The organism is Jiella pacifica (assembly GCF_010500815.1).
In the GTDB taxonomy this organism is placed as follows: domain Bacteria; phylum Pseudomonadota; class Alphaproteobacteria; order Rhizobiales; family Rhizobiaceae; genus Jiella; species Jiella pacifica.
Map to the genome: position 1 here is coordinate 1 of NZ_JAAAMG010000027.1, position 56,659 is coordinate 56,659.

Annotated in this window: 51 protein-coding genes and 5 pseudogenes (1 of these 56 cut by a window edge); 28 read left to right on the forward strand and 28 right to left on the reverse strand. The window is 64.9% G+C overall.

The window, feature by feature from the left end:
* Positions 1-3 precede the first annotated feature (3 nt).
* The gene (locus GTK09_RS23055) at positions 4-315 is read right to left on the reverse strand and encodes a hypothetical protein (RefSeq protein WP_163465763.1); all 312 of its coding nucleotides are present in this window, start codon (positions 313-315) and stop codon (positions 4-6) included.
* A 235-nt stretch (positions 316-550) separates the two neighbouring features.
* Here GTK09_RS23055 and GTK09_RS23060 point away from each other — a divergent pair, with 235 nt between their 5' ends.
* The 4 genes and pseudogenes from GTK09_RS23060 to GTK09_RS23075 all read left to right on the forward strand — a co-directional run bounded on the left by GTK09_RS23060 (position 551) and on the right by GTK09_RS23075 (position 3,653).
* Entirely contained in the window at positions 551-709 is a 159-nt protein-coding gene (locus GTK09_RS23060; protein ID WP_163465764.1) for a hypothetical protein, read from the forward strand.
* Between the two features lie 13 nt (positions 710-722).
* Entirely contained in the window at positions 723-935 is a 213-nt protein-coding gene (locus GTK09_RS23065) for a helix-turn-helix domain-containing protein (protein ID WP_163465765.1), read from the forward strand.
* Positions 936-1,156: 221 nt separating this feature from the next.
* Positions 1,157-1,910 (forward strand): annotated as a pseudogene (locus GTK09_RS23070) (ISL3 family transposase); the annotation flags it as partial.
* Between the two features lie 61 nt (positions 1,911-1,971).
* Positions 1,972-3,653: pseudogene (locus GTK09_RS23075) on the forward strand (DUF3363 domain-containing protein).
* Positions 3,654-4,019: 366 nt separating this feature from the next.
* Here the strand turns inward: GTK09_RS23075 and GTK09_RS23080 are convergent.
* From GTK09_RS23080 to GTK09_RS23115, 8 genes are all read right to left on the reverse strand, one after another.
* Complete coding sequence (locus tag GTK09_RS23080) at positions 4,020-4,766, reverse strand: SDR family NAD(P)-dependent oxidoreductase (protein ID WP_163465766.1); 747 nt, start codon at positions 4,764-4,766, stop codon at positions 4,020-4,022.
* Entirely contained in the window at positions 4,763-5,674 is a 912-nt protein-coding gene (locus tag GTK09_RS23085; RefSeq protein ID WP_163465767.1) for a cupin domain-containing protein, read from the reverse strand. The genes GTK09_RS23080 and GTK09_RS23085 overlap by 4 nt, the downstream gene beginning before the upstream one ends.
* 41 nt (positions 5,675-5,715) lie before the next feature.
* Positions 5,716-6,612 (reverse strand): branched-chain amino acid ABC transporter permease, encoded by an 897-nt coding sequence (locus tag GTK09_RS23090; RefSeq protein WP_163465768.1) that lies wholly within the window; start codon positions 6,610-6,612, stop codon positions 5,716-5,718.
* A complete protein-coding gene (locus GTK09_RS23095) occupies positions 6,605-7,378 on the reverse strand; it encodes an ABC transporter ATP-binding protein (protein ID WP_163465769.1) in 774 nt (257 codons plus the stop codon). The genes GTK09_RS23090 and GTK09_RS23095 overlap by 8 nt, the downstream gene beginning before the upstream one ends.
* A gap of 2 nt (positions 7,379-7,380) precedes the next feature.
* Positions 7,381-8,367 carry a branched-chain amino acid ABC transporter permease gene (locus GTK09_RS23100; protein WP_163465770.1) on the reverse strand — a complete coding sequence of 329 codons (987 nt, stop codon included), beginning with the start codon at positions 8,365-8,367 and terminating at the stop codon, positions 7,381-7,383.
* Positions 8,339-8,992, reverse strand: a complete 654-nt coding sequence (locus GTK09_RS23105; protein WP_312869945.1) for an ABC transporter ATP-binding protein — start codon at positions 8,990-8,992, stop codon at positions 8,339-8,341. Before GTK09_RS23105 ends, GTK09_RS23100 begins: the two co-directional genes overlap by 29 nt.
* Before the next feature lie 71 nt (positions 8,993-9,063).
* A complete protein-coding gene (locus GTK09_RS23110) occupies positions 9,064-10,203 on the reverse strand; it encodes an ABC transporter substrate-binding protein (protein WP_163465772.1) in 1,140 nt (379 codons plus the stop codon).
* A gap of 143 nt (positions 10,204-10,346) precedes the next feature.
* A complete protein-coding gene (locus GTK09_RS23115) occupies positions 10,347-11,129 on the reverse strand; it encodes an IclR family transcriptional regulator (protein ID WP_163465773.1) in 783 nt (260 codons plus the stop codon).
* A gap of 194 nt (positions 11,130-11,323) precedes the next feature.
* Between GTK09_RS23115 and GTK09_RS23120 the strand changes: the two genes are divergently transcribed.
* From GTK09_RS23120 to kce (GTK09_RS23130), 3 genes are all read left to right on the forward strand, one after another.
* Positions 11,324-12,124 (forward strand): HpcH/HpaI aldolase family protein, encoded by an 801-nt coding sequence (locus GTK09_RS23120; RefSeq protein WP_163465774.1) that lies wholly within the window; start codon positions 11,324-11,326, stop codon positions 12,122-12,124.
* Between the two features lie 44 nt (positions 12,125-12,168).
* The gene (locus GTK09_RS23125; protein WP_163465775.1) at positions 12,169-13,116 is read left to right on the forward strand and encodes a DUF6282 family protein; all 948 of its coding nucleotides are present in this window, start codon (positions 12,169-12,171) and stop codon (positions 13,114-13,116) included.
* A 146-nt stretch (positions 13,117-13,262) separates the two neighbouring features.
* Positions 13,263-14,192 carry a 3,5-dioxohexanoate:acetyl-CoA acetone transferase gene (kce, locus tag GTK09_RS23130; protein WP_163465776.1) on the forward strand — a complete coding sequence of 310 codons (930 nt, stop codon included), beginning with the start codon at positions 13,263-13,265 and terminating at the stop codon, positions 14,190-14,192.
* Between the two features lie 212 nt (positions 14,193-14,404).
* Here kce (GTK09_RS23130) and GTK09_RS23135 read toward each other — a convergent pair whose 3' ends face one another.
* Positions 14,405-14,881, reverse strand: coding sequence for a LysR substrate-binding domain-containing protein (locus GTK09_RS23135; protein WP_312869947.1), 477 nt, complete (start codon positions 14,879-14,881; stop codon positions 14,405-14,407).
* On the opposite strand from GTK09_RS23135, the gene GTK09_RS28065 reads away from it, so the two are divergent.
* The 3 genes from GTK09_RS28065 (at position 14,777) to GTK09_RS23145 (ending at position 16,936) form a co-directional block, all read left to right on the forward strand.
* Positions 14,777-15,046 carry a hypothetical protein gene (locus GTK09_RS28065; protein ID WP_312869948.1) on the forward strand — a complete coding sequence of 90 codons (270 nt, stop codon included), beginning with the start codon at positions 14,777-14,779 and terminating at the stop codon, positions 15,044-15,046. The two genes, GTK09_RS23135 and GTK09_RS28065, sit on opposite strands and share 105 nt — an antisense overlap.
* On the forward strand, positions 14,998-15,243 hold the full coding sequence (locus GTK09_RS23140) for a hypothetical protein (RefSeq protein WP_163465778.1): 246 nt from the start codon (positions 14,998-15,000) through the stop codon (positions 15,241-15,243). The genes GTK09_RS28065 and GTK09_RS23140 overlap by 49 nt, the downstream gene beginning before the upstream one ends.
* A 214-nt stretch (positions 15,244-15,457) precedes the next feature.
* Positions 15,458-16,936: a protein adenylyltransferase SelO gene (locus tag GTK09_RS23145; RefSeq protein ID WP_163465779.1), complete on the forward strand. Its 1,479-nt coding sequence runs from the start codon at positions 15,458-15,460 to the stop codon at positions 16,934-16,936.
* Positions 16,937-17,041: 105 nt separating this feature from the next.
* Here the strand turns inward: GTK09_RS23145 and GTK09_RS27880 are convergent, their stop codons facing one another.
* Positions 17,042-17,170, reverse strand: coding sequence for a hypothetical protein (locus GTK09_RS27880; protein WP_281353505.1), 129 nt, complete (start codon positions 17,168-17,170; stop codon positions 17,042-17,044).
* Between the two features lie 17 nt (positions 17,171-17,187).
* On the reverse strand, positions 17,188-18,186 hold the full coding sequence (locus GTK09_RS23150; RefSeq protein ID WP_163465780.1) for an AraC family transcriptional regulator: 999 nt from the start codon (positions 18,184-18,186) through the stop codon (positions 17,188-17,190).
* Between the two features lie 148 nt (positions 18,187-18,334).
* Between GTK09_RS23150 and GTK09_RS23155 the strand changes: the two genes are divergently transcribed.
* The 6 genes from GTK09_RS23155 (at position 18,335) to kce (GTK09_RS23180) (ending at position 25,507) form a co-directional block, all read left to right on the forward strand.
* Positions 18,335-19,441, forward strand: a complete 1,107-nt coding sequence (locus GTK09_RS23155; RefSeq protein WP_163465781.1) for a sugar ABC transporter substrate-binding protein — start codon at positions 18,335-18,337, stop codon at positions 19,439-19,441.
* A gap of 66 nt (positions 19,442-19,507) precedes the next feature.
* Positions 19,508-21,037, forward strand: a complete 1,530-nt coding sequence (locus GTK09_RS23160; protein ID WP_163465782.1) for a sugar ABC transporter ATP-binding protein — start codon at positions 19,508-19,510, stop codon at positions 21,035-21,037.
* Complete coding sequence (locus tag GTK09_RS23165; RefSeq protein WP_163465783.1) at positions 21,034-23,061, forward strand: ABC transporter permease subunit; 2,028 nt, start codon at positions 21,034-21,036, stop codon at positions 23,059-23,061. Before GTK09_RS23160 ends, GTK09_RS23165 begins: the two co-directional genes overlap by 4 nt.
* 27 nt (positions 23,062-23,088) lie before the next feature.
* On the forward strand, positions 23,089-23,616 hold the full coding sequence (locus GTK09_RS23170; RefSeq protein WP_163465784.1) for a cupin domain-containing protein: 528 nt from the start codon (positions 23,089-23,091) through the stop codon (positions 23,614-23,616).
* Complete coding sequence (locus GTK09_RS23175) at positions 23,613-24,575, forward strand: 3-hydroxyacyl-CoA dehydrogenase NAD-binding domain-containing protein (RefSeq protein ID WP_163465785.1); 963 nt, start codon at positions 23,613-23,615, stop codon at positions 24,573-24,575. The genes GTK09_RS23170 and GTK09_RS23175 overlap by 4 nt, the downstream gene beginning before the upstream one ends.
* Positions 24,575-25,507, forward strand: coding sequence for a 3,5-dioxohexanoate:acetyl-CoA acetone transferase (kce, locus tag GTK09_RS23180; RefSeq protein ID WP_163465786.1), 933 nt, complete (start codon positions 24,575-24,577; stop codon positions 25,505-25,507). The genes GTK09_RS23175 and kce (GTK09_RS23180) overlap by 1 nt, the downstream gene beginning before the upstream one ends.
* Positions 25,508-25,579: 72 nt before the next feature.
* On the opposite strand, the gene GTK09_RS23185 is transcribed toward kce (GTK09_RS23180), so the two are convergent.
* Together GTK09_RS23185 and GTK09_RS23190 are read right to left on the reverse strand one after the other, a co-directional pair.
* The gene (locus GTK09_RS23185) at positions 25,580-27,052 is read right to left on the reverse strand and encodes a tannase/feruloyl esterase family alpha/beta hydrolase (protein WP_203561175.1); all 1,473 of its coding nucleotides are present in this window, start codon (positions 27,050-27,052) and stop codon (positions 25,580-25,582) included.
* Positions 27,053-27,350: 298 nt separating this feature from the next.
* On the reverse strand, positions 27,351-29,291 hold the full coding sequence (locus GTK09_RS23190) for a helix-turn-helix domain-containing protein (RefSeq protein WP_163465787.1): 1,941 nt from the start codon (positions 29,289-29,291) through the stop codon (positions 27,351-27,353).
* A 412-nt stretch (positions 29,292-29,703) separates the two neighbouring features.
* On the opposite strand from GTK09_RS23190, the gene GTK09_RS23195 reads away from it, so the two are divergent.
* The 6 genes from GTK09_RS23195 (at position 29,704) to GTK09_RS23220 (ending at position 35,570) form a co-directional block, all read left to right on the forward strand.
* Complete coding sequence (locus tag GTK09_RS23195; RefSeq protein ID WP_376768044.1) at positions 29,704-30,951, forward strand: branched-chain amino acid ABC transporter substrate-binding protein; 1,248 nt, start codon at positions 29,704-29,706, stop codon at positions 30,949-30,951.
* Between the two features lie 72 nt (positions 30,952-31,023).
* Entirely contained in the window at positions 31,024-31,965 is a 942-nt protein-coding gene (locus GTK09_RS23200; RefSeq protein WP_163465789.1) for a branched-chain amino acid ABC transporter permease, read from the forward strand.
* Position 31,966: 1 nt separating this feature from the next.
* The gene (locus GTK09_RS23205) at positions 31,967-33,256 is read left to right on the forward strand and encodes a branched-chain amino acid ABC transporter permease (RefSeq protein WP_163465790.1); all 1,290 of its coding nucleotides are present in this window, start codon (positions 31,967-31,969) and stop codon (positions 33,254-33,256) included.
* A complete protein-coding gene (locus GTK09_RS23210; RefSeq protein WP_163465791.1) occupies positions 33,253-34,020 on the forward strand; it encodes an ABC transporter ATP-binding protein in 768 nt (255 codons plus the stop codon). The genes GTK09_RS23205 and GTK09_RS23210 overlap by 4 nt, the downstream gene beginning before the upstream one ends.
* Positions 34,017-34,727 (forward strand): ABC transporter ATP-binding protein, encoded by a 711-nt coding sequence (locus GTK09_RS23215; protein WP_163465792.1) that lies wholly within the window; start codon positions 34,017-34,019, stop codon positions 34,725-34,727. The genes GTK09_RS23210 and GTK09_RS23215 overlap by 4 nt, the downstream gene beginning before the upstream one ends.
* A gap of 96 nt (positions 34,728-34,823) precedes the next feature.
* Positions 34,824-35,570 carry an SDR family oxidoreductase gene (locus GTK09_RS23220; protein ID WP_312869946.1) on the forward strand — a complete coding sequence of 249 codons (747 nt, stop codon included), beginning with the start codon at positions 34,824-34,826 and terminating at the stop codon, positions 35,568-35,570.
* A gap of 78 nt (positions 35,571-35,648) precedes the next feature.
* Here the strand turns inward: GTK09_RS23220 and GTK09_RS23225 are convergent, their stop codons facing one another.
* The 5 genes from GTK09_RS23225 to GTK09_RS23245 form a co-directional block, all read right to left on the reverse strand.
* Positions 35,649-36,683: an alpha/beta hydrolase family protein gene (locus tag GTK09_RS23225; RefSeq protein WP_163465794.1), complete on the reverse strand. Its 1,035-nt coding sequence runs from the start codon at positions 36,681-36,683 to the stop codon at positions 35,649-35,651.
* Positions 36,680-37,882 (reverse strand): CaiB/BaiF CoA transferase family protein, encoded by a 1,203-nt coding sequence (locus GTK09_RS23230; protein ID WP_163465795.1) that lies wholly within the window; start codon positions 37,880-37,882, stop codon positions 36,680-36,682. Before GTK09_RS23230 ends, GTK09_RS23225 begins: the two co-directional genes overlap by 4 nt.
* Positions 37,883-37,947: 65 nt before the next feature.
* A complete protein-coding gene (locus GTK09_RS23235; protein WP_163465796.1) occupies positions 37,948-38,919 on the reverse strand; it encodes a Bug family tripartite tricarboxylate transporter substrate binding protein in 972 nt (323 codons plus the stop codon).
* Positions 38,920-38,930: 11 nt separating this feature from the next.
* A complete protein-coding gene (locus GTK09_RS23240) occupies positions 38,931-40,487 on the reverse strand; it encodes a tripartite tricarboxylate transporter permease (RefSeq protein WP_163465797.1) in 1,557 nt (518 codons plus the stop codon).
* Between the two features lie 7 nt (positions 40,488-40,494).
* Positions 40,495-40,947 carry a tripartite tricarboxylate transporter TctB family protein gene (locus GTK09_RS23245; RefSeq protein WP_163465798.1) on the reverse strand — a complete coding sequence of 151 codons (453 nt, stop codon included), beginning with the start codon at positions 40,945-40,947 and terminating at the stop codon, positions 40,495-40,497.
* Between the two features lie 124 nt (positions 40,948-41,071).
* Here GTK09_RS23245 and GTK09_RS23250 point away from each other — a divergent pair, with 124 nt between their 5' ends.
* From GTK09_RS23250 to GTK09_RS23275, 6 genes and pseudogenes are all read left to right on the forward strand, one after another.
* Positions 41,072-42,040, forward strand: a complete 969-nt coding sequence (locus GTK09_RS23250) for a LysR substrate-binding domain-containing protein (RefSeq protein WP_163465799.1) — start codon at positions 41,072-41,074, stop codon at positions 42,038-42,040.
* Positions 42,041-42,209: 169 nt separating this feature from the next.
* The gene (locus tag GTK09_RS23255) at positions 42,210-43,226 is read left to right on the forward strand and encodes a TRAP transporter substrate-binding protein (RefSeq protein WP_163465800.1); all 1,017 of its coding nucleotides are present in this window, start codon (positions 42,210-42,212) and stop codon (positions 43,224-43,226) included.
* 45 nt (positions 43,227-43,271) lie between these two features.
* Positions 43,272-45,215 (forward strand): TRAP transporter large permease, encoded by a 1,944-nt coding sequence (locus GTK09_RS23260; protein ID WP_163465801.1) that lies wholly within the window; start codon positions 43,272-43,274, stop codon positions 45,213-45,215.
* A 55-nt stretch (positions 45,216-45,270) separates the two neighbouring features.
* Complete coding sequence (locus tag GTK09_RS23265; protein WP_163465802.1) at positions 45,271-46,185, forward strand: SDR family NAD(P)-dependent oxidoreductase; 915 nt, start codon at positions 45,271-45,273, stop codon at positions 46,183-46,185.
* A gap of 3 nt (positions 46,186-46,188) precedes the next feature.
* Positions 46,189-47,361 carry an acetyl-CoA C-acyltransferase gene (locus tag GTK09_RS23270; RefSeq protein WP_163465803.1) on the forward strand — a complete coding sequence of 391 codons (1,173 nt, stop codon included), beginning with the start codon at positions 46,189-46,191 and terminating at the stop codon, positions 47,359-47,361.
* Positions 47,361-47,828: pseudogene (locus tag GTK09_RS23275) on the forward strand (MaoC family dehydratase). The gene GTK09_RS23270 and the pseudogene GTK09_RS23275 overlap by 1 nt, the downstream one beginning before the upstream one ends.
* 48 nt (positions 47,829-47,876) lie before the next feature.
* On the opposite strand, the pseudogene GTK09_RS23280 reads toward GTK09_RS23275, so the two are convergent.
* The 9 genes and pseudogenes from GTK09_RS23280 to GTK09_RS23320 all read right to left on the reverse strand — a co-directional run.
* A pseudogene (locus tag GTK09_RS23280) lies at positions 47,877-48,095 on the reverse strand (GTP-binding protein); the annotation flags it as partial.
* A gap of 93 nt (positions 48,096-48,188) precedes the next feature.
* On the reverse strand, positions 48,189-48,881 hold the full coding sequence (locus tag GTK09_RS23285) for a ZinT family metal-binding protein (protein ID WP_376768045.1): 693 nt from the start codon (positions 48,879-48,881) through the stop codon (positions 48,189-48,191).
* 474 nt (positions 48,882-49,355) lie between these two features.
* Positions 49,356-50,437: pseudogene (locus tag GTK09_RS23290) on the reverse strand (IS3 family transposase).
* A 208-nt stretch (positions 50,438-50,645) separates the two neighbouring features.
* The gene (locus GTK09_RS23295; protein ID WP_163465805.1) at positions 50,646-51,404 is read right to left on the reverse strand and encodes a TIGR04290 family methyltransferase; all 759 of its coding nucleotides are present in this window, start codon (positions 51,402-51,404) and stop codon (positions 50,646-50,648) included.
* Positions 51,405-51,622: 218 nt separating this feature from the next.
* The gene (locus GTK09_RS23300) at positions 51,623-52,684 is read right to left on the reverse strand and encodes a UDP-glucuronic acid decarboxylase family protein (RefSeq protein ID WP_163465806.1); all 1,062 of its coding nucleotides are present in this window, start codon (positions 52,682-52,684) and stop codon (positions 51,623-51,625) included.
* Between the two features lie 55 nt (positions 52,685-52,739).
* Positions 52,740-53,843, reverse strand: coding sequence for a CgeB family protein (locus GTK09_RS23305; protein WP_163465807.1), 1,104 nt, complete (start codon positions 53,841-53,843; stop codon positions 52,740-52,742).
* Positions 53,840-54,934 (reverse strand): CgeB family protein, encoded by a 1,095-nt coding sequence (locus tag GTK09_RS23310; RefSeq protein ID WP_163465808.1) that lies wholly within the window; start codon positions 54,932-54,934, stop codon positions 53,840-53,842. Before GTK09_RS23310 ends, GTK09_RS23305 begins: the two co-directional genes overlap by 4 nt.
* Positions 54,931-56,046, reverse strand: coding sequence for a CgeB family protein (locus GTK09_RS23315; protein ID WP_163465809.1), 1,116 nt, complete (start codon positions 56,044-56,046; stop codon positions 54,931-54,933). The genes GTK09_RS23310 and GTK09_RS23315 overlap by 4 nt, the downstream gene beginning before the upstream one ends.
* A 2-nt stretch (positions 56,047-56,048) precedes the next feature.
* On the reverse strand, positions 56,049-56,659 hold the 3' portion of the coding sequence (locus GTK09_RS23320; protein ID WP_376768046.1) for a glycosyltransferase family 4 protein. Its footprint extends 490 nt past the window's final position; only the last 611 of its 1,101 coding nucleotides appear in the window; its start codon lies beyond the right edge, outside the window; its stop codon occupies positions 56,049-56,051.

A 56,659-nucleotide genomic window follows, 5' to 3' on the forward strand; every position in this document is an offset into this window, starting at 1 on the left:
CACTCAGGCGATGATGCGCAACCTTGGTGGCCGCATCACGCGGCCCTGCGGACTTCCTTGATGGTGACGGTCCCATGGTTCGGTCCTCCTTCCCAAAAATAGCATGGAAAGAAGATTAAGAGGACACTTCGTGATCTGCGCGATCCGCTGCTCGATCAGCTGTTGAACGAGGGCGGTCTCTCGTCGCCCGGCTTCGGCATCCGTCTGGGTAGCGGCCCATTGGATCGTGAAAGCGACGAGAGCACCGATGACGATCAGCAGCCCAACCACTGGTAGGAAAACAATAAACTTCAGCCGCAACAATGTATTACCCACAACATGCTCCATCCCTGGCAATGTTATTTTGATAGATATTACTTTATTGCAAAATCCTTCTCTTATAGATCGGCAAGAGATTTAATTGATATTAAAACATGAGAGAAACATCTGCGGCGCGAAACGCAGGCCGACATGATCAGTCACGGGGATAGTCATCCGTCTATCTAATGGATAGATGACGTTCAGATTCTGGCGGTGTAGGAAGGCTGGCCACATTTGGAGTCAGCCCGAAATGCCGCCGCATGAAATCGTCCAGGCCCTTGAGATCCATGAGATCTCGGTCGACGAGGCGTCGGAACTCGCCTTCTGTTGCGACCTCCTCGAACTGTTCGACCTCACTGGAACGGCTGAGCTGCCCGAAATCGTCGTTACGCTGCTGAACGTTGCCTGAGAGCACCCCCAGCATGAGCGAGATGAAGGACATCTTCCCGCTAGGCGGGACGCAGCCTGTGCATGTGCTCAAGCGCGCGCGCATCAGCGTAGGATATTCGATCGACGCGATCTCTGTCGGCACTGGCATTCCAGCGCAGCGACTCTGGGCCATTGAGCAAGGTAGCCCGCCAACGGAGAGAGAACTGGATCTTCTCAGGACGATTTTTGCGAACGCCCTCTTTTAGGGAGCGTCCCCATAAACGGGTTCATCTGAGCGGCACGATCTGATTCACTCTCTCTGAAAGGAGAATGCCATGCGTCGCCATGAACTGATGCCTAGTGGGATCGCTCGTTCGGATGTCAAACCGCGTCGGAACGGGACCCCTTATCGGCGTCCAAGGGGGGGCTGACTCACAACTGATGCAGTTGAGGAGCGGACTGGCGATTTCTGAAGGAGGTCGCCGCAATGCCCACTGTCATTTCGCTGTCTTCGCTCATTCCGGCCGGGCTTACGGTCGAGCAGTTCGAGGCCTGTGACGACATCCTTGTCGTGACCGCATCCGCTCGAAAGAGGCAGGCGGCGTGTCCCTCCTGCGCATCGCCTGCACGCCGGGTACACAGTTGGTACGTTCGGCGTGTGGCGGACCTTCCGTCGGCGGGAAGGCCAGTTCGGTTGCGGTTGATCACGCGCCGGTTTCGGTGTGACGTTGGCGATGACATCGTCGCCGAGCGGGGCCGGCGCACCGGCCGGATGGAGTGCATCGTCCATCACCTTGGCCTGCCCATCGGCGGCCGCCCGGCCGCCAGCTTCGCCAGGCGTTTGATGATGCCAGTCAGCAACGACACGCTGCTCCGTGTCGTCCGGCGCCGGGCAAGGCAACAAACTGACCTGTTGACGGCAGTCGGCATCGACGACTTCGCGTTCCGCCGGAACCACCGTTATGGCTCGATTGTCTGTGACCTCGAGCGACGGCAGATCGTCAAGCTGCTGCCGGACCGGGAAATTGCCACCGTTGCGGCATGGCTGGCCGATCACCGGGGAGATCCGGATCGTCTCTCGCGATGGCGGCGGCTATGGCGAGGCAGCGGCGCTCGCCCTGCCGGAAGTGGTTCAGGTCGCGGACCGATGGCACCTGATGGAGAACGCCAGCGCGGCCTTTCTCGACGCGGTGAGGAAGTCGATGAAGCCGATCCGCGCCGCGCTCGGAGCGACGACTATCTGGAGCGCACCCCGTTTTGACCGGACAGGTGGCATAGCCGATAAGGCATAGGTATCCGCCTATGAGTACGACTATGTCGAAAGCTACTGATGGCCCGTTTTCGCAGGTCGAAGTGATCACCTCCGTGCAACGCCGGCGGCGCTGGTCGACGGCCGAGAAGGTCCGCCTGGTCGAAGAGGCGATGCAGCCGGGCATGAGCGTGTCCTTCGTGGCGCGTCAGGCTGGCGTCTCACCCTCGCAACTCTTCGCCTGGAAGCGCCGGATGCTGGAGGGCGGGCATGCTGCCGTCCAGGCCGACGAGGATGTCGTTGGCACGTCCCGCGTCCGCGAGTTGGAGAAGCGGGTCCGTGACCTCGAGCGCCTGCTCGATCGCAAGACGATGGAGAACGAGATCCTCAAAGAGGCGCTCGACGTCGCCCGCCCAAAAAAACGGACCTTGCCCTTGCTGTCCTGGAGCGATGCGACGGACGGTTCACGGTGAGCGCCGTGGCGCGGACACTCAACGTCGCTCGTTCTCACATCGCCGCCGATCACTGGAACACCGAGCATCCGCACGTCCATCTGATCGTGCGCGGCGTGCGCGACGACGGCGAGAACCTCGTCATCGCCCGCGATTACATCAAGGAAGGCATGCGCGACCGGGCGCGCGATCTCATCACCCAGGAACTGGGGCCGCGCACCGACCACGACATCCGGCAGACCCTCGAACGTCAGATCGATACCGAGCGCTGGACGGATCTCGATCGCCAACTCGTGCGGGAGGCCTATCGGGCCGGCATCATCGACGCGGCGCCTCGCCCCGACCGTCGGCCCAACGAATTCGACGTGCTGAAGATCGGACGGCTGCGCAAGCTGGAGAGCCTTGATCTTGCGCAGCAGATTGCTCCCCACCAGTGGACGCTCTCCGATCGCGCCGAAACGACGCTTCGGGAGTTGGGCGAGCGCGGCGACATCATCAAGCGCATCCATCGCGGCCTCACCGAGCGTGGCATCGAGCGAGGCGCCGCGAGCTATGTGCTCGCGTCCGAAAGCCTCAACGATCCGGTCATCGGCCGCCTGGTCGCCCGCGGCCTCGACGACGAACTGAAGGGCACCGCCTTCGCCGTCGTCGACGGCATCGACGGCCGCACCCACCACGTCAATCTGCCCGACCTCGACGCGGCGGGCGACAGCGCGCCGGGCTCGATCGTGGAGCTTCGGAAATTCCACGACGCGCGGGGCCAGCGCCGCGTGGCGATCGCGGTGCGCTCCGACCTCGACATCTCCGCCCAAGTCACCGCGACCGGCGCCACTTGGCTCGACCGCCAGAACATCGCCCGCGAGCCGGCCGCGCTGGGCGGCGGCTTCGGCGCCGAGGTGCGCGATGCCATGAATCGTCGGGCCGAACATCTTATCGGCCAAGGCCTAGCCGAACGTCAGAAGCGGGGCGTCAGCTTTCAGCCCGACCTAATCGACACGCTACGGCGTCACGAGCTCGATGCCGCCGCCCAGCGCATCACCGCCGAAACCGGACGGCCGCAGGTCAAACCGCACACCGGCGAATATGTCACCGGCACCTGTCAGCGCCGGCTCACGCTCGCGAGCGGCCGCTTCGCCATGATCGACGACGGGCTCGGCTTCAGCCTCGTGCCCTGGACGCCATCAATCGAGAAGCAGCTCGGCCGTCACGTCTCCGGTGTCGCCAGGCGCGATGGCGGCGTCGACTGGAGCTTTGGTCGCAAGCGTGGATTGGGGATCTCGTGACACAACTGGGCTCGTTCGGAGCTGCGGCTTCCGTCAAGAAGCACGTTTTCCGAACCGGGAATAATCGGGAAGCTGCAGCATGGCGTGCACCTTCCGGGGCTCGTCCCCGAGAGCCTGTCGCGTCCTATGTGGCGCGATGGTCTTCAAGGTCCGATTGCGTGCGTCCAGCTCCTGTTGGGTCCGAGGCAGGGGAGCGAGCCGCCCGCCTTCGTTGCCAGCGCCTGGTTCGCCACGACGAAGGGCCGAACGATCCGCTCATAGGACGCAAATGCCTCGGTCTGCTCGTCGTTCGAGGCCTCTGACGGACGCAAGCGGATCTCGACGTGACGGTCGCCGGACAGTGTCACGACCATCGCCTTTGGGCACTTAGGTGACGCCGCCGTCGGCGATGATGGTTCGGCCGGTGATCCATCCAGCTTCCGTCGATGCGAGAAAGCTGACAATGCCGGCTATGTCGTCCGGCTGGCCGATACGGTTAAGCGGCGTCATCGCCTGGATTTGCGTTCCTCGCTCCGCCAGGATGTTCGAGGTCATGTCCGTCTCGATCACGCCGGGGGCAATGGCATTGACGGTGATTTCCCGCGACCCGAGTTCCTTGCTGAAGGCGTGGGTGAGCGTCACGACCGCCGCCTTCGAGGCGGAATAGATCGAACTCGTCGGGATCGGGCGAAAGGCGAGCGCCGAGGCAAAGTTGATGATACGGCCGCCGTTCGAGATGTGCGGCAGTGCGGCCTCTATCATCAGCACCGTCCCCATGACGTTGGTCTCGAGGATCGGCCGGATGAAGGCAGCATCCATCTGGCCGAGCGGCCGATAGGGACCGATCGCGGCGCAGTTGACCAGGACGTCGATTGCGCCGAACCTTTCAACCGTCACCGCGACCGCGACCGCGACGTCGTCCGGCTGGGCGACGTCGCCCCTGACGGCTATACATCGTCCATCGGGTCCGGCGAGATCGCGCGAGAGTTGCGCTGCCGCTGTCTCGTCGGCGCGGTAGACGATCGAAACGCAGCTTTCCAGCGACGCGAACCGGCGCGAGATGGCCGCGCCGATGCCTCGCGATCCACCGGTCACGAGCACGACCTTACCCTTCAGGCTGGATGTCGGGCTCATTGTTCGGCCGCAGGCGGCATCGGATAATCGTCGGCGTTCAGCACCCAGCCCTCCTTTTCGGAGAAATCTCTCCTTGGCGGAGAAAAGATGTCGACCAGCTGATGGACGCCCGGCTCGATGCCCCGGGAGGTGTGGATCGCAGGAGGCGGAATGACGGTGATCGAAGGCGCCCCGCATTTCTCATGCTCGTCCTGCCGCCACACGTCGAGCCTCGGCGTCCAGGGCCAGCGGATGTGATGGATGAAGGTGCCCTCCAGGACCAGCGAGCACTGCTCGAAGTCGTCGTGATGATGCGGCGACAGCTTGGTGACGTCGCGCGGACCGTCTTCCTGCGGCAGCATGTTGACCATCAGCGTCGTGCAGCGCCAGATCCGGCCGAAACGGCCGGGTTCGGGCGGAACGTCGAGCGAATAGCGGCGCAGCCGGAAGCCGCCTCTCGGCTCGGGCCATGGCTCGAAAGGCGGAATGTTCGGATGCGGCTCGCGATAAGACCCGGCATTTTCGCAGGCTGCGGCGAGATCCGCCGAGCAACTGCTGAACAGCCGGACGAGGCGTCCGCCCTCAGGCATCACCACCTCGCTGTCACCAGGTGGAACGAAGACGATCGAGTAGCCCGGAACCGCCTCCGTCTGCCCCTGCACGGTTATGGTTGCGGACGATTTGGCGTCCGGCAGAAGCACGCAGTATTCGTCGATCTGACCATCGCGGCTGAAACGGCCGCCCGGCTCGGCATCGGTATAAGCGACGATGAAATTCTGCCCGCGCCCGATCCATGTCTTGCCCTCGGCATCGTCCGCCTGGGGCGCGGTCTCGTAGAATTTCAGATAGTCGGCCGCCGCAAATTCCGTCGCCGCCGGCCCGCTCTTGGCGCTGGCGAGCGAGGCGCGGGGATCAGTCGTGTCATACATCGACAATTCCTCCTATTGTTTGCATGGTGCCGGGCGCCGTCTCATTGCGACCTTGCGGCACTGCCGAAGCCGGCGAAGAGCCCATTGGGAAACAACAGCAGTACGACCAGAAGGGCGCTGAGCGCGGCGACGTTCTTGAAGCCCGCGCCGAGCGCCACGATCGCCAGCGCCTGCAGGACACCCAGCAGCAAGCCGCCCGCGAGCGCCCCACCGGCGCGGCCGAAGCCGCCGATGATCGCCGCGATGAAGCCGTTGACCCCGAAGGGCGTGCCGACATTGTAGGCGGTGTACTGGGTCGGGGTGACCAGGATGCCGGCGATCGCGCCGAGCGCGGCGCTGAGCGCGAAAGCGACGAGCATCATCTGCGACACCGGAACTCCGAGAAGCTGGGCTGCTTCGCTGTTCTGCGAGCAGGCGCGCAGGGCCCTGCCGACGCGCGTGCGGGTGAAGAACAGCCAGAGCAGGAAGACCAACAGCGCCCCGCAGCCAAGGATCCAGAAGAGCTGGTAGCCGATCGCCACGCCGCCGATCTTGAACGGTCCGCCACTCGTGAACTCGCTGAAGGTCCGCGGCCGGTCCCCGAAAGTGATGAGAGTGATCCGCTCGATCATGATCTGTGCCGCGAGGGTGGCGAGGATGATGGCGAACAGCGTAGCGCCCCGATGCATCATCGGCCGCACGATGGCGAATTCCATCACCATGCCGGAAAGCGCCACCAGCGGAATGGTCACCATGATTGCGAGCCAGATCGGCAGGCCAAGCTCGGCGAGCAGCACCTGGCAGACCATGCCGCCCAGCATCACGAACACTCCCTGGGCGAAGTTGACGATGCCGCTGGCATTGTAGATGACGCAAAAGCCGATGCCGACGAGGCCATAGATCAGGCCGAGGCCGATACCGTTGACGATGCTCTGCAGGAATTCGACGAGGCTAGGCATCCAGAATCTCCGTCCCACCCAGATAAGCCGCGATGACGTCGGGGTGGGACTTGATCTCGTCCGGCGCTCCCTCGGCGATCTTCTTTCCGAAATCGAGTACGACGATGCGCTGGGCGATCTTCATGACGAGGCTCATGTCGTGTTCGATGAGGATGACGGTTGTGCCGCCGAGATGGATGCGGCTGATCACCTCGGCGAGCGCTTCGGTTTCCTGCGTGTTGAGGCCGGCCGCCGGCTCGTCGAGCAACAGCAGCCGCGGTCGGGCGGCAAGGGCGCGCGCCACCTCGAGCAGGCGCTGGCGACCGTAGGGCAGCGTGTCCGCCGGGTCGTCGGCCTGGGCTTCCAGCCCGACGAAACGCAACAGCTCGCGAGCGCCGACGCTGACGCTTTTCTCCTGTTGCTGCATCCAGTGCGGACGAAAGAGGGCGGAAAACACCCCGCCACGCGTCACCCGGTGGCTGCCGATCTCGACATTCTCGGCGACCGTCAGGTTCTTGAACAGCTGGACGAGTTGGTAGGTTCGCACCAGGCCGGCATGGGCCACGCCGTGTGGCGAGGCTCCGGTGATGTCCCGGCCATCGAAATGGATCGAGCCGGAGGTGGGCGGATAGGCGCCCGATATGACATTGAAGAGCGTTGTCTTGCCGGCCCCGTTGGGGCCGATCACGGCCAGAAGTTCGCCTTCTTCGACATCGAAGGAAATCGCTTCGTTGGCCAGCAGCCCGCCGAACCGCTTGGTCGCCTCGCGAACCGAAAGAAGGGCCATGATCACGCCTTCCCCAAAGCCGGCCTGCGAGCCCGCCTGAACAGGACCGTCAGCCCGGCCAAGCCGCGCGGCGCGAAGATCAGGATGAAGATCAGGATCGCAGTGTAGGCAATGTCCTGCATCTCCTTCAGGCCGCGCAGCGCCTCGGGCAGGACGGAGACGATGACGGCACCGAGCATCGGACCCCAGGTGGTCCCGATGCCGCCGAGATAGAGCATCGCAAAACTCTGGATGACCATCGAGGTGCCGTAGATTTCGGGGCTGATGAAGCCGACGAAATGCGCAAACAGGGAGCCTGCCGCCGACGCGTAAAGAGCGGCGATGACGAAGGCGACAAGCTTGTAGCGGGCGATATCGACGCCGAGGGCGCGGGCGGCGAGCTCGCTGCCGGCGATCGAGGCCAGCGCTCGGCCGAAGCGGGACTGCCTCAAGCGGCTGGCGACGCCGACGCCGATCAGCGCCATGACCACGATCGCAATGAACTGCTGCTTCAGGGTCGCCAGCTCGAAGCCGCCAAGGCCGAGCGGCGGAATGCCGGCATAGCCCATGTAGCCCTGAGTGAGGCTCGTCCACTCGATGGTGATCTCATAGGCGATCAGCCCGAGGGCGAACGTCGCCATGGCGAGATAGTGGCCGCGCAGACGCAATGTCGGATAACCGACGACCGCCGCCACCACGCCGGAGATCGCCATGGTGGCGATCAGCGCAAGCAACGGCTCCCAGCCATAGTCGGTGCAAAGGATCGCGCTGCCATAACCGCCGATCGCCGCGAATGCGCTCTGGCCGAACGATGCCTGGCCCGTATAGCCCATGAAGAAATTCAGGCCGGTGCAGAAGATTGCGTAGATGAAGGCAAAGCCGAGGACCGTCACGACATAGTCGCTCGACATCAGGCCGTATGCGGCGACGACCGCCACGGCCGCGATGGGCAGCGCGGAGCGCCAACCGACGGAGGTCGGCTCAGTGGAGGTAATAGCGTGCGAGGTCATGATGAGATTCGATCTCGTCTGTTTTGAGTTCCACGACGATCCTGCCGAGCGAAATGACATAGACGCGCTGGGCGAGCTTCAGCGCCAGCGGAGCCTTCTGCTCGACGAGAAGGATGCCGATCCCGCGGCGGTTGAGCTCACGCAGCGTGCCGAGAATCTCGCTCGCCACGCGCGGCGCCAGGCCGAGCGAAGGCTCGTCGAGCATTAGCAATTGCGGCTTGGCCATGAGCGCCCGCCCGATGGCGAGCATCTGCTGCTCCCCGCCGGAGAGCGTGCCGGCGAGCTGGTCCAGGCGCTCCTTGAGTCGGGGGAAGAGTTCGAACACCGCCTGCAAATGTGTGTCGATGTCGCCGGGATGCAGATAGCCGCCGACCACCAGGTTCTCCCGGACGGTCATTTGCGAGAACAGCCCCCGACCCTCCTGAACCATGACAATGCCGCAGCGCGCCAGCCTGTTGGTCGACAGGCGGCTGACATCCCGGCCTCTGAAGAAGACGTTGCCGCGACTGGGCGTCAGGCGGGTCAATGCCCGCATCAGCGTGGTCTTGCCGGCGCCGTTGGGGCCGAGGATCGTCACCAGTTCGCCTTCGGCGACGTGCAGGCTGGTCGGCTTCAGCGCATGCACATGGCCGTAGCTGGCGGAGATGTCCTTTGCTTCGAGAAGCGGGACATCAGCCGTCGCGGCAGAGACCGCCGTCATTTGGCGAGCACCAGTTCTCCGTCGGCGTATTCTCCAATGAGAAACGGATTTTCTGTAATGCCGACGTGCTGGTTGGGCGAGAAGCTGAAGGTCGCATAGGCGCCCACATAGGTCGGGACCTTTTCGGTCGCGTCGCGGATCGCCGCTCCCTCCGTCGACTGGGCGATTGCGACCGCCTTGGCGAGCACCATCATCGAATCCCAGGCGCGGGCACTGTTGGCCGGGTCGCGGTCGGGATATTTCGGCTTCCAGTATTTGAGGAAGGCCTCGACGGAATCCTTGGCGGGCCCTTCTTTCAATTCGTTGGGAAGCTGCACCGGCGGGGCGACGAAGAGGAAGCGGTCGCCGAGGATCTGCCCCGCCTGCTGGAAGATCGCGCCATCGTCGTTGCTGGACATCAGCAACATATCCTCAAGACCGAGCTGCTTGATGTTCTTGGCGGCGGTCACGGTCGAGCCGCCCTGACCGATCTTCACGATGGCGCCGCCCCCGGCCGCCTTGACGCGTCCGATCTGCACGGTCATGTCCGCGTCGTCCGGCTTGTATGTCTCCTGCGCCACGACCTCGATCCCGAAGCTCTGGGCGATTTCGACGCCGAGATCCTTCATCATCAGGGCATAGGGGGTGGGGTCGTAGAGAATGCCGATCTTGCGGATGTCGGTCTTATCCCGGAGGTACCGGTAGCGCGATTCCATCTCGAAGCGCGGCGGGGCCAGGAAACTGAAGGCCCAGGCCTGTTCCTGCTCACGCTTCGGCAGGATGGAGCACAGATACATCGGCAACTCCGCCCTCGCGACGAAGGCGGCGGCGGCGAAATTGCCGGCCGATACACAGCCGCTGTCGAACAGATTGACCTCGTCGCTCGAGATCATCTTGCGGTAGCCGACCATCGCGTCCTGCGGCTGCGAATGATTGTCCTCGAAGATGACGGTGATCTTCTTGCCCAGCAGGCCGCCCTTGGCGTTGAGTGCTTCTGCCGCGATCGCGAGCCCGTCCTGCCAGGCATGGTCGATCACGGCGGCATATCCCGTCAGACCGACGGAGGATCCGATCTTGAAGCCGTCCTCAGCCCGCGCTTGACCGGCGGTGACCACGGCCGCGACGGCGACGGCCGCCAGCATGCGTCGTCTAGACATATGTTCCTCCCTGAACACCCTAAGCCGAAACGTCTATGGTTCTTCTGTTCAAAACAGTGTTCTGAATTTGAGGATACCGACGCCTCTCTTGTTGTCAAGACCGGTTCGGTCGTCACGGGGAGCCCACCCGATGGCGAAGCTGCTCAGAGCGCCTCGTATCCGAGCGCTCTGGAAACCCGCCTGGCCGCGGCGATCGTCCGCACCCGCTGGTCCTCGGACGGCTCTCCGGCGATGAACTGAACCATATCGACGATGCCGACCGCCCCGCAGATGGAGCCTGCCGCATCGAACACCGGCGCGGCGAGCGTGTTGAGGCCGATGCCGATTTCGTTGGGCGCCGTCGCCCAGCCCCGGGCGCGGATCGTTTCGAGCTCCGCCGTCAGCACTGCCGGGCTGATGATGGTGAAGGGCGTGAAGACCTCGAGCTTGCCACGCAGGACGCGAGCCTGGAATTCAGGGGACGCATAGGCCAGCGCAACCTTCCCCTGCGCCGAGCAGTGAAAATTGAGAATCGAGCCGGAGCGAACCCCAATCTCGATCGCGGAACGGCCCGGCATCGTCGTCAGCACCCGCATGCCGTCGGGCGTGATCTGCGAGATGACCGCGGAATGGCCGAGCGCGTCGCGCAGCTCGAGCAACGGATCGCCGGCAATGTGCGCGAGATCGAGATGGTCGCTCACGGCGCGGCCGAGAGCGACCAGTCGCGGGCCGCTCTCGTAGCGATCCGAATCTTTCGGCTGAACGATATAGCCCTGCTGAACCAGCGTCTGGAGATGGCGGTGGACACGGCTCTTGGTGGTTCCGAGCGCCTGGGCGAGCGTCGTCACCCCCACCGCCTGCCGCTCCTTGGCAAGGTGCTCGATGATGCCGAGCGTTAGCTGGACTGCCTGGACGCCGTCTCCGGCTTTGCCTTCGATTCGGGGCATTTCTAGCATCTCCTCGTCAATTCGCCTTCGCACCATCCGCGCCTGCAGCGCAGCCGCAGTGACGTTCCGGTCCCGGCCACCACTCGTGGGCCGATCCGCCCTTGACAGTTTTGCCGCGAAGGAGTGTAAAGTTCCATTCATAGATATATTGTTCTGAACAGCGATACAACAAAAAAGCTCAAGGGATCAAATCGATGGTGCCGCCCGCCGCCTTTCGCCACCGTTTCAACGACCGCGAGCCGCTTCTCGGTTCGTTCGTCAAGACGCCGACGAGCCATTCGATCGAGATCCTCGGCCTGCTCGGCTTCGATTTCGTCGTCATCGACGAGGAACATGCGCCCTTCGACCGGGTGACGATCGATCATTGTCTGCTGGCGGCGCGCGCTGCCGGAGCCGCAGGAATCGTCCGGGTGGCCGAGCCGACACCGGCGAAGCTTCTCGCCGTCCTTGACGACGGCGCGTCAGGCGTCCTCGTGCCGCACGTCTCTAGCGTCGCCAAGGCCAATGCGATCGTTTCCGCCTGCCGATATCGCGGCGGGGCGCGCGGCTTCTCCAACTCCCCGCGGGCCGGGGACTACGGTGGCCTGTCGATGTGGGATCACGTCGCGGCTCAGGACGATTCGGTGACGGTGATCGCGATGATCGAGGATCCCAAGGCGCTGGACGTGATCGACGATATCGTCGCTGTCGAAGGGTTGGACGGCTTCTTCGTCGGCCGTGGTGACCTGTCGGTGGCGCTCGGCGCCCCTTCGCCCGACGCCCCGCAGGTTCGGGCCGCCACCGAGAAGATCGCCAGTGCGGCGGCAATCGTCGGCAAGCCGGTCTGCGTGATGGTCGGCTCGGTCGCCGAGACCGCGACCTTCCGGCCGCTGGGCGTCAGCGCCTTCATCGTGTCCTCCGACCAGGGGTTCATGCGCCAGGCGGCAGCCAAGGTCGCGGCCGATTTTCGCGAGATCAAAACAACCGGCGCGAAAGCCACCCACGAGCAGAAATAGGCGAGCCTTACGGGCTCGCGCGACGTTGACGAGGAGGAAACGCAATGACGTCCACGACGGTTGAAACCAGTGACGCGCGCGATTGCATCGGCGATGGGGCCCGCGACGAGGAGGTCGCCGCCCTGTTGAATGGTGCGGTCGACCTGCATTGCCACAGCGGACCGGCGGCCATGCCACGGATCCTCGATCATCGCGACGCGATGCAGGATGCGGAAGATGCAGGCTTCCGGGCGCTGCTCTACAAGGATCACTTCTATCTCGGTACGCCGCACGCCAAGCTGCTCGAGACGATCTATCCGGACCTCGGCGTGCAGCTCTTTTCCGGCCTCGCGCTGAACAATGCCAGTGGCGGCTTCAACCCCCATGCCGTCGATCACGCCATCAAGATGGGCGCAAAGATCGTCTGGCTGCCCACCCTTTCGGCCGCCAACCATATCCGCAAGGCGGAATCGGAGGCGAAGAACTTTCCCAAGACCGCCCAGAAGATGCTCGATCCGATCCCGCTGAGGGCGCTCGACGATGCCGGCGCCGTTAAAGACGAGGTCAAGCAGGTGCTCGATCTGATCGCCGAGGGCGACATCATCCTGGCCGGCGGCCATCTCCATGTCAGCGAACTCTTCAAGGTCTTCGAAGAGGCCAAAGCCCGCGGCGTGACAAAGATGATCGTCAATCATCCGACCTATGTGATCGGCTGTTCCGACGAGGACATTCGTGGCCTTGTCGCCATGGGCGTCAAGATGGAGCATTCGATCTCCATGTTCGTCCAGGGCTCGGGCAATAACTACGACGGCGAATTCCTGCGTCATCTCATCGACGTCGCCGGCGTCGAGAATACCTGCCTGTGTTCCGACCTCGGCCTGCGTGGCTCGCCCCGCCCCATCGAGGGTTATCGTCAGATCGTGCGGATGCTGCTCGACATGCAGTTCTCGGCGAAGGACATCAGGACGCTGATCGGCGACAATTCCGCCAGCCTTCTGAACCTCGCCGCCTGATCGAAAGGGCGAAGCAGGCCAGCAGGCCGTGCCTCGAAGAAAGGCGAACGGCAGCGGCCGGCGTCCACACATTTGGGCCGGTGCGCCCCTCGCCACGGGTCTGCCGTGGGAATGAAATCAAGCACGAGGTTTGGGAGGAGAACCGCATGCCAGCACATAAAGTCATCATCACCTGTGCCGTGACCGGCTCGATCCATACGCCGTCGATGTCGCCGCATCTGCCGATCACGGCTGAACAGATCGTCGATGCCGCCATCGGGGCGGCGGAGGCGGGCGCCGCCGTGGTGCATCTCCACGCCCGGGACCCGCGTGACGGACGGCCGGATCAGAGCCTCGAAGCCTTCGAGCCGATGCTCAAGGTGATCAAGCAGAAATCCGACTGCGTCATCAACATCACCACCGGCGGTGCGCCGACCATGTCCGTCGAGGAACGGCTACGGCCGGTGGCGGCGTTCAAGCCGGAAGTGGCGTCCCTCAACATGGGCTCGATGAATTTCGGCCTGTTCCCGATGCTGCAGCGCTACACGGAATTCCAGCACGACTGGGAGCGGCCCTATCTCGAAGGCTCCAAAGAGCGCATCTTCAAGAACACCTTCGCCGACATCGAACAGATCCTGACCACCTGCGCCGACAACGATACGCGCTTCGAGATCGAGTGCTACGACATCGGCCATCTCTATACCCTTGCCCATTTCGTCGATCGCGGCCTCGTGCGCCCGCCCTTCTTCATCCAGAGCGTGTTCGGCATTCTCGGCGGCATCGGTGGCCATCCGGAGGACGTGATGACGATGAAGCGCACCGCCGACCGGCTGTTCGGCAACGATTTCTCCTGGTCCGTGCTCGGTGCCGGCCGCAATCAGATGAGCATCGCCGCCATGGCGGTCGCGATGGGCGGTAACGTCCGCGTCGGGCTAGAAGACTCCCTCTGGCTCGGTGCCGGTCGGCTGGCGACCAGCAATGCCGAGCAGGTGACCAAGATCCGCAATCTGATCGAGGGTCTCGGCTTCGAAATCGCCACTCCGGCCGACGCGCGCGCCACTCTCAAGCTCAAGGGCGGCGACCGCGTCGCTTTTTGACCACTCGATGCCGGCAGAGGGCTTGTCCACCCAACGATCGAGAAGCGGACTGCGATCCGTGAGAGCATCCGGCTTAATCCCGTTCATATCCGGCATCCGCGAAGCAGTTGATCGCATTCGGGGGCAGTCGATCCCTGTAAAGGCGCGGGCCTTCGAATAGGGGTAGTGGCGCGACTCGCCGCGGCTTTCCCAAGGCCCTGCATCGGGCTGGGCTAACGCGGTGACGGCGGACGATGCCAATCGGCGTCGCTCGTCAAGGTCCTCGCGAGCGCCTTGACCGCGGACGTGTCCGCGCTGCGGCCGGTGCGTACGACATAGGCGATGTCGGGCGGTGTCGGAAAGCCGTTCGCGATGATCTCCATGTCCGGCTGAAGATGGCGTGCGTTAAGGAGGGTGACGCCAAGTCCAGCTCCGACCGCAGAGATAATTCCGGCGATGCTCGCGCATTCCATGACGATCTGGAAGCCGGAGGGCGGCGGTGGTTCGGCGTGCAGCGCCCAGTCTCGGTAGAAGCAATCCTGGTCGAATGTCAGGAGCGGAATCGGCTTTCCCGTATCGATCGCGAGATCGGGCGACTTCACCCAGTGCAGCGCATCGCTCGCGAGCGTCACATCGTCCGCTCGGCGTTCATCGGCGAAAACTTGAAGAACGCCGACATCGAGCTCACCGCGATCGAGCCGATCGCTGATGACCCGGCTCTGGACAACGCCGATCTGCACCCGGATCGCGGGTTGCAGGCGGGTAACCGGCCGAGCGTGGATGACAGGCCGCCGCTCGTTACGTCCTCGGTCACCCCGAGCCGGATGTGGCCGCTGAGCGGCTCGGTGCTCAGCGCGCTCACGGCATCGTCGTGAAGCACCAGGATGCTCTCGCGCGGCTGGTGGTCCAGGCGTCCGACCACGGGCAGGTCATTCTCGCCAGCCACAGCGAACCGCTGATCCGCGCGATCCGCAGCGAGGGCGATGCGACCGAGATACACCTCAAGAAATCCTTCGGGGAAATCGGCGCGCCGGGCGTCGATGCTCCGCGTTGGCGGTGGCCGAAGCGCTGAACCTCCGGTCGAAACTCAGCGAAGGGGAAGAGCAGCTCGTTCAGCGACAAGGCGCGGTGACAAGCGGCAGGCTCGCCACATATTCGAGCATGAAGACGCTCAAATGTCGGTTTGCGTGGAGAACCGCTCCGAGAGCCCGATCGCAAACCGATTCGGCTCGTGTCGATCGAAAATCGATCTCAGCCGGACCATTTTGCAGAGGCAATTTCAAGCTTTGACCCATCAGCTTCCGTTCGACAATTCCTACGCACATCTGCCGGAGCGCTTTTATGCACGCGTTGCGCCGGCTTCCGTCAGGGCGCCGAGGCTCATCCAGGTGAATGCGGAGCTTGCCCGTCATCTTGGCATCGATCCGCAATGGCTCTCCAGTCCCGCCGGCGTCAAGATGCTCGCGGGCAGGCAGGTTCCGGAGGCGGCCGAGCCGATTGCGATGGCCTATGCGGGGCATCAGTTCGGCCAGTTCGTTCCGCAACTGGGCGACGGCCGGGCGGTCCTGCTCGGCGAGATCATCGACAGGGACGGGACTCGGCGCGACCTGCAGCTGAAGGGCTCTGGACGGACACCATTTTCACGGGGCGGCGACGGCCGGGCGGCGCTCGGGCCGGTCCTGCGCGAATATGTCGTCAGCGAAGCGATGGCCGCCCTCGGCATCCCGACGACCCGGTCGCTCGCCGCCGTTGCAACCGGTGAAGAGGTGGCGCGCGAGCGGATGCTTCCCGGCGCAGTGCTCGCCCGCGTCGCGTCCAGCCATGTCCGCGTCGGCACGTTTCAGTTTTTGGCCGCGCGCAGGGATGTCGACGGCGTCAGGATCCTCGCCAACTACGTCATCCAGCGGCACTATCCGGAGGTGGCGCGGACGGACCGACCTTATGTCGAGCTCCTCAATCGTGTCGTCGCCCGACAGGCGGAACTCGTCGCGAAGTGGCTGCTCGTCGGTTTCATTCACGGCGTGATGAACACCGACAACGTGTCGATCGCCGGCGAAACCATCGACTACGGCCCCTGTGCCTTCATGGATGGCTACGATCCCGCGACGGTCTTCAGTTCGATCGACCGGCAGGGGCGCTACGCCTATGGGCGGCAGCCAGGGATCGCGCATTGGAACCTGACGCGGCTGGCCGAAACCCTGCTGCCGCTCATCGCGGACAACCAGGAGGAGGCGGTCCTTCAGGCCGAGGAGGCGCTCGCTGCGTTCGAGACGCACTTCGAGGCGGCCTATCACGGCGGGCTGTTATGGAAAATTGGCCTTTCCGGCCTGCTGGCCGAGGACGTGGCGCTGGTCGGGGATCTCCTGAAGACGATGGCGGACAACCGCGCCGACTTCACCCTGACGTTCCGACGCCTTTGCGATGCCGCCGCAGGGCCGGAGGGTGACGAAGGGGTTCGGGCTCTGTTCGACGATCCCGCCGCCTATGAGCAGTGGGCCGTGCGGTGGCGGCAACGATTACAGGCCGAGCCGCAGGACGCAGTCGCCAGACGCAGCGCCATGCGGACGGTCAATCCCGCCTTCATTCCCCGCAACCACCGGATCGAGGCGGTGATTGACGCAGCTGTCGAGCGCGACGACCTCGGTCCTTTCGATGAACTCGTGGCAGTTCTTGCGAGGCCTTATGAGGATCATCCGGAGTTCGCCCGCTATGCGAGTCCGCCGGAGCCTCACGAACGGGTCAGTCAGATGTTCTGCGGAACCTGACTACGGCGACGGCCCAGATTCGCAAGACAGAGGCTGATCAACGAGCGCCTGCGCCTCGAGCCTCGAGGGTTACGGATTCCGGATCGCCGCGGTGAGCGGCGCGACCTACCGCACCAGCCAGTCGAGCGAGCGACGCAGCCGTGCTGCGGCGTCCCGCTCGAACGATGCACCAGGGGAAAAGTCGACGCGATCGGGTCTTCCGGCAAAAGGGTCGGTCAGTACCTGAGTGGTCATGCCGACGCCATTGGTCCTCAAGTGCTGTTTCGATATTCGCTTGGGCTCATGCCGTTCCAGCGCTTGAAGGAAGTTCTGAAACTGGCGGCGTCGGAGAAGCCCAAGAGACTGGCGATGTCCTCCACCGTAAAGGTGTTCGCTCGGAGATACTTGCGTGCCAGCGCATTGCGCACCTCATCGAGGATTTCCGAATATGTGCGCTGTTCCGCCATCAATTTGCGGCGCAAGGTCCGGCTCGTCACCGACAGTTTGGCGGCGACCTCGTCCATCGAGGGAAACGGCACGGGCGTTTCCATGACGACCCGGAAGACCCGGCCGGAGACCCCTTCGACGGCCCGCAGATCTTCCAGCATCCGCGCGCAGCTTTCCCTGAGAGTGGTGTGACTGATCGGGTTCATCAACGGCGGACGCTCGTCGACGATCGACATGTCGTAGACGAGCCTCGTGGCAGGCATGGAGAATTGAACCGGACAATCGAAGAGCTGCTCCAGAAGCTCGGGGCGGACCGTGGCTTTCGTCGCGACTTCGACCGTGATCGGCTTTCGATCCGCACGAGTAATGTCGCGAACATGAGTGACATGCTGCGCAAGCTGCTGGAACAGCAGGAACCGGTGCACCCGCGGCTCGTAGGGGACCAAATGTTCGTCTGGAAACTTCCAGACGAATTTGTCGTCCTCGAGGTCGAACGCGATTTCGAACAACGGGGTGGCGAGGCGGTGATAGCGCACGGCAAACTCGAAACTCGCGCGAACGGATGGCCCGCAGAGCAGCGCGAAGCCGTAGAGACCATAGGCGGAAAGGTGCAGGGATTGGCCGACCTGCAACGGTAGCGCCGGGTCGTCGCACAGGCGGATGACGTTTTCGCAGGCGGTCAGATAGTGCTCGACGGAGCTGTCCAGACTCTCTTCCTGGAGGCTTCGCTCGGTGAAGGGAAGCCGATGCAGAATCTGCGCCGATGTCAGGCCGAAACCCTTCGCAGATTCCAGCAGCGCATAGAGTTTGTAGGGGGCGTACATGGCTTCGTCCCGGTGTCGGTGTGCGATGCGTAGACGCTGCAATGTCCTCTAATAACCCCCAAAATGTCCTCTGAAAACCTTCTCATCGAAACTTGTTCCGGCATCTTTCGGGAAGACGTTTGGAGGCGTCGTTTGGGAGGAACAACCAATGAGAACGGAACAGATCCGCAGTCTCTTGGCGGGCGCAGCTTTGCTTGCCCCGCTTGCCGCCGGAGCCGCATCTGCGGCCGACGCAAAGCCGTACAAGATATTCCTGAGCATGAGCTATGTCGGCAACGACTGGCAGGCCGAGGCCCAGAACATGGTCTCGGCCATGGCGCGCGCCCATTCGGACGCGGTGGATCTGCAGATCCAGGTGGCCGGGCCGGTCGCCCAGAAGCAGATCCAGCAGATCAACGCCATGGTGCAAGCCGGCGCCGATGCGATCATCGTCTATCCGATCTCGCCCACCGCGCTGAACCCGGCCATCAAGAACGCCTGCGACAGGGGCGTCCTGGTCTTCGCCTATGACAGCTCCGTCACCGAGCCGTGTGCGTACAATGTCGTCACCGACCAGGTGGAGCTTGCCACGCAGAGCGCCGAATGGGTCGCCGAGCAAATGGACCACAAGGGCAACCTGATCTTCATGACCGGCGTGCCGGGGACGTCGGTCGACACCGATCGCAACGCCGCGGCGCGAGCGGTCTTCGCGAAATATCCCGACATCGAGATCGTCGCCGAGCCGAACGGCATGTGGTCGCAGGCGGTTGCGCGCAAAGCCCTGACGGAAGTCCTCGCCACGACCAGCTGGGATTCGATCGACGGCGTCTGGGGCGCCACGGCCTGTGTGCAATCCTGGTCCCTTCAGATCGAGGCGGGCGACAAGGACCTCGTGCCCTGCGGTGCCGAAGGCACCAACGGCATGCGCGTCATGATGCTGCCGGAAGGGGCGATCGAAGGCGCCTCCGGTACCTATGCGCCGATGGGGGCAAAGGGCATTTCGCTGGAAAGTCATCCGGGTGCGGGAGCCGTGGCGCTTAAGCTGGCGCTCGATGTCCTGGCCGGCAAGACCGTCGAAAAGACGACCAAGATGCCGCTCCAGGCCGTCACTTCGGACACGGTAAAATTGTGCAAGGAAGGCTCCTTCGACGAGCTGGAAGCCGGCTGCAACACCTTCGATCCCGCGCTGGTGCCCTCCGGCTGGTTCGCCAACATCGCAAATGCCGAGACGCCCGAAATCGGCTTCCAGGCCGCCCTCGTGGGCCAGCCTGAGTAATCCGATCTTCCGAGCGGGTGGCCGGCCCACGGCCGGCCGCCCGGTCTCCCATCGTGCGAGTCAAGCATGTCCGACGCCATGCGCCTAACGGGCGTGAGAAAATCCTACGGACCGACGGTTGCCCTCTCGGACGCCTCGATGACCGTCGCCGAGGGCGCGGTCCATGCGCTTCTGGGCGAAAACGGCGCCGGCAAGTCGACGCTGGTTAAGATCCTGAGCGGGCTGGTGAAGCCCGACGGCGGCTCGATCACGCTGTTCGGACAAGACCTCGACCTCGCCGGTCGTGCCGCTTCGAGCGCGGCCGGTATCGAGACCGCCTTCCAGGAAATTCCGCTGGTGCCCGACCTGAGCGTCGCGGACAATCTCCTCATGCCCGATCTGCCGCTCCGGCTTGGTATGTTCGTGGACAGGAAGCGTGCGAGCGAGCGCGTCCGGACGCTGCAGGATGACCTCGAGATCGCCGATATCGACCCGCGCGCGCTGGTCAGCGAACTCGATCTGTCGCAACGCCAAAAGGTCGAGATCGCGAGGGCGATCTCGAGGCGTCCGCGCATTCTCGTCCTGGATGAACCGACGGCCGCGCTGTCGCGCGCCGACGTCGACTGGCTGGGACGCCGGATCGCGGCTCTGACGGCCACAGCTACGACGATCATCCTTGTCACCCATCGCATGAGCGAGGTGCACGATCTGTGCTCGGCCATGTCGATCCTGCGCAACGGTGCCCATGTGGGAAGTTTCGGCGTCGGTGAGATCTCCGACGACGAGGTCTTCCGCCACATCATGGGGCGGTCCGTCGACGTCAGCTTCCCGCCACGAGCCGTCCCGAAGGCGAAGGCTCGTGCGAACCCGCTTCTCGAAGCGGTGGACATCGCCGCCGGGCGCAAGATGCGCGGCCTGACGATGTCGGTGGCGGCCGGCGAGATCGTCGGCGTCGCCGGCCTCCAGGGGATGGGGCAGCTCGACCTGTTCAACGCTCTGTTCGGGGCCGAACGGCTGCGCGCCGGGCGGATCGTGGTCGATGGCAAGGAAGCCCATTTCGGCGCGCCAGCCGACGCGATCGCCGCTGGCATCGCCCTCGTTCCGGAAGATCGGAAGATCCAGGGGCTGGCGATGAACCGTTCCGGCGTCGAAAACGCGACGCTGCCGATCGTCGGCGATTTCTCCACATTCGGCATCCTGCGGAACGGGCGCGAACGGCGCGCGGTCGATCGCTCCTTCGCGTCCGTCAATCTGCATCCCCGGGCCCTTCATCAGACCCCGGCGGAGTTCAGCGGCGGCAACCAGCAGAAGATCGTCCTCGGCAAGTGGCTGATGACGCAGTGCCGCTGCCTGCTGGTGTTCGACCCGACGCGCGGCGTCGACATCGGCACCAAGCACGAGATCTACGCGCTCCTCCGTCGCTATGCGGAAGGAGGCGGCGGCATCCTTTTCCACTCGACCGAGGTGTCCGAACTGATCGGGCTCTGTGACCGCATCCTGGTGATCTACGAGGGCCGGGTCATCGGCGCCGTGCCGCATGCCGACGCCACCGAAGCAGGCATCGGGGCCCTGATGATGGGCGCCGCGGCGCAGGACGCCGAGAGAGTGACCGCATGACCGCCACCATCACCACTTCGCGCGAACTGGCCCGTTCCCTGGCGCGCAGCCAGGGATTGCTGGTGGCCCTCGCGACCCTTGCGGCGGTCTTCATCCTGCTGCAGGCGAACCTCGCCTCCGGCTTCAGCTACTACGACGTCAGCAGCACCTTCGCGAGCACGGCGACCCTCGCCATTGCCGCGATCGGAGCGACGATCGTCGTGATTTCGCGGGGGCTCGACCTGTCGGTCGGCTCGGTCATCTCCCTGTCGAACTGCCTGATCGCCGTGAACATGGGCGACAGCCTGGGCTCGATGGTGCTGTGGGCCTTGCTCGGGATCGCGGCCGGCGCCCTCGTCGGGCTGTTCAACGGCATCTTCGTCGCCGTTTTCCGGCTGCCCTCGATCATCGTCACCCTGGCCAGCATGTTCATCGTCGAGGGCATCACCTTGATGATCCTCGACCAGCCGGGCGGGATGGTGCCGGCGAGCTTTTCCGGCTTCTTCCTGTCCGATGCGGTGTCAGGCCTTCTGCCGATGCCGGCCGTGCTCGTCGTGGTGGTCCTTTTCGGCTGGTTCGCGCTCAAGGCCAGTCCGTTCGGTACCAACCTATACGCGATCGGCAGCAGTGACGAAGCGGCGCTCGCCAAGGGCGTGCGCGTCGATCTGACCCGGCTGATCGCCTATGTGATCGCAGGAGCCGTCTACGGTCTGGCAGGGATGTTCCTGACCGCCCAGACCGGCTCCGGCGATCCGACCGTCGGTCCGCCGATGCTGCTGCCGGTCTTCGTCGCAGTGGTGCTGGGCGGCACGCCCTTTACCGGCGGCCGCGGCGGCTGCCTCGGCGCGGTGTTCGGCGCGCTGACGCTGATGCTCGTGGTGAACCTGCTTCTGGTCTTCAACGTCCCGACCTTCTACGCGACGGTGGTCGAAGGCTGCCTCCTGATCCTCGCCGTTCTCGCCGGTTCGCGCGAGCGCATCGTCGAGGCCGTGGCGGGGCTCCGCCTCTGGTTCAGGCGTCGCTCCAAGTCCGCCAAGCCACATGTGCGACGGCGGCATGACGATCTGCCCTTGCCGCGTCCGGACGATTCCCTGCCGTCGAACGCAGTGCTCCGCTGGATGACACGACATCGGAGGGCCTTGCGCAGCAGCCTGCCGGTCTATGTCAGCCTGCTGGTGGTGCTGGCCGCGACCCTGACCCTCTTCGAGGGCCGATTGTCGGGGGCGAGCTACTTCAATTCGCTGTTCGTGCTGACAACCTTCCTCGCCGTTCTGGCTCTCGGCCAGGGCAGCGTCGTGATCGGCGGCGGGCTGGATCTGTCCGTCCCAGCGATGATCACCTTTTCGGGCGTCATGCTCGGCGAGTGGACGATTGGCGGCATGGGCGGTTTTGCGCCGCTCGCCGTGATCGCCCTGGCTGCCGTGATCGGCGCCGCGAGCGGGTTCGGCATCGGCGTCATCGGCGTGCATCCGCTCATCATGACCCTGGCGGTGGACGGCATCCTCGCGGGCGTGACACTGGTGGCGACGGGCGGCACGCCCCGCGGCGCGGCTCCGGCCTGGATCAGCTGGCTGATGACCGGGAAGATCGCGGGCCTCACCCCGGTCGTTCCGGCCCTGCTGGTCTTCGTGGCGGGGGCCAGCCTGCTCCTCGCCCGAACGCCGTTCGCGCGGCGGCTCTACGCCGTCGGCAGCAATCCGGTGATGGCGTATTTTTCAGGGGTCTCCATCGCAAGGACGCAGATTGCAGCCTACGCCTTGAGTGCCGCCTGCGCTGCGCTCGTCGGCATCCTGCTGACCGGCTTCAGCGGGCAGGCCTTCATCGACATGGGAACGCCATACCTGCTGCCCTCCATCGCCGTGGTCGTCATCGGCGGGACCGCGATGACCGGCGGGCGCGGCACCTATCTCGGCATGTTCGGCGGCGCGCTGCTCATGACCGCGCTGTCGATGGCGCTGCAGGGCATGTTGATTCCGATCGCGGTCCGAAACGTGATCTTCGGGGCCGTCATCCTCGGAGCGGTCATCGGACTGCGCGAGAAGTGATTTTTTAAGGAGCCAAGGGAGGCAACCATGCTGAAGCAAGTCCGGCGGATCGTCACGCAGAACGACGAGAACGGCAAATCCGAGGTCATGACCGACGGCATCGCCAAGCATGTCATCACGGTGCTGACCGAATTGTGGGTCACCGAGGCCGGGCCTCACGATCACAAGACACCGGTCGACATGGCGACGAAGTCCGTCGGGGTCCTGCCGCCGAAGGGCGGCACGGTTTTCCGGTTCTTCCAGATCGCGCCCGACAGCCTGAACGATCATCTGACCTGGGACGAGCGCCAGAAGGAGGCGCGCGAATGGTTCACCGCGATGAACGGCGCAGATATCCAGCCGGACACCTCTCGCCATGAGGGCATGCATACGACGGACACGACCGACTACATCATGTTGCTGTCGGGTGAGATCACGCTGGTTCTCGACAAGGAAGAGCGAGATCTGAAGCCGTTCGACGTGGTGGTCCAGCGGGGAACCAACCATGCATGGGTCAACCGAGGGACCGAGGACGCCCTCCTGATGGCGGTGCTCGTGGACTCGAGCGGGAGATGAGCGGGGCAGGGGAGCCGGAAGAGGTCGAGGTCGGAACCGTCGCGATCGTCGGGACCGGGATCATCGGCGCCAGCTGGGCCTGCCTCATCCTGGCGCACGGCCTGAATGTGATCGCCAGCGATATTCGCAACGGCGCCGAAGCGCGATTGCGAGACACGGTGAACCGGCTGTGGCCATCCCTCCCCGATGCCTTGGCGAAGGGTGGCAAACGCGGCGAACTGCATTTCACGATCGATCCGGCGGAGGCCTGCCGGAACGCGGATTTCGTCCAGGAGAACGCGGCCGAACGGCTGGAACTCAAAGTCGACCTGATCCGGCGCATCGACGCGGCGACACGGCCGAACGTCGTCATCGCGTCGAGTTCCTCGGCGCTTTCCGTCACCGACATGCAACGCGCCTGCGCGCGCCCCGAGCGCGTGGTCCTGGGCCATCCGTTCAACCCGCCCCACCTCGTTCCGCTGGTCGAGGTGGTCGGTGGCGAGAAGACCGAGGACGCCTTTCTCGCGAGCGCGGAACGGTTCTACAGGCGCATCGGCAAAGTGCCGGTTCGGCTCCGGAAGGAGATCTACGGTCACATCGCGAACCGCATGCAGGCCGCGATCTTCCGGGAAGCCATTCACCTCCTCGACAGCGGCGTCGCCTCGGCCGAGGACATCGACCGCGCCATCAGCGAAGGACCCGGGACGCGTTGGGCGCTGATGGGGCCGCTGTTGACCTATCGGCTGGCCGGCGGCGACAGGGGTATGCAGGGCTTTTGGGACATGTTCGCGCCCATGCAGGAAAAACTGTGGAACGATCTCGGCACGCCGCAGCCCGACGCCCCGCTGCAGGCCCGAGTCACCGACGCGGTCGAGCGTGCCTACGGAGACCGCAAAATCCGTGAACTGGCGAAAGAACGGGACATCCGCCTGCAGGCCGTGCTCGCCGCGAAAACCTCCGACACGAAGGATCGGCCGTAATGTGTGCCAAGAAGGTCATCATCAGCTGCGCGATCACCGGCGGCATCCACACACCGTCGATGTCGCCGTATCTGCCTGTCACACCGGACGCGATCGCGAAGTCGGCCATCGAGGCGGCGCAGGCTGGAGCCGCGATCCTGCACCTTCACGCCCGCGATCCGCAGACCGGCGCACCGGCCTCCGACCCCGAGATCTTTGCCCAGTTCCTGCCGAAGATCCACGAGGCGAGCGATGCGATCATCAACCTGACCACCGGCGGCGGGCTCCAGATGACGATCGAAGAGCGCCTGAAAGGCCCCCTGCGCTTCAAGCCCGAAATGTGCTCGCTCAACATGGGCTCGACGAATTTCGCCATTCATCCGTTGGCCGAAAGAGCCATCGACTGGCAGCACGATTGGGAGCAGGCCTATCTGCGAAGCACGAAGAACGGCATTTTCCGCAACACCTTCCAGGACATCGAAGGCATCGTCGAGAAGCTCGGCAAGGACCATGGCACCCGCTTCGAGCACGAATGCTACGACGTCGGCCATCTCTACAACCTGGCCCACTTCCTGGATCGCAAGATCATCGAACCACCGTTCCTGGTGCAGACGATCTTCGGCATCCTGGGCGGCATCGGGGCCGAATGGCAGAATCTGGTCTTCATGAAGGAGACGGCCGATCGGCTCTTCGGCGACGCCTACGAGTGGTCGGTCCTGGCGGCCGGCCGGCATCAGATGCCCTTTGCGGCCCACGCTGCCGCGCGCCAGGGGCATGTGCGCGTCGGCCTCGAAGACAGCCTCTACATCTCGCGGGGCGTTCTGGCCGAATCCAACGCCCAGCAGGTGACCAAAATTCGCGCCATCATCGAAGATCTCGATCTGGAGATCGCGACGCCCGCCGACGCTCGCCGGATGCTCGGCCTCAAGGGCAAGGACCTCGTCGGTCTCTGAGATCGACGTCGGTTCGACGGCATGTGTGGCGTTCGGGCGGCGATTGCCGCCGCCCGCTGGTCTCTTCGACGGTCACTTGTCGCGCATGATCGAATCCGGCGCCTTGCCGGTTTCCATCCACTGTTCCAGCGCGCCGAGCGGATCGATGGTCTCCATGGCGATGCCGCCCGGCCCGGGCAGGATGCCGCAATGGTCCATCCCCGGGATCATGAAGAGCTTCACGGTCTTCGCCAGTTCCTCGGCGCCGCCGGCCGCGCCTTTCAGCTTTTCGAACCAGTCGACGGTCTGGAAGGGCAGGACGATCGCATCGGCCCAGCCGTGCCAGACGATCATCTTGCCGCCCGCCGCCCGGAACTTCGCAATGTCCGGTGAATCGGAGTTGAACATCTCCGCCGCCCGGGACATGCGTGCCGGATCCTTGTCCAGATCGAAGTCCACCGGATCCCATTCCGGACCGGGGTCGCGGTCGAAGGCCAGATATGCGACGAAGGACTTTGCGAATTGCGGGTTCAGCGGCGCCGTTCCGTCCTCGCTGCCGGTCAGCCAGAGCCCCCAGAACGGTTCCGACCCCGCCGGTATACCGCCCGGGAACAGCTTGTCTCCCTTGGAATTGACGGGTGCCTGGTACCATTTCGTCACCACGCCAATCTCGGCCTTGGTCAGGCACTGCTTGGCGTCGCTGTCGGTCCCGCAAAGAAGCGTCGAGACGTCGGGCTTGCAGAGGCGCGGATCGGAGATCAGGCCGTCCTTCTCCCCGTCCAGTTCATCGCATTGCCGCATCACCTCGTCGCCGATCAGGGCTTCCTTCCCCGGCTTGAGGATCGTCTGGCCATCCGCGTCCGTGTTCGCCTTGACCATCCAGGCGAGCGTCGGCCCCGCCAGAGCCGTCTCGTTCATCGCCGGGGCGCCGGAGATGATGCCCTGATAGTTCTCGGGATATCTGAGCGAGGCCATGTGGGCAAGGCGCCCGCCCGTCGAGCACCCCTGGAAGATGGAATCGCCGCCGGGTTTTCCGTAAAATTCCGCGATCAAATTCCGACCGACGCGGTAGGTTTCGCCGATGGCACGCCAGCCCCAGTCGCGTTCGGCGTTGGGATTGGCATCGGCCCAGTCCGCATCGACGACCGAGAGACCGTGGTGCCCGCTGTCGGAGGTCGCGGTCGCGTAGCCGCGAGCCAGCCCGGGGCCCATCGCATTGACGAAGCGGCCGCTGGCGTCGGCGCGACCGAGGATGCCGCACCAGCCGCCGCATCCGGTCTGGTAGAACTTGCCGTTCCAGTTGGTGAGCGGCAGCCGGGCCTCGATGGAAATCGCCGGCAAGGCGGTGGCGCGCACCTCGCAATAGGCCGGCAGGTCGTCGGTCGCGGCAACGACCCGGGTGGAGGTGACATAGGCCCCGTCCATCCCGAAATTGCCGAGCGCCTCGCAGCGGTCCGAGGCGGCCGCCTCGCTTTCCGGCGGCTCGTTCTGGGCCAAGGCGGCCGTCGCGGTCGCCGACGCCGTCGTCATGAGGATCGCGGCGGCGATCCTTGCCAGTGTGTTCATGCGTTCATCCCTCCCAAGATGACGGAGCGGTTCGAGGCCGACCTTCTGCTGGATGACGGGCCTTCGTGAAATGTCCTCCCGAACCGTCCCCCGCAGCCGTGTCGTGGCGCCCCCCCGCCCCATGATCGACGCCGCCGCATTGCCGGACGCCGCCAACTGCAGAACAGCATGGTAGACGGGGGATCGATAGGTGCAGCTACGCCCAATCCGGACCGAATATCGGGAGGAAAGCTACCCCAAAACCCCTCCTCGCGCGAGGAAGCCGGGTCGCAGGGCCGAGGGCCCGCTGCGTGATCGATCAAGCTGTCGAAATGATCTTGTCGAGCTTGAGCGCCACATGCAGTTCGAGCGCCGCGATTGGATCGTTCCAGCCGCCCGTCACTTCTCGCAGGGTCTCCAGGCGCCGGCGGACCGTATTGACGTGGATGTCCAGCTCTTCGGCAGCGCGGGCGATATTGAACTGGCAATCGAAAAAGCACAGCAAAGTCGCCTTCAACTGAGCCCTGCCGCGCGGATCGCGGGCCGTGATGGGGTCGAGCGTATTCTTCACGAACTCCTGGATCCGCCGCGGGTCGCCACCCTCGAACAGCCGTGCGAACAAATTGACGTCGCCTTCCCCGATGAACCGATGGAGAGGCGCGATCCTTTCCATCGTGCGCAGGGCGTTGCCGAGCCTGGCGTAATGGGTGGGGCTTGCCGCGAGGTCGCAATAGGGCTTCGAAATCAGGCCGCCGATCTGCACGGACTCGCCCCGCTGGCTCAACGTTTCGATCAGTTTGTCGACCTCCTTGAGCGGCCCGACGGCCAGATAGGCGCCGTCGATGAGATCGAGCAGAATGTTGAGCCGCCCGCCGGCCTGTCTGATCTGGGCGGTCTGTTCCTCCCGTTTCATGCCGGACAGAACGATCAGGGCCAGCCGCACCGGCTGCTGCATGCCGAGGCCGAGCCGGTCGCGGACCGAGGCGACCGTGGAGGCATCCGTCGGCGAGACGAGCACGAGGTGTCGCAGCAGGGTGGACGAGGCGATCAGCCGATCCGTCTCCCGCTTTTCTGTCCACAATTTCGCGATCGACAGGGCAACGGCGCTGCGCTCGAGATTGCGCAGATGGATCTCGTCGATGCGGCCGGTGTGGCAGACGATGAGGCTGTCGCCGCGCACGCTGCCGCCGTGAAGAGCGAGAACCAGGCAGCGTTCGTTACCGGTTTCGCACAGGAGCACGGAACGGCCATTCTCGCGGGAGCGGACGAGGGCCGACAACAGCTGCGTCTGATCCAGTCTGCCTTGCCGCATCTCTTCGCTGAGTAAGCCGTCATATTCGTCCGCCGTCACCTCGTGGCGGACGGTCAAGGCGCTGTCCAGATACTGGATCGACCCGCCGATATGGCCTGCCATGCGCCGCATGAAGGTCGCAAGGTCCGCCCCTTGCGCCAAGAGGGACATCATCTCGTCATGGGTCTGGGCGGAGGCTTCGACACGCTTGACGTGGCGCTCCAGCGCGCTTCGATTGCGCTCGGTCTCGTCCAGCGCTTCCGAAAGGCGCTCGAACGTCCGGGCGTTGCGCATCGCCATGCCGGCATGCTGGGCGAAGGACCCGAGCACCGATATCTCGCGTCCCGAATACTGCCTGGCGTAGCGGTCCGCGACGAACAGCAGCCCCTGCACGGTGTCGCCGGAAAACGCCGGAAGGCCTGCAAGGGATTCGATGTTCTCGATGCCGAACTGACGGTCGAGGGCGGCGGAATGCGTGAAGCGATCGTCGGCCAGATAGTTCGACGTGGTGAAGAAGGTCTTGGTGTTCATGATCACGCTCACTGCGCCGCGATCGAACTGCGACGTCATCATTGCCGTGCCGGGGGCAAGATGACCCTCTGCCGCGATGTTGCGAAACAGGCCTTCCTTCTCGTCGCGGATCGTCAGCCAGGCGATGTCCGCGCTGACGAGGCTGCGCGCCCGGCTGACGATCTTGCGCAGGAGATCCTGCAGGGAGAGCGTGCTCGAGAGGTCGTGGGCCGTCTCGATGAGAAGATTGAGCCCGCGGTCTGCCAGAGCGGATTCGCGCGCATACCGCACCTGCGACGCCAACTGACCGAGCAGTCTTTCCGCGGCGAGCGGATCCTCTGAGCCTTCTCCTTCGGCCCGCAGCGCCGAGAGCAACGCATTGGTTTCGGTGTCGGCAGCGCCACGGGCTATTCGCTCCAGCAGATCGACGGTGATCGACAGCATCTTGGCAGGCGGCATCTCGTCCCCCCCGCATGGTACTCGCGGAGCCTGAGCTGGCTTCGGCGTGATTTCCGTTTCGATGGTGGCTTTAACACCTATAACGACGTCCAACCTGTCACAACCATACATATTCAGACAACGCAACGCGTGACACTATCGATCGTCGTTATGGATCGGCTCCAGCAGGCGCCGATGCAGGCGGGGAGGAATACCGTCGCCATTTCCGGCTGTGATCGCGCAGGTGTTCTGCACCTGCGGGAAGGCGGTCGCACGCTGTTGGCTGTGCCGTCGCGGAAGACGAACGGCGGTCGCGCGGCTTCAAGCGGAGAGACGGATGTCTCCGCACCGATGCCGGACAAGAACGCTTGCTCGCAGGTTTCGCTGGGAGGGTCAGTTGGCGCCGCGACAAGACATCATCGATTTGAGGAGGATCACCATGAAACGTATCGCGACGACGACGATTGCCGCTGCCGGAGCCCTGGTCGCTGCCGCCTCGGCCGGCCATGCCGAACCCTTGAAGATCGGCATCATCGAAAGCCTTTCGGGTTCGCAGACCTCGACCGGCCGCCTCTACGCGACGGCCGTCGAATACGGAGTCGACAAGATCAACGAGGCTGGCGGCTTCAACGGCGAGCCGGTGCAGGTCACCGAATACGACAATGCCGGCGGCGCCCCCGAGGCGGCCGACAAGTTCCGCCAGGCAGTCGCCGACGGCGTCGACATCATCTTTCAGGGCGCCTCGTCGGCCATCGCCGGCCAGCTCACCGAGGACGTGCGCAAGCACAACATCCGCAATCCCGGCAAGGAGGTGATGTTCATCAACCTCGGGGGCGAGGCCATGGAACTCACCGGCGAAAAGTGCCAGTTCTACCATTTCCGCTTCACCACCACCGCGCCGATGCGGGTCAACGCCCTGGTGAACGCGATGAAGGAGGCAGGCGACCTCGGCACGAAGGCCTACGCGATCAACCAGAACTACTCCTGGGGCCAGGACGTGCAGGCGGCCGTCGAGGCCGCGGCCGGGGAGGGCGGCTACGAAGTCGTCGACGAGGTCCTGCACGACGTGAACAAGATCCAGGACTTCGCGCCCTTCGTCGCGCGCATCAAGGCGGCCGCTCCCGACACCGTCTTCACCGGCAACTGGTCGAACGACCTGCTTCTCCTGATGAAGGCGGCAGGCGACGCCGGGCTGGACGTGACCTTCGCGACCGCCTTCCTGGACCAGCCCGGCAACATCGCCAATGCCGGCAAGACCGCCCTCGGCCACTACATCGCCAACAATTACGACAATGCCGCCTCCGAGAGCGATGCGTTTCCGCAGGCCTACAAGCAGGCGACGGGCCACGTCCCGATCTTCGTTGAGGGGCATTCCGCCTTCGCTCTCGCCCAGCTTCAGCAGGCGCTCGGAACGCTCGACCTCGGCGGCGGCGATATCGACGTCACCAAGATCGCGCTGGCGCTTGAGGATACGACCTACGAGACCCCGGTCGGTCCGGTCACGGTCCGCAAGGAGGACCACCAGACCATTCGTCCCGTGGTGGTGTCCAAGGTCGTCGAGAATGCCAAATATCCCGCCGACGACACCGACATGGGCTTCGAGACGGTGAAGATCGTTCCCGCCGAGGAGGCGATCTATCCGGTGCAGGAGAGCTGCGACATGCAGCGGCCGGAGGAATAACCTCTCCGCGCCAGGGCCGGCCCGCGTGTTTCGCCGGCCGGCCCGCCTGATCTCCTCATCCCGGAAGACCCGATGGAATTCGCGATCATCTCCACGCTGAACGGCGTGACCTATGGCCTGTTGCTGTTCATGGTCTCGGCCGGCCTGACGCTGATCTTCGGCATGATGGGCGTGCTCAACTTCGCCCATGCCTCCTTCTACATGCTGGGCGCCTATGTCGCCTACGCGGTGTCCTCGATCTTCGGATTCTGGATCGGCCTGATCGTTGCGCCCATCGTCGTCGGCCTCATCGGCATGGCGGTGGAGCGCTTCCTGCTGCCGCGGGTCCACGCCCACGGCCATGCGCACGAACTGCTTCTCACCTTCGGTCTGGCACTGATCATCGAGGAGCTGATCAAGCTCTTCTTCGGCGACTTCCCGGTGAACTACCAGATGCCGGCGGACCTGCGGTTTTCCGCCTTCAGCGTCTTCGGCTCGAACTATCCCTTCTACCGTCTCTTCATCGGCGGTGTGGCGGTGGTCATGTTCGCGGTTCTCTGGCTGCTTCTGACGCGGACGCGCACCGGCATCGTGGTGCGCGCGGCCGAGCGGCTTCCCGCCATGGCCGAGGCGCTCGGGCACAACATCCCGATGGTTTTCATGTTCGTCTTCGGCACGGGCGCGGCGCTCGCCGGCCTGGGTGGAGCGGTCGCAGGGGCCTTCTACCCCACCAACCCCAACATGGGGATCGAACTCGGCGTCATCGTCTTCGTGGTCGTCGTCGTGGGCGGGCTCGGCTCGCTCAAGGGCTCACTGCTCGCCTCGCTGCTGATCGGCCTGTTCTCGTCCTTCGCGGTCGGCCTCGACTGGTCGCTGGCAGGCCTCTTCGGTCTTTTCGGCCTTGGAGATTGGGCACGGTCCCTCGGCGGGCTGATGACGCTCGAACTCTCCTCGGTCAGCGCCACCATCCCGTTCGCCCTGATGCTGATCGTCCTTCTGGTGCGACCGGCCGGTCTCATGGGCGAGCCCAACTGACATGGCTTCGATGCGCACTATCCTGATCCTCGCCGCCATCCTGCTGCTGCTGGTCGCCGTGCCGCCCTTTCTCGGGATCGCCTGGCAGAACGCGCTGGTGAACGTCCTGATCGCCAGCCTCTTCGCGCTCGCCTTCAACCTGCTCATCGGCCAGGCGGGCCTGCTCTCCTTCGGCCATGCCGCCTATTTCGGCATCGGCGCCTTCGCGGCGCTCCACCTGATGATCGCGGTCGAGGACGGGTTCGATTTCCCCACCCCGCTGCTGCCCGTCGCAGGCGCGGCCGCCGGGCTCCTCGTCGGGATCGTCGCCGGCTATTTCGCGACGATGCGCTCCGGCGTCTATTTCGCCCTCGTGACGCTCGCCATCGCGGAACTCTTCCATTCGCTAGCACCGCATCTCCAGGGCGTCTTCGGCGGGGAGTCGGGCGTTTCCTCGATGCGCATGCCGTGGCAGGGGATCGTCTTCGGATCGATTATCGAGGTTTATTATCTGACCCTCGGATGGGTTTTGATCTGCGGTCTGGCGCTTTGGACCTACACCCGCACGCCCTTCGGGCGCCTGACCCTGGCGCTGCGCGACAACGAACAGCGGGTGCGCTTCCTCGGCTACGACGCCCATGCGGCCAAGGTCATCGTCTTCGCCATTTCAGCCATGTTCTCGGGCGTGGCAGGCGCTCTGCTGGCGATCTCGAACGAGACGGCGAACTACTCGCTCTTCGCCACCGACGTCTCCGCCCAAGTGGTGCTGCAGACCTTCGTGGGCGGCTCCACCGTGTTCTTCGGCCCGGTAGTCGGGGCCGCGGCCTTCACGCTCTTCTCGTTCCTGGTCTCCGACCTCACCCGGTCGTGGGTCTTCTACCAGGGCCTGATCTTCGTCCTGGTGATGCTCTTCGCGCCGACCGGCATCGGCGGCGTGGTCCAGTTCCATGCCCGGCACCGACGGCAGCTCGATCGGTCGCGCCTGGCCGGCCCCTATGCCCTGGCGCTTCTCGGAGGGCTGCTTATCGCGGGCGGGGTGGTCTATCTCACCGAGACTGTCGCAGTGCTGTTCGGCCAGGGCTACGCCGTGCGGATGCGCGACGCCGTGGACGGCCTGCCGAACTACGATCTGTTCGGCATCAGCTGGAACCCGGTCAGCATCCTCACCTGGCTGCTGCCCCTCGTCCTCGTCGCCGTAGGCGGCGTGATCCTCGTCCGCGCTCGCCGGTCGATCGCGGGTTTCTGGGATCGGGTGGGAAGGAGCGACGGTCCGGTGGAAACGAAAGCCGCTGCACCGGGAGGGCCCGCATGAGCGCGACGAGGACGGAGCTGCCGGCGCTGCACCTGGCCGGCGTGACGAAATCCTTCGGCCCGATCGAAGTGATCCAGGGCGTCGACCTCGACATCCGCCCCGGCGAGCGCCATGCGGTGATCGGCCCGAACGGAGCGGGCAAGTCGACGCTGTTCAACCTGATCTCGGGGATGTTCCCGCCATCGTCCGGCGAGATCCTGCTCGATGGGCAGGGCATCACCGGGCTGTCGCCGCACCGGATCAACCGGGCGGGGCTGGCGCGGTCCTTCCAGATCACCAACATCTTCCATCGCTTGAGCGTCTTCGAGAACCTGCGCATCGGCGTCCTCGCACGTCACGGCGTGCGCTACGGGCTCTTCCGCCCGATCTCGAGGATGCGGCGGGTGAACGAAGAGACCGCCGAAGTACTCGAACGTGTCGGGCTTCGCGCTCGCGGCGAAGACCTCGCCGGAGACCTCACCTATTCCGAGCAGCGCGCGCTGGAGATCGGCATGACGCTGACCACCGGCGCCGACGTCATCCTGCTCGACGAGCCCACGGCCGGCATGTCCCGCGAGGAAACGGCCGAGGCGGTGGAACTCATTCGCTCGGTCACGCAAGGCAAGACGCTGCTCATGGTCGAGCACGACATGAGCGTCGTCTTCAGCCTCTGCGACCGGGTCTCGGTGCTGGTTTACGGCTCGATCCTGGCCACCGACACACCCGAGCGCATCAGTGCCAACCGCGAGGTTCAGGAAGCCTATCTTGGCGAGGAGGCGTCATGAGCTTGCTTGAGGTCAAAGGTCTCCACGCCCATTACGGCAAGAGCCACATTCTCCATGGCATCGACATGCAGGTCCCCGAGGCGGCCATCCTCTCGCTGCTCGGTCGCAACGGCTCTGGTCGCTCGACGCTGCTCAAGGCGATGATGGGGCTGGTTCCGCCCACCGCCGGGAGCGTGACGCTGGACGGACGTCAACTCGTCGGGCGGCGCCCCTACGACATCTGCCGGCAGGGCATCGGCTATGTCCCAGAGGAACGGCTGATCTTCCCCAACCTCACGGTCGACGAAAACCTCGCGATGGGCACCCAAAAGGGTACGCCGGGGGCCCATTGCTGGTCGGTCGAGGAGATGTACGGCTATTTCCCCCGCCTGAAGGAGAGGCGCGCGATCCGCGCCGGCTATCTCTCCGGCGGCGAGCAGCAGATGCTGACGATTTGCCGATCGCTTCTCGGTAACCCCCGCCTGCTGTTGATCGACGAGCCCACCGAGGGCCTGGCGCCGAAGATCGTCGAGGTCGTGATGGAGGTGATCCTCGACATCGGCCGCAGAGGCGTCGCCGTCGTGCTGGTCGAGCAGAAGCTTACGATCGCGCTCAAGGTCGCCCGCGAGGTTGTGGTGATGGGACACGGCGAGCTGGTGTTCCGCGGTACGCCCGGCGAACTGGCAGAAACTCCGGACATTCGCCGCCGCTGGCTGGAAGTCGCCTGAGCGAATGGAACAAGTCTGTCCGGCCACGGGCCGCTGAAGGAAAGATGAGAAACCGTGACCTACTTGGAAAGATTACATCCTCGGCAGGGCTTGAGAGTGCTCGTGACGGCCGGCGCGTCGGGAATCGGCGCCGCGATCGCCGCGGCATTTCTGGAAGCCGGCGCAAAGGTGGCGATCTGCGATGTGGACGAAGCGGCCTTGGACAAATTCAGGGCCGAGCATCCCGATGTCCAAGGCGTTGCCGCTGACGTGTCCGATCCCGAGGCGGTCGATCGTCTGTTCGATGTCGTGGAACATACGTTCGGGGGACTGGACGTGCTGGTGAACAACGCCGGCGTTTCCGGGCCGACGGGAATGATCGAAACCCTGTCGATCGACGAGATTCGCCGCACGATCGAGATCGATCTCGTCGGCCAGCTCGTCGTCATTCGCCGGGCGGCCAAGCTTCTCAAACAGAGCAACGACGCCGCGATCATCAACATCTCGTCGGTTGCCGGCAGGTTCGGCTATGCGATGCGGTCGCCCTATTCGGCTTCAAAATGGGGCATCGTCGGATTGACCGCGAGTCTGGCAAAGGAAATGGGCCCGGAAGGGGTCCGCGTGAACGCGATCCTGCCGGGCGTGGTCCGCGGCGCGCGGATGGACAGGGTGATCACCGCAAAGGCCGAAGCCTCGGGCCGGACTTTCGCAGAGGTGGAGGAAGAATACGTTTCCAGCATCTCGCTCCGCCGGATGGTCGAACCGGACGACGTCGCGCTGACCGTCTTGTTCCTGAGTTCGCCGGCGGGCGCCAATATCTCGGGGCAGGCGATCGGCGTCTGCGCCAATGTCGAATACCTGTAGGCCACGATATTCGAACGGGTGGTGCGCGATCATCCGGCCGGCCTCACGCAGGCCGACTGGGCCGCATCACCTGGCCCGTTACTCCTTCGACAAAAAATTCGACACGGGCCGACTGTTCCGTTTGAACGTGACCGGACAATCGCCGATCCGATCGTCGATCGAGGCCAGCCAGCGGGCGGCGGCTCCCTCGTTCGGCACATGGGCATCGAGGAAGGCGAGGGTCAGCCGGAACACCGCCTGCTTCTGGTCCGGCCGGTGGGGCGTCGGATCGTTCTCGGTCATGCCGCCCAGATAGTGATCGGCGTCGGCGAAGATCGCCAGATACTTGTCGCCGGGCGGCGCCAGTTCGAACGGCTCGGTCTTCCAGACCCAGTCCTGGCCTCTCGATCCCTCGTCTTTCGTCCCCGTCACGATGAGGGCCGGCCGGCTCATCCGGTTCCACGAACCATCGCGCAGCCCCTGTTGACCACGCCCCGGGACGCTCAGGAGAACCGCCGCCTTGAACCGCTCGTCGGCGAAATCGCAAAGGCCGTCTCCCGGAACGTCGATCTCGACACCGGCAAGGATCTGCGCGGTGTAGGCGCCGAAGGAATGGCCTGCGATCACGCCCGGCATCGGCCGGATCGGCCTGCCGCAGGTGCGATCTACGATGGTGTCGAGATCCGCCATGACGGCGCGCACCATCCGGATCCGTTCGAGCCAGTAGAACGGCGTGTGCAGGATCTCGTAAAGCCGGGCGCGCAGGGCCGGGATGGTCGTCCACCGAAGAAGGTCGGGATCGCCGGCTGCGTAGCCGAGCCCGGGCTCCGCGGTTGCGACTGCGCCGATCCAGTCGGGAAACGTCGGGTGGATCACGAGGTAGCCGTGTGCCGCCAGGAACGCGGAGAGTTCGCCATAGTCGTTTCCGCCTGCGCCGAGCCCGTGGCAGAAGACGACATAGGCCTTCGGCGCCGTGTCCTGCGGCCAGCGACAGGTGACGGCGACTGGAGCGCACTTGGGCCCGGCGTCGACGCTGAGGTGGGACGTCGCGACTTCGGACGCCTTGCCGGGCCAGGGATCCAAAGCGTCTCCCGGTTCCAGGGCGTCGTCGTCGGCGATGGGTGCTGGGCTCATATTGCGCCGCCCTTCCGCAGCCGTTCGACCTCGGCGCCATCGATGCCGAGGGCCCGCAGCACGCGCTCGGTATCGGCACCGAGAGCCGGTGGCAGCGATCGGGGCGCCACGGCTTCGCCATTGGCCCGGAAGCTGAGGGACGGAACGTGGATCGCCCTGTCATGGCCTTCGAGATGCATCTCCGAGAGGAGGCCTCGCGCTGCGATCTGCGGTTCCGCCAGTGTCTCGTCCAGCGAACGGGCCCGTGCCGCGGGCACGTCGGCTTGGGCCAGCACCGCCTCCCATTCGTCCGCCGTGCGCGTGAGGAACGTCTCGTCGAGCGTCCGGCGCAGGTCCCGGCCGTTCTCTCTGCGCACTTCCGGCGTGTCCCAGCGCGGGTCGTCGAGGATGTCCTCTCTGCCGATCACGCTGCATAGTTTGCGGAATTGCGGCTCGTTGTTGGCGGCGAGCATCAGGAGGCCGGAAGCGGTCTCGAAGGCGCCCGAGGAGGGACTGGCGCTCCAGGCCTCGTTGCCGTTCTGCACCGGCTTCCAGTCGGCGGACTTTTGCTGGGTCATCAGCGAGGCCATCAGCATCAGCGCCGTATCGAGCATCGCGACGTCGACGTTGACGGCCTTGCCGGTGCGCCGGACCTCGATGAGGGCGGCCATGACCGCCATGGCGGCGTTCATGCCGGTGGCGAAATCGACGTAGGGAGCGCCGACCTTGGTCGGTCCGTCGCCGAGCTTTCCGGTGGTGAGCATTATCCCGCACATGCCCTGAATCACGTGGTCATAGGCCGGACGGGGGCTCAACGGCCCGTTCTGGCCGTAGGCGGAAATCGAGCAGTAGACGATGTCGTTCTTGATCTTACGGACGGCGTCGAAGCCGAGCCCCAGCCTCTCAGCGACACCGGGCTTGAAGTTCTCGACGAAGACGTTTGCACCGGAAATGAGCTTGCGGGCGATCTCCAGGCCGTCGGGGGTCTTGAGATTGATCGTCACCGATTTCTTGGCGGCGTTCTGGGTCCAGAATCCAAGCCCCATCCGGCGATCGCCGAGTTCGGGAAGAGGGCCGACCCGCCGCGTCCAGTCGCCTTCGCCGGGCTTCTCAATCTTGATGACCTCGGCGCCCATCATGCCCATCAGATAGGTGGCATAGGGGCCGGCCAGCACCTGGCTCAGATCGATCACCCGGACGCCTTCGAGGGGCTGAAACATCGCTCGTCTTTCGTCTTTTCAGGAGGGTCGACCGCGAGACCCGAGAGGTCCCGCAGCATGCGGGGCTATTTCGCGACGACGCCCGCGGCTTCCACGATCGCCTTGTTCTTGGCGGTGCTGTCGATCATCTCCTTCGTCGCCGCGGCGGCGTCGAGATACTGGATCGGGATGTCCGCCGCGTCGGTGACCTTCTTGAAGTTGGGATCGCCCGCGCAGGCCTTCAGCGCTGCCGTAAGCTTGTCGATCACCGCCTGGGGCGTGCCCTTGGGAAGCATCAGCGTGGTGCGCGTGTCCATGCCGAGGGGGTAGCCCTGTTCCTCGATCGTCGGAACGTCCGGCGCCGAGGGATGGCGGAAGGTGGTCGTCGCCGCGATGGTCTTGAGCTGATCGGGATAGCGGTAGTGAATGCCGCCGGAATAGGCCACCATCACCTGTCCGCCGAGCAGCGCGTTGATCATCTCGGAGCCGGACTGGACCGGTACGATGTTCACCTTGATGCCGGTCTTCTTCACGATCTCGTTGATGTAGAGCCGTGCCTCGGGGGCGAGGGCGGCGGCGCTCGAGCCCGGGTTCTTCTCGGCCCATGCGACATAGCCGGCGATGTCGTCGAAGGGCGCGTCCTTGGGCGCCGCTATGGCGAGTTGGAACGCCGTGATCATGCCGGCATAGTCGAATTCGTCCGGCGCGAAATAGGCGTTCTTCATCAGGAAGGGCGCGAGGTTGATCATCGCGTTCGAATTGAACAGGACGGTATAGCCGTCGGGCGCCGCCCGCTTGAGTTCGCGCGCCGCAACGGCGCCGCCGACGCCGGGCTTGTTGACGACATTGACCGGCTGCCCGAGCTTGTCGGACATCACATGGGCCGTGGCTCTGGCCACGAGGTCCGTCTGTCCGCCGGCCCCGTAGCCGACCAACATGGTGATCGGCCGGGTGGGGTAGTCCGCCTCGGCCAGGGCGTCGGACGCCGCCAGGCCGGCACAGCCCATGGCCAGTGCCAGCGTTGCGGCGAGCACGGAACGTCGGTCGAAATGCGTCATGTCGATCCTCCCTATTGTTTTTCGTTCGTTTGCCCGGAAGCGGGACCCACGGCCTGAGGCAGCGCCTCCGCGCTTGCCTGTGTGATCCCGCCACCACCGCTGCGGCCGAGCCACAGCACGGTCACCACCGTCAAAACGATGAAGACGACGGCGATCGGGTGGTGGATGAGATTGTCCGCGCGGTGGTCGAGAAGCTGCAGCGACTGGCGGAACGTCAGTTCGAGCTTCGGCCCGATGACGAAACCGATCAGGAACGTGACGAAGGAGAAGTCGAGCTTGCGGGCGAAGAAGCCGATCACGGTGAAGGCGAGCATCACATAGATCGAGAATACGCTGCTCGTTTCCATATAGGCGCCCACCGAGCAGAGGAGCAGCACGGCGGGAATGATGTGGCGCAGCGGCACCTTGATGATCAGGGCGAACAGGCTCTGACCGAAATAGCCGATCGCCAGCATGATGAAACTCGCGCAGATCATCGAGGCGTAGACGTCCGCCACCAGTCGCGGCTGCTGCTGGAACATCAAGGGGCCGGGCGTCAGCCCGTGCAGGATGAAGGCCGCAATCAGGATTGCGGCGATGACGCTGCCGGGGATGCCGAGCGCGAACAGGGGAACCAGGCTGGAGGGGACGACGGCGTTGTCGGCGCTTTCGGCCGCCGCGACACCCTCGATCATGCCGGTCCCGTATTTCTCCGGCGTCTTCGACGCCTTCTTGGTCGCGCCGTAGGAGAGGAACGAGCCGACGCTGGCGCCGAGGCCGGGCAGGATGCCGACGATCGACCCGATCAGCGTGCCTCTGAGGATCACCGGGATGCACCGGCGCCATTCGGCGCCCGTGACGATGCGATCCTCCCGCTCCGCGCCGTCGACGATCTGCGAGGATTCGTGATCGAGCGCCGCGATATTGCCGGCCTGGATGATCATTTCGGCGACGGCGAGCATGCCGATCGCCAGGGGCACCAGGGAAAGACCATCGTCGAGCTCGAGGACGCCGAAGGTCAGCCGGGTCACGAATGTCTCGGTTTCCAGTCCGACGGTTGCGAAGAACACGCCGAAGGCCGCCGCGATCATGCCCTTGATCATCGAATTGCCGGACAGGCCGCCGATGAAAGTCAGCGAGAACAAGAGGATCGCGCAGAGCTCGACCGGACCGATCAGCAGCGCGTAGCGCGCCAGCGGCGCGGCAAGCCCGATCAGCACCAGCGTCGACAACAGATCCCCGATGACGGATGCATAAAGGCCCATCTTGAGCGCCTTCTGCGCCTTGCCCTGCCGCGCCAGCGGGTAGCCGTCGAGGGCCGTCGGCGCCGAGGAAGGCTCGCCCGGGGTGTTGAGGAGGATCGCGGAGACGGCGCTGCCCGCGCCGCTCCCCTTGGCGATGCCGATGAGCATGCCGAGGGCGGCGGCCGGTTCGAGATAGAAGGTGAGGGGAATGGCGACGGCGACGCCGGTCGCCTTGCCCAGCCCCGGCAGGGCGCCCAGAACGTAGCCGAGCGTCACCCCGACCGTCACCCAGAACAGCGTCGTCGGATTGAGGACGTCCTGAAACCCGATGATCAAATAGTCCATGACGCCCTCATAGGATCGCGGTCCCGAGCAGCTTGTAGAACAGGAACCAGATGGCCAGCAGGAAGGCCGCCGGCATGAGGAGCAGAAGCAGGGGGCTGCGCTCGCCGAGCAGCAGCTGCGAAACGCCGACGAGGGCGAGGCCTGCCGCGAGCGGCGAGATCCAGAGATAAAGTCCGAGCGCCACGGCGAAGAGGCCGAGGAATTTCGCCAAAGCGAAGAGCTCGCCGCGCGAAATCGGCGAGGGCTCGGCAGGCGCCTCCTTTTCCCCCTGGCGACGCAGATTCGTCAGGACGAGCAGAACGGAGAGGCCGGTGATGACGATCATCATCAGCCGCGGCACCAGGCTCGGGGACATCATGCCCTCCGGCCCGTCCCCGATCTGCCACGGAATAACGGCGACCAGCATGATCAGGCCGAACAGGGCCAGAATCCCGCCAGAGATGACGTCGGCGCGCCTCATGAAATCCTCCCGGCGCGGCGGTTCTCGTGATCTTGTGTCCGATGACCGCGCCCCTCCCAAGACCTATCTCCGAAAGGGCCAAAAGAAAAAGTCGAAACTTTCTTGAATATGATAAGTTTCCGCTATGCCTCTCTTGCCCCATCGCCTCGACGGATTGCGTCTGCGCCACCTTCGGCTCCTGGAACTCATCGACGAGCATCGCTCGCTGAGGGCCGTCGGCGCGATCCTCAATCGGACCCAGCCGGCGGTCTCTCAGATGGTGAAAGACCTGGAATATGCATTCGGCGCGACGCTGGTGCAGCGTTCCGTGCGCGGCGTGACGCTCAGTCCTGCCGGAAAGCTCGCGCTGCAGCGTGCGCGCTCGGGGCTGGCGTCGCTCGACCATCTCGTCGCCGAGCTCGGTGCGGACCAGTCGCCGATCCTCAGGGTCGGCACCAACCCTGCTCTGGTCTTTCGCATGTGGCCGACCGCCATGCGCCTCCTTGAAACCGGGACCGACCGTGTCCGGATGAGACTTCGCACCGGCATCGTCGGGGACATGCTGCAATCGCTGTGGGACGGCGAGCTGGATTGCTATGTCGGCCGGGTTGATTGGGACCAGATGCCGCCGGAAATGGTCCGCGTGCTGCGGCACGATCCGCTGATCCAGACCGACCTCGTCCTCGCCTGTTCTCTCAGCCACCCGCTGGCGGGGCGCAAGGACATCGCCATCCGCGAGCTGGCGGACTGGCAATGGGTCCTGCCGCCGGCCGATTCCAACAACCGGATCGCGCTCGAGGCGGAATTCCGCAATCACGGCGTCCTTGTTCCCGCGCCGATGATGGAGATCTCGGCCGACCTCGCCGGCATGATGATCCTGGCGCGGGAGCTGGAACTCCTGACCTGTATCCCGCGCTCCGTCCTCGACAGTCACATCGCTGCCGGTCAGCTGTGCGCGCTCGACGTCCCCGCGCTGACCTTTCCGCCGATCCAGATCGGCTTCATGACGCTCGCCGAGCACGAGGACATGGCGTCGGTGCAGATCCTGCGGCGCGTCCTGACGGCGGCGGCTCAGGAGATGAATACCCCGCCGGCCCCGTCTGCAGCGGACTGAGCGACCGGCCTTGCCGGAAGCGATCAGATTTTTCTATCGCATTGAAGGAAGTTTCGATTTTTTCTTTTTGCCGTTGCGGGTCTACGAATTGGGCCGGACGCGGGCGCCCGAAGAGCGCCGTCCTGTCGGCCGTGGGATCGGCTGCCGGCATCTCAGGGAGGAAACCGAAATGCGGAATTTGCTGTTGGCCGGGGCCGTCGCGCTCGCCGGCCTGATCGGCTCGCCGGCGACGCAGGCATCGGCTGAGGACGCGCTGGAACTGAAGATGCAGTTCGCCTCGCCGGATGGAACGTCTTGGAACGACATGGACCGCCGCTTCGCCGCCCAGCTCGAGGCGATCACCGGAGGCCGCGCGAAAGTGGAGTTCTTCCCGCCGAACTCGGTCACGCCGTTCAAGGACTGGCTGCAGGCGACGGGCGCGGGGCTGCTCGACATCGGCTTCGTCTGGCATCCCATCCTACCCGGCAAGTTTCCGCAGATGGAACTCCTCAGCCTGCCGGGCCTGGCGAAGAACCAGACGATCGCCAGCACCGTCTATTGGCGCCTGCGGGAGAAATATCCGGAACTAGGCGAGCTCTTTTCGCCTCAGGACAATGTGGTGGAACTCGCGACCTTCGTCGCGATGGGATCCCATCTCCACACGCGTGAGCCGATCAAAACGCTCGGCGACCTCAAGGGCAAGGTGTTCGGGGCGCAGGATCCCGCCGGCGTGAAGGTTCTCGAGGAACTCGGCGCGAGCGCTTCGGTGATGGTCGGCTCGGACGCCTATCTCGCCATGCAGCGGGGTTCGATCGACGGGGTCCTGTCGGCCTGGGGTTGGGTCAACAACTTCAAGCTCAACGAGGTCTCGACCTACCACACGCTCCTCAATCTCAATCCGGGCACCTATTCGACGGTGATGAACAAGGACACCTACGACAAGCTGACCGCGGAGGAGAAGGCGCGGCTCGCCGACCTGACACCGCTCTACTTCTTCTACAACACCACCGACAGCGCGGCGGCCGCGACGGCGGACATTCCGCCTGAAAACATCATCACGCTGAGCGACGAGGACCAGGCGGAACTGGCGGCGAAAATGCGTCCGCAATGGGATGAATGGGTCGCCAAGGCCGATGCGAAGGGGTGGCCCGGGAAGGACATCCTCAACGAGGCGGTTCGCCTGATGGCGTTGTACGAGCGGAACTGACGGGCAAAAGCCGCCAGCCGCGGAACGGGCGTGAAAGGGAACGGGGTGACGCACGCAATGCCTGCCGCGGCGGTCAACGAGCGGATATCCGACTGGCTCGATGCCGCCGGCAAGATGTTGGTGCACGCCCTGCGATGGCCAGGCAAGGTCGCTGTCGCCCTCGGCGGTGTGGCGATCGTCGCGCTGATGGGGCTGACGGTCGCCGACGTCGTGCTGCGCAACCTCTTCTCTGTCGTTGTTCCGGGCAGTCTCGAACTGACCGGTCTCCTGACCATCCCCGTGGTGCTCGCGGCGGTCGGCGTCGTCGAGATCGAGCGCAACCACGTCAAGGTCGATCTTCTCCTGAATGCGATGCCCGACTATCTGCGCGCGCCGACCGTCGTCGGCGGTCTGCTGCTGGCGCTGACGACGATGCTGGTCACCGCGTACCAGATGTCCGAGCAGGTCCTCTACCTTCAGGGCAACGCCATCGTGACCGGTGTACTCGGCCTGCCGGAATGGCCGTTCATCGCCGCGGCGGCAATCTTCGTCTTCCTGTTTTCTCTCGCCTTGCTGGCGAACCTCATGGTCGCAGTGGGCACGGTCGCCCGGCAGGCGGATGTCCGGGCTCTCGCCTGGCTCGTCGTCTGGGTCGCTGTGGTCGCCGTCATCCTCGTTCTATGTTTCGAGCCCGATCTCCTGCCCTTCGAGCTTTCGCGCAGTGCGAAAGGCGTCGCCGCGATCACGCTTTGCTTCGTTCTTATCTTCCTCGGCGTACAGGTGGCCGTCGCGATGGCGCTGACCGGACTTCTCGGCATCAGCCTGCTGATATCGACGGGTGCGAGCCTTACCAGCCTCGGTACGACGACCATCGACGTCGTCAGCGACGAGACATGGAGCGTCGTGCCGCTCTTCACCTGGATGGGGCTGATCGTCGTCGCATCGGGCTTTGCCGCCGAACTCTACCGCTCGGCCTATCGCTGGGTCGGCCATCTTCCGGGGGGACTAGCCTCGGCGAGCACCATCGCCTGCGCGGGCCTCTCCTCGATCGTCGGCGACACGCTGTCCGGTGTCTATACGATGGGCTCCATCGCCCTGCCGGAAATGCGCGCCTATCGCTACGACATGAAGCTCGCCACGGCCTCCGTGGCCTGTGCGGCGACGATCGGCGTGATGATCCCGCCGAGCCTTGCCTTCATCGTCTACGGGATGATCACCGAGGTCTCGATCGGCAAGCTCTTCATGGCCGGCGTCCTGCCGGGCATCCTCTTCGCCGTCATTCTGATCTGCCTCATCACGCTGCGCGCCACGCTGAATCCGGAACTTGCGCCCCGCGGCGAGCGGAGCAGCTGGCGCGAGCGGTTCAAATCCAGCACCGGCACATGGCCGATCCTTCTCCTCATGCTGCTCGTTCTCGGCGGCATCTATTCGGGAGCCGTGACGCCGAACGAGGCGGCGGGCGTCGGCGTCTTCGGGGCCATCGTGATCGCGCTGGCGATGCGCCGGATCGATGCGCAGAAGCTTGCCGAGACCATCACCGCCACCCTGCGGCTGACGGCAGGCATCATCATCATCTTCATGTTCGCGGCCGCCTTCAGCCGTTTCATCGCGCTGAGCGGACTGACCCAGCAGCTTGCGACGCTGGTGGTCGGGCTCGATCTCGGGCGATACGAGATTATCGCGGCGATCCTCCTCTTCTACGTCGTTATCGGCATGTTCATGAACGCGCTGCCGGCGCTCGTCCTCACCGTGCCGATCTTCTTTCCCATCGCGATGAATGCCGGCTTCGACCCGGTCTGGTTCGGCGTTCTCGTCGTCATCATGGTCGAGCTGGGGGTCGTGACCCCGCCGATCGGCGTCAACGTCTTTGCGATCGCCACCATCGCCAAGGACGTTCCGATGTACGACATCTTCCGGGGTGTCCTGCCGTTCTGGCTTGCCTATGTCCTTTTGATCGTTCTTATCGTGATCTTCCCCGAGATCAGTCTCTGGCTCCCCTCGCTGATGTAGGCGGGCCGGCGAACGATCGTCTCAAATCCCAGACAATCCCAAAAGGAGTTTCGGTTTGACCATCGACTTGACGAACCGCGTCGCGATCGTGACGGGCGCCGGCGGCGGCCTCGGCCGGGAACACGCCCTGGCGCTGGCAAAGCGCGGCGCCAAGGTGGTCGTCAACGATCTCGGCGGCGCGGTCGACGGCACCGGCGGATCTCTGGCGGCGGCGGAACGCGTCGCGAAGGAAATCCGCGAGGCCGGTGGGGAAGCGATCGCCAACAGTGCCTCGGTGACGGATTTCGACGAAGTCGAGGCCATGGTCGCCGAGGCGACGGAGCGCTGGGGACGCGTCGACATCCTCGTCGCCAATGCCGGCATCCTGCGCGACAAGACCTTCGCCAAGATGGAGATCGCCGATTTCCGCGCCGTGCTCAACGTTCATGTCATGGGCGCGGTGCATTGCGCCAAGGCCGTGTGGGCCGGCATGCGGGAGAGATCCTACGGTCGCATCGTCTTCACCACGTCGTCGAGTGGCCTGTTCGGCAGCTTCGGGCAGGCGAACTACAGCGCGGCGAAGATGGCGCTGGTCGGGCTGATGAACACGCTGGCGCTCGAAGGCGCCAAATACGACATCCGGGTCAATTGCCTTGCGCCCACCGCCGGTACGCGGATGCTGGAGGGCCTCATCCCGGACGACTGGCTCGCGGCGCTCGATCCGGCGCTGGTCAGCCCGGCGGTGGTCGCTCTCGCAAGCGCCGATGCACCGACCAAGACGGTTCTCTGCGCCGGCGCGGGCGGTTTCGAGACTGCCAGGACGCTGCTGACCCGGGGCGACTATTTCGGGTCGCGCGAGGATCTGCCCGAGCAGGTGCTCGCATCGCTCGATCGGCTGTCGGACCTCGACGGCGTCATCGATCCGACGGACGGTACCGTCCAATACAAGCACGAGTTGGCCAAGGCCGGCTTCAAGCCCCGGGAGAACTGAACCATGCGTGATGCCGTGATCGTCTCGACCGCCCGCACGCCGATCGGCAAGGCCTATCGCGGCGCCTTCAATGCCACGCCGGCCCCGACACTGGCAGCGCACGCCATTCGCGCTGCTGTCGAGCGTGCGGGTCTCGATGGCGCAGAAATTGACGATTGTCTGATCGGCTCGGCGCTGCCGCAGGGCTTCCAGCACACGATCGGCCGCATGGCGGCCGTGCGTGCCGGGCTGCCGGAAACCGTGCCCGGCATGACGCTCGATCGCCAGTGCTCCTCCGGGCTGATGGCAATCGCGACGGCGGCCAAGCAGGTCATCGTCGACCGCATGGACGTGGTCCTCGCGGGCGGGGTGGAATCGATCTCGATGGTTCAGACGGATGCGTTACGCGTCGACATGGATCCCGAACTCGTCGCCATGCATGACGACATGTTCATGCCGATGATCGACACCGCCGAGGTGGTGGCGAAGCGATATGGCATCGGCCGTGACCGCCAGGATGCCTACGCCCTTTCCTCCCAGCGACGGACGGCGGAGGCGCAGGAAGCAGGCCGGTTCGACGACGAGATCGTCCCCGTCACCGCCACGATGACGGTGATCGACAAGGCTTCGGGAGAGACGTCGCAACGCGAGGTGACGCTGTCCCGCGACGAGGGCAACCGGCCGGAGACGACCGCCGAGGGACTTGCCGGGCTCAAGACCGTGCGCGAGGGGGGCGTCGTCACCGCCGGCAATGCCAGCCAGCTGTCCGACGGTGCGTCGGCCTGCATTGTCATGGAGGCCAGCCAGGCGGAGCGTCGCGGTCTCCAACCGCTCGGCCGCTACGTCGGCATCGCCGTCGCCGGGACGAAGCCGGACGAGATGGGGATCGGCCCGGTCTTCGCCGTCCCGAAACTTCTGGAACGCTTCGGTCTTGCGATCGGCGATATCGACCTGTGGGAGCTCAACGAGGCCTTCGCCGTGCAGGTTCTCTATTGCCGCGACCGGCTGGGCATCCCGGACGAGCGGCTGAACGTCGACGGTGGCGCGATCTCGATCGGTCACCCCTATGGGATGTCCGGTGCCCGGATGGTCGGCCATGCGCTCATCGAGGGCAAGCGCCGCGGCGCGAAACGGGTCGTCGTCACCATGTGTGTCGGCGGCGGAATGGGGGCGGCGGGACTGTTCGAGGTTCTTTGATGCCGGACAAACGATATTCGCTCGAAGATCTCGGTTCGCTGATCGGCCGGGAACTCGGCGTCTCCGCATGGCACGCCGTCGACCAGGAGCGAGTCTCCGACTTCGCTAGGCTGACGGAGGACTTCCAGTTCATCCACACCGATCCCGAGCGAGCGGCCGCAACGCCCTTCGGCGGCACGATCGCTCACGGATTCCTGCCCCTCTCGCTGCTTTCGGTCTTCTTCTATGAGGCGGTCGGCGAAATTTCTGGGGCGTCGATGTCCATCAACTACGGCTTTGACTCGCTCCGCTTCATTACGCCGGTGCGCACCGGCAAACGTGTCCGCGGGCGCTTCGTCCTGCAGGATCGCGTGAAGAAGAATGACAGGTGATGGAAATTGTTAATTGACGCCGTTGTCGAGATCGAAGGGGTCGAGAAGCCTGCGCTCGTGGCTCGATGGCTGATCATGCTGTTCGAGGAATTATGAGCGCTCTCCCATAGCCAACGAAATCGCGCAGAGATCGATGTGTAGTTCGTTCGTCATCTCGACTAGCTGCTCCTCGGTCTGCGACAGGTTGGCGCCGCCGTCGCGAACGAGCGCGGCGTCGATGTTGACCCCGCTCATGTCGTTGACGATGACCGCGACGCGCCGCCCTTCGCGGTTGTTGAGAACGTGGTTGAGGAGCGTCGTCTTGCCGGCCCCAAGGACACCGGAGAGCACGGTGACTGGGAGGCGGCGGACGGAACGGGGCATCTCGCTGATGGCGATCCTCGTTCGCTGGAAAGATGAGGGACGGCATGCCCGGCCCAGATTGGCCGGGCGATGGTGTTTGCAGTGTGAGAGCGCTCAGTGCGCCTTCATCTCGTCGACGATCTGGTCGGCAGCGAGGGCGGAGGGATAGTAGGTCGGCCAGTTCGTGACCTCCTCCAGCAGAGCTGCGCGATCGTCGCCCCGGTAGAGATGGTAGTGATCGGCCTTCTGCGGCGCGATCCTGTGGTCGCTGAACTGGATGAACTGCGGAGCCTCGGCGTCGCCATCGGTCTTCTCGAAGATGAAGCGGACGCCGCGATTGCCCTTCTTGTAGGTCAGCACCTCGTAGCCATCGTAGGTGTAGCGGGCCGAGAGCGGCTTGCCGCTCTTGTAGAAGGTGACCGCGTCGCCCTCGATGGTGATCCGTTCAACGTCGGTGCGGTTGCCGGTCTCGTACTCGGCCCGGTATTCCGCGGCGCTCATCGTGCCGGCCTCGGCCTTATGGTCCCACACCGGATCCAGCGTGCCGTCCTGAAGGTAGAGATAGACCGACTGCCAGTCGCCGGCATAGTCCGACAGGGGACGGTCGGCGATCTGGCTATCCTCGAAATAGCCCTTGTAGATCTGCGGATCGCCATCGCTGTGGGTGTGGTCGGCGCTCGCATGGCCATGGGCATGGCTCTCCGCCGCCTCGTCATGGACGACGCCGCTGCCGCCGACGACCGCGATGTTGTAGGGCTTGCCCGCAATGGCGATCGTGCCGGCTTCCTCCAGCGTATCCTTGGCGATCCGGCGCACCAGGCCGGCCTTCGGATCGCTCATCAAGATCTCGTCGCCGGCCATGGCAAGGCGCGGACGGGGATCGTTCCAGTGCCCGTCCATGGAATAAGGTTCAGTGACCTTGGCGCTGTCGGTCACCTCGGCCTTCAGGACGTCGAGCTTGTGGAGCGTTCCATCCTCGGTCAGGACGTAGCCGAAGCGGGCATTGGCCGGGTCGAGGGCAAAGTCGATGCGCCGGAAGGGCAGTTCGACGTAGCGGAAATGCGGCGCGTCGACGGGATCGACGACGACCAGTCCCCTGGCGCCATAGTTGCCGAGGAACACCTGCATGCTCTTCGAGCCGATCAGGGTTCCGGTGCTCTCGCCTGCCGGCAGTTCCGCAGGATAGTTCAGCATCGCGAAGGTCGGCCCGCCGCTGCCTGCCTTGACTGACGTGCCCCCCGCCTTTGGACCGCCCGGCTGGAGAATTTCCGGGGGTTTTGCTCAAGCCGGCGCACCGTCTCCTGAGCAGTTCATCAACTCGATCGGGGTCTTATGGCCGATCGCGCTGTGCGGGCGGATCTCGTTATAGTCTCTACGCCAAGCCTCCATCTTGGCGCGGGCGTCGTCAAGGCTCATGAACCAGTGGGTGTTCAGGCATTCTGGCCGGAATTTGCCGTTGAATGACTCGATGAACGCGTTGTCCGTCGGCTTGCCGGGGCGGGAAAAGTCAAGAATGACGTCCTTCTGGTAGGCCCATAGATCGAGGTCGCGGGAGATGAACTCTGAGCCCTGGTCGACCCGGATCGACTTGGGATAGCCGACCTTCGAGCAGATCCGTTCCAGTGCCTGCACGACGTCTTCTCCGCGATAGCTGAAACGGGGATCGGTTGCCGGCGAGAAGCGCGAGAAGGTGTCGACGATCGTTAGAATGCGCAGCTTGCGGCCCGTTGCGAGCCATCGCCCAGGTCTGGTTGGAATGAGTCGCCACCGTGCGGTCGTCCCGCAAACTGGCCTTCACCCGCCGCTTCGGGACCTTGTTCCTCAGCTGAAGGCCCATCTCCTTGTAAAGTCGGTAGATTCGCTTCGGGTTCACGGCCCAGCCCTCCCGCCGCAGCAAGACGTGGACACGGCGATAGCCGTATCCCACCCGCGTTTCGGCGATCTCCTTGATGCGCTGTTTGAGAGCGGCCTGGTCGCCGCGCCGGGATTGGTAGGTGTAGAGGGACCGATCGACCTGTAGGACGAGCAGGTCTGCCTGACCGAGACCTTCCAGGCCGCTCTGACCTCGTCCACCAACCGACGCCTGCGAGCAGGCCTCAGGGCTTTTTTGACAGCACGTTCTGCAGCATGGCCTTATCGAGAGACAAGTCCGCGACGAGCCGCTTCAGCTTGCCGTTCTCCTCCTCGAGCTGGCGCAGCTTCTTCACCTCGGACGGCATCATGCCCCCATAGCGCTTGCGCCAATTGTAAAAGGTCGCGTCCGAAATCCCGGCTTTGCGGCAGACCTCGGCCACGGCCGTCCCCTCATCGGCCTGCTTCAACACAAAGGCGATCTGCGCCTCGGTGAACTTCGACTTCTTCATGGAATTCTCCTCGTCCCGATCCCGGGATCATAAGTGGAAAATTCCAGCCCAAAACGGTCCGAATTCCTGGAGGCACGTCACGCGTCCCGATCGCTATGGTGCGATCGGCACAAGACCCAAAGCGAGCTTGTCGATTGCAGATAGCCTCGGGCGGCTTCTGCCTTGATGAAATTGAGCCAGAAACCGGGCGCTCGACTTGCGGCTTCTCTCAAAGAAAGGCGGGCTGCGGGGAGTGGAGCGACCACGCAACCTCGCCGCCCCTGTGGCAAAGATAGACTTCGTCATCCGTCGCATCGACGATCTCGAACCCCGCGCTGCGGAGCATCGCCTCCATGCCCGCCCGGTTCGGGATCCACCAGTTGGTCGGGTCGCCGGCATAGTTATTCTCGACGAACACCATGCGCGGATAGCCCTCCTGCTCGAACACCGCCTCCTGCTCGAACGGATAGTCCGGCGCGAGGTCGGCGACACGGTTGCTTCCCCTCAGCATCGACTGGAACAGGAGATCCCCGCCGACGACGGTCTCGTGGAGAAGGTCGAGCGCCAAGAGCGGATGGCGCAAGTGGTAGAGCACCCCCATGAAGATGACGAAGTCGAATTTCTCCTTCAGGGCCCCGACCTCGTAGACCGAGAGCTGACGAAACTCGATGTCGTGTCCGGCGATTTCCGCGGCGAGCCGGGCTTGGGCGAGATAGCGCGGGTCGGAATCGATCCCGACGACCCGTTCCGCCCTACGCCGCTTCATCTCCAGTGAATAGAAGCCGGCATTGCAGCCGATGTCGAGCACCGTTCGCCCGCTCATATCCTCGGGCACGAGATGGCGGAAGTGCTGCCATTTGAAGTTCGGATAGTCGCCGAGGAAATGCTCCGGCGCGGTTCTGATCCCGCCGAGATCGAGATTGTGAAACCAGGGGCCGAGCGCCCGGATACGGCTTTCAAGGCCGGTCGTCGCGGCTGCCTCGTTCATGCTGTTCGTCCTTTCCGCGACAGCCCGCTCCAATCGTGCCAGCGGGCCGCGCTTTATTCGGGTGTTTCAGGGCGGTGAGCGGGAAGCAGCCCCCGTCGCCGCTGGGCGCGAACCCTCTAGAGCGGGATGTGATGAGCTCCGCTCGTCATCTTGCTCTCCCATTCCGTTTCCGCATGAGCTCTTTCCGAAAGCCGGTTCCCGCTTTTCGCGATCATACCCTAGTGCCGCTGGACGGCGACCGGTTCGGGCTGGAGCCGTGCCGCCTCGTGGGCGCGACGGGCTCCGTCGATGGTGGCGCGGGCGCCCTTGCGGAGTTCGCGCGCGAACCACTCGATCGTCGGTCCGAGCCCCTCGACCAGCGCGATCTCCGGCTTCCAGCCGAACAGTTGGTGGGCCCGGCCGATATCCGGACGCCGCCGCTGGGGATCGTCGACCGGCAGGGGATGCAGGCTGATCTTTGAAGGCGAGCCGGTGATCTTCAGGACGAGGTGGGCAAGCTCGTTGATGGTGAACTCGCCGGGATTGCCGAAATTGACCGGCGCGCCTGGATTGTCCTTCGCCGCCATCATCTGCAGGAGGCCGCGGATCAGGTCGGACGCATAGCAGAAGGAGCGCGTCTGCTCGCCCGTGCCGTAGATCGTCAGTGGCTCGCCGGCAAGCGCCTGGCAGACGAGGTTGGAGATGATCCGCCCGTCGTCGGGCCGCATGCGCGGGCCGTAGGTGTTGAAGATCCGCACGACGCGGACATCCGCTCTGCCCATCCGCAGATAGTCGAAACACAGAGTCTCGGCCGCGCGCTTGCCCTCGTCGTAGCAGGCTCGAGGCCCCGTCGGATTGACATGTCCCCAATAGGCCTCCGTCTGCGGATGCTGTTCGGGATCGCCATAGACCTCGCTGGTCGACGCCTGCAGGAAGCGGGCCTCGCATCTTTCGGCGAGGCCGAGGAGGTTGTTGGTGCCGACGACGCAGGTCATCATCGTGTGGATCGGATCGGCCTGATAATGGGGCGGCGAGGCGGCGCAGGCGAGATTGTAGATCTCCTGGACTCTCAGATGGTCGGGCAGCGGATCGCAGACGTCCTGCTTCAGGAGTGTGAAGCGATTGCTCCCGGTCAGCGCCTCGACATTCTTCAGCGAACCCGTTTCCAGATTGTCGAGGCAGGTGACGTGGTGTCCCTGTGCGACCAACTCTTCGCAGAGATGCGAGCCGAGGAAACCCGCTCCTCCCGCAACGAGGATCCGCTTTATGGCAGCACCGGCGGTGAAGTCTTGACGCTTCATCCCGTCACCTCCTTCTTGTGATACGCAAAACCGTGCAACACCGGAAAGGGCCTCCCTAGGACAGGCCGGCCGAGGCGAGTTGCCTCGGCGAATGGACGGCGAGCGCGGTGACCAGCTCCCCGGCCCTTGCGAGCCCCGTATGGCCGGCAAGTACGATCTCCTGCGCCGTTGCCGCGAGCCGCTGGCGATCGGCTGCTCCTGCTGCACTCAGCGCTTCGACCACCGCCTCGGTTCCACGGGCGATGAGGATCGCCTCGCCCTCGGGCAGAAGTTCCCCGAGGCCGTCCCAGGCATCGCTGATGATCGGCACGCCGACGGCGGCGGCTTCGAACAGCCGGACGCTCGGCGACCAGCCGGCGGCGATCATGTCGGCCCGCGTGACGTTGAGGGTGAAGCGCTGGCGGCTGTAGAAGTCGGCATGCTCGGCCGGCGGCAGATGGTCGATCCGCTCGACATTCTCCGGCCAGTCGATCGTGCCCGGATATTGCGGCCCGGCGACGACGAAGCGTTTCTCCGGCAGGCGCCGCGCCGGCTCGATCAACAGCCGCTCCAGCGTCGGCTGGCGGTCGGGGCTGTAGGTGCCGAGATAGCCGAGATCCCAGACCGGCTCCGCGCCGGAGTGCCGGTACTTTTCCGCCTCGACCGAACAGTAGAGCGCCCTGGCGTTCCGCGCCTCGAACTCCGTCTCGAGGCGGGCAAGGGTCGGGCCGCCGGTGAAGGAAAAATATGTCGAGAACTTGGGGATCTGCCTGGCAGCGAGATATTCCTCGTCGCCGCGTTTCAGTCGGGCAAGGGTCACCGGGGTGTCGATGTCGTAGAAGCCGACGCGGCCGGGCGCGATCGCCAGCAGCTGGTCGATGACCTCAACACCCTCCGGCACGTAGGAGCCGACGATCACCGCATCCGCCGCGGCGATCTGGCGGCGATAGGTGGTCGCCAGTTCCTCGACCGAATCATAGAGGCGCAGTTCGCAGAAATCCGGTTCCGGCAAGTCGCGGTTCGCGGCATACCAGGGCTTGTCGCGCTCCAGGAACAGGACGCGGTGGCCGAGCGCGTTCAACCCCTTGAGAAGCGAGCGGAAGGTCGTCGCGTGGCCGTTCCCCCAGGAGGAGGAGAGCGACAGGCCGACGAAGACGATGTCGAGCGGAGCCTGCCTCATGCCGCCGCTCCCGCGCGCTTCTTCGCCAGGGTGTTCGCAAGCAGCGCGTCGACGAGGACCGCGCGCTGCTCGTAGGTGTGTTCGGCGAGCACCCGAGCGAGGCCCGCCGCACCGATCGCTGCGGCGCGCTCCTCGGAGAGCTCTGCCATGATGTCGAGGACGTCGGTGCCGTCGCGGGCGACAACCACTTCCTCGCCAGGCTTCAGGAACTGGTCGATGCCCGGCCACTCGTCGGTGATCAGGCAGGCGCCCGCGCCCGCCGCCTCGAAGACGCGGGTCGGCGGCGAGAAGCCGATCTCGGCCATGCTGGCGCGGTTGATGTTGAGCACCGCCTTGGGCGTGACGTTGAAGGCGTTGTGGTCGCGCGTGCCGACATGGCCGATCGCCCGAACGTTCGAGGGCAGCGGCCGGTCGCCCCAGCCGGAGCCGCCGAGGAGGAAGGACGCCTCCGGCAGCCGCGCCGCCGGCTCCAGGAAGAACTGCTCGACCCGCGCCTCGCGGTCCGGCAGGCGGTTGCCGAGAAAGCCGAGGCTAGCGGCGAAGCGCTCGTCGCGCGGCACCGGATGATGGGTCTCAGGATCGAGCGCGTTGTAGATCGGTACGCAGGCTCTTGCGCCAAGGGCGCGATAGGCCTCGACCACTGGGTCGCCACCGCCATAGGTGAGGACGAGGTCGAGCTTGTCGAGCTGGCGGTGGCTCGGATGGTCAGGCTTCTCGCGCAATTCGGCGAGTGTCGCCGGCGCGTCGACATCCCAGAAGATCCGGACGGCGTCGGCGCGCGCCGCGCCGAGCACGGCGTCCAGCAGCGCGTCGTCCTCGTAGCCGACGCCGGATGCCTTGACTACGACGTCGGCACCGGCTGCTTCGGCCGCCGCCTCGCGGAGCGCCTCCGGCGTCGCCTTCCAGACCACGACCTTGGCCCACTCCGGCGGCTCGATGTCGCGGTTCTCCTGTCGCCCGTAGGCGTCGGGCTCATAGAATGTGATGTCGTGGCCGCGCGCGGCGAGCGCCCGCAGAAGGCCGCGATAATAGGTGGCGGCACCGTTCCAGTAGGAGGACAGGAGGCTGGAGCCGTAGAAGGCGATCTTCATTGGGCGGCTTCCTTCACGGTGTTGCCGGGCACGCCGAGGCGCTCGATGGTCTGGAGAAGCTCGTCGACGCGGTGGCGGCAGGTGTGGCGGGCGCGGATCGTATCGAGGCCGGCGGCCGCGAGGGACGCTGCGAGATCGGGGTCGTTGAGCACGCGGCGGAGCTGCGCCCGCATCGCGTCGCCGTCTTCGGCGACCAGATAGTCGGTGCCGGCGCGGAACAGGCCCTCCTCGTCGCGCCACGGCGCCGAAACCAACGGGATGCCGCAGGCCATCGCCTCGAACGGCCGGATCGTCGGAATCCCCGGCAGCGCCTCGACGTAAGGGCGGCGCGGCACATGCACGGTCACCTTGTGCCGCGCGAAGGCGGCCGGCACGTCCGCATTGGCGATCCAGCCGTGATAGGCGAGGCCGGCATCGGCCAGCGCCGCCAGCGCCGGCTCGGGATAGCGCACGCCATGGACGCTGCCGGAGAGCTGCAGATCCTTCACAGGCTCGATCAGGAAGCGGCGGAGTTCCTCGGTGCGCTCGCCATCGCCCCAATTGCCGATCCAGACCAGATCGGCGGTCTTTTCCGCCTCGATCGGGTGGAACAGCCGGTCGTCGGCGGCCTCGTGCCAGGTGACGACCTGCCGGCCCCAGCCGCGATCCTGATAGCGCCGGCGCAGCGTCTCGCCGAAGGCGAGGACGCCGTCATAGTCCGCCAGCGCCATTTCGGCGATCGCCTCTTCGTCGGAGACCGCGCGGTGATGGGTATCGTGGAAGAGCAGCAGGAACCGGCCGCCGTTGCGGCGGACGTCGCCGATCCGCTTGACCAGGGCCGGATCGGTCCATTCGTGCACCACGACGACGTCGGCCCCGTCGAGCGCCGCCTCGTGGCCGAAGTCTTCGCCATAGGAGCGGCTCGCGAGTTCGGGAAAATCGAGATCGAAGCGATCGACCGCCGCCGGCCCCTGGCTGTCGAGGAGGTTGGCCCGGCTCCAGCCGTCCTCCGGCTCCAGCGCCAGGGCCTCGTGCCCCCGCGCGACGAGGTCACGCATGACGCCGCGCAGGAAATGCGCATTGCCGTGGTTCCAGTCGGAGACGAGGGAGTGGGTGTAGAAGATGAAGCGCATGGTCACTCGGCGGCCTGTGCCGCACCGAGAGAGAGGCCTGAGCGATCGACCGCGGCTGTGCGATAGGCGGCGAACAACACGTCCAGCTGGCGAGCCGGGGTGAAGCGCTGCGCTCGCTCCTCGGCCAGCGCACCGAGCAGCGAGCGGGCTGCGGTGTCGTTGGCGAGGGCCTCGACCTCGCGGGCAAAGGCCGCGGGATCGCGCGGATCGGCAAAGCGGGCCGCCCCGCCCCACAGCTCGCGATAAGTGGCGTTGTCGGCAAGAACCAGCGCCGCGCCGGCGGTCGCGGCCTCGAGGACGGCAAGACCGAAAGGCTCGTAGAGCGAGGGGGAGACGAAGATGCCGGCCGCTGCCATCAGCGCCTTCGTCTCGGCGAAGGGCCGTTCGCCAAGCGCCGCGGCGTGGGCGAAGGCGAAACTCTGGCCGTTGTCGCCGCGGCAAGCGCCAGCCGCCTTCACCGGCCAGGAAATTTCCACTGCCACCGCGTCGAGCAGCGCCGCGTTCTTGCTCTCGTCCCACCAGCGCGCGGCGGCGAACACGAAGGGCTGCTTCGGCGAGCGCCGCTTCTGAGCCGGCGGCGTGATCGCATTCGGCACCGTCCGCACCGGCCTGG

Excerpts from the sequence above, each read along its gene's own strand:
- GTK09_RS23060 (WP_163465764.1), top strand. The coding sequence starts at position 551 with ATGCCGCCGCATGAAATCGTCCAGGCCCTTGAGATCCATGAGATCTCG.
- GTK09_RS23065 (WP_163465765.1), top strand. The coding sequence starts at position 723 with ATGAGCGAGATGAAGGACATCTTCCCGCTAGGCGGGACGCAGCCTGTG.
- GTK09_RS23080 (WP_163465766.1), bottom strand. The coding sequence starts at position 4,766 with ATGAGCCCGACATCCAGCCTGAAGGGTAAGGTCGTGCTCGTGACCGGT.
- GTK09_RS23085 (WP_163465767.1), bottom strand. The coding sequence starts at position 5,674 with ATGTATGACACGACTGATCCCCGCGCCTCGCTCGCCAGCGCCAAGAGC.
- GTK09_RS23090 (WP_163465768.1), bottom strand. The coding sequence starts at position 6,612 with ATGCCTAGCCTCGTCGAATTCCTGCAGAGCATCGTCAACGGTATCGGC.
- GTK09_RS23095 (WP_163465769.1), bottom strand. The coding sequence starts at position 7,378 with ATGGCCCTTCTTTCGGTTCGCGAGGCGACCAAGCGGTTCGGCGGGCTG.
- GTK09_RS23100 (WP_163465770.1), bottom strand. The coding sequence starts at position 8,367 with ATGACCTCGCACGCTATTACCTCCACTGAGCCGACCTCCGTCGGTTGG.
- GTK09_RS23110 (WP_163465772.1), bottom strand. The coding sequence starts at position 10,203 with ATGTCTAGACGACGCATGCTGGCGGCCGTCGCCGTCGCGGCCGTGGTC.
- GTK09_RS23115 (WP_163465773.1), bottom strand. The coding sequence starts at position 11,129 with ATGCCCCGAATCGAAGGCAAAGCCGGAGACGGCGTCCAGGCAGTCCAG.
- GTK09_RS23120 (WP_163465774.1), top strand. The coding sequence starts at position 11,324 with ATGGTGCCGCCCGCCGCCTTTCGCCACCGTTTCAACGACCGCGAGCCG.
- GTK09_RS23125 (WP_163465775.1), top strand. The coding sequence starts at position 12,169 with ATGACGTCCACGACGGTTGAAACCAGTGACGCGCGCGATTGCATCGGC.
- kce (WP_163465776.1), top strand. The coding sequence starts at position 13,263 with ATGCCAGCACATAAAGTCATCATCACCTGTGCCGTGACCGGCTCGATC.
- GTK09_RS27880 (WP_281353505.1), bottom strand. The coding sequence starts at position 17,170 with ATGACCACTCAGGTACTGACCGACCCTTTTGCCGGAAGACCCGATCGC.
- GTK09_RS23150 (WP_163465780.1), bottom strand. The coding sequence starts at position 18,186 with ATGTACGCCCCCTACAAACTCTATGCGCTGCTGGAATCTGCGAAGGGT.
- GTK09_RS23155 (WP_163465781.1), top strand. The coding sequence starts at position 18,335 with ATGAGAACGGAACAGATCCGCAGTCTCTTGGCGGGCGCAGCTTTGCTT.
- GTK09_RS23160 (WP_163465782.1), top strand. The coding sequence starts at position 19,508 with ATGTCCGACGCCATGCGCCTAACGGGCGTGAGAAAATCCTACGGACCG.
- GTK09_RS23165 (WP_163465783.1), top strand. The coding sequence starts at position 21,034 with ATGACCGCCACCATCACCACTTCGCGCGAACTGGCCCGTTCCCTGGCG.
- GTK09_RS23170 (WP_163465784.1), top strand. The coding sequence starts at position 23,089 with ATGCTGAAGCAAGTCCGGCGGATCGTCACGCAGAACGACGAGAACGGC.
- GTK09_RS23175 (WP_163465785.1), top strand. The coding sequence starts at position 23,613 with ATGAGCGGGGCAGGGGAGCCGGAAGAGGTCGAGGTCGGAACCGTCGCG.
- kce (WP_163465786.1), top strand. The coding sequence starts at position 24,575 with ATGTGTGCCAAGAAGGTCATCATCAGCTGCGCGATCACCGGCGGCATC.
- GTK09_RS23185 (WP_203561175.1), bottom strand. The coding sequence starts at position 27,052 with ATGAACACACTGGCAAGGATCGCCGCCGCGATCCTCATGACGACGGCG.
- GTK09_RS23190 (WP_163465787.1), bottom strand. The coding sequence starts at position 29,291 with ATGCCGCCTGCCAAGATGCTGTCGATCACCGTCGATCTGCTGGAGCGA.
- GTK09_RS23200 (WP_163465789.1), top strand. The coding sequence starts at position 31,024 with ATGGAATTCGCGATCATCTCCACGCTGAACGGCGTGACCTATGGCCTG.
- GTK09_RS23205 (WP_163465790.1), top strand. The coding sequence starts at position 31,967 with ATGGCTTCGATGCGCACTATCCTGATCCTCGCCGCCATCCTGCTGCTG.
- GTK09_RS23210 (WP_163465791.1), top strand. The coding sequence starts at position 33,253 with ATGAGCGCGACGAGGACGGAGCTGCCGGCGCTGCACCTGGCCGGCGTG.
- GTK09_RS23215 (WP_163465792.1), top strand. The coding sequence starts at position 34,017 with ATGAGCTTGCTTGAGGTCAAAGGTCTCCACGCCCATTACGGCAAGAGC.
- GTK09_RS23225 (WP_163465794.1), bottom strand. The coding sequence starts at position 36,683 with ATGAGCCCAGCACCCATCGCCGACGACGACGCCCTGGAACCGGGAGAC.
- GTK09_RS23230 (WP_163465795.1), bottom strand. The coding sequence starts at position 37,882 with ATGTTTCAGCCCCTCGAAGGCGTCCGGGTGATCGATCTGAGCCAGGTG.
- GTK09_RS23235 (WP_163465796.1), bottom strand. The coding sequence starts at position 38,919 with ATGACGCATTTCGACCGACGTTCCGTGCTCGCCGCAACGCTGGCACTG.
- GTK09_RS23240 (WP_163465797.1), bottom strand. The coding sequence starts at position 40,487 with ATGGACTATTTGATCATCGGGTTTCAGGACGTCCTCAATCCGACGACG.
- GTK09_RS23245 (WP_163465798.1), bottom strand. The coding sequence starts at position 40,947 with ATGAGGCGCGCCGACGTCATCTCTGGCGGGATTCTGGCCCTGTTCGGC.
- GTK09_RS23250 (WP_163465799.1), top strand. The coding sequence starts at position 41,072 with ATGCCTCTCTTGCCCCATCGCCTCGACGGATTGCGTCTGCGCCACCTT.
- GTK09_RS23255 (WP_163465800.1), top strand. The coding sequence starts at position 42,210 with ATGCGGAATTTGCTGTTGGCCGGGGCCGTCGCGCTCGCCGGCCTGATC.
- GTK09_RS23270 (WP_163465803.1), top strand. The coding sequence starts at position 46,189 with ATGCGTGATGCCGTGATCGTCTCGACCGCCCGCACGCCGATCGGCAAG.
- GTK09_RS23295 (WP_163465805.1), bottom strand. The coding sequence starts at position 51,404 with ATGAACGAGGCAGCCGCGACGACCGGCCTTGAAAGCCGTATCCGGGCG.
- GTK09_RS23300 (WP_163465806.1), bottom strand. The coding sequence starts at position 52,684 with ATGAAGCGTCAAGACTTCACCGCCGGTGCTGCCATAAAGCGGATCCTC.
- GTK09_RS23305 (WP_163465807.1), bottom strand. The coding sequence starts at position 53,843 with ATGAGGCAGGCTCCGCTCGACATCGTCTTCGTCGGCCTGTCGCTCTCC.
- GTK09_RS23310 (WP_163465808.1), bottom strand. The coding sequence starts at position 54,934 with ATGAAGATCGCCTTCTACGGCTCCAGCCTCCTGTCCTCCTACTGGAAC.
- GTK09_RS23315 (WP_163465809.1), bottom strand. The coding sequence starts at position 56,046 with ATGCGCTTCATCTTCTACACCCACTCCCTCGTCTCCGACTGGAACCAC.